Source organism: Sphingobacterium suaedae (assembly GCF_042684625.1).
Classification (GTDB): domain Bacteria; phylum Bacteroidota; class Bacteroidia; order Sphingobacteriales; family Sphingobacteriaceae; genus Sphingobacterium; species Sphingobacterium suaedae.
On sequence record NZ_JBHULR010000001.1, the window covers coordinates 422,132 to 479,802 of the forward strand.

The 57,671-nt window shown below is 45.8% G+C and carries 46 protein-coding genes (2 of these 46 running past the window's edge); 29 read left to right on the forward strand and 17 right to left on the reverse strand.

Going from position 1 to position 57,671, the window contains the following annotated elements; genetic code table 11:
* Positions 1-518: the beginning of a metallophosphoesterase family protein gene (locus ACFSR5_RS01840; protein WP_380900111.1), read on the reverse strand. 625 nt of this gene lie to the left of the window's left edge; the window shows 518 of its 1,143 coding nt (coding positions 1-518); it begins with the start codon at positions 516-518; its stop codon lies off the left edge, out of view.
* Positions 519-777: 259 nt separating this feature from the next.
* Between ACFSR5_RS01840 and ACFSR5_RS01845 the strand changes: the two genes are divergently transcribed.
* Positions 778-3,831, forward strand: coding sequence for a beta-L-arabinofuranosidase domain-containing protein (locus ACFSR5_RS01845; protein ID WP_380900113.1), 3,054 nt, complete (start codon positions 778-780; stop codon positions 3,829-3,831).
* Positions 3,832-3,901: 70 nt separating this feature from the next.
* Here the strand turns inward: ACFSR5_RS01845 and ACFSR5_RS01850 are convergent, their stop codons facing one another.
* The 8 genes from ACFSR5_RS01850 to ACFSR5_RS01885 form a co-directional block, all read right to left on the reverse strand.
* Positions 3,902-4,513 carry a DUF4202 domain-containing protein gene (locus ACFSR5_RS01850; RefSeq protein ID WP_380900115.1) on the reverse strand — a complete coding sequence of 204 codons (612 nt, stop codon included), beginning with the start codon at positions 4,511-4,513 and terminating at the stop codon, positions 3,902-3,904.
* 552 nt (positions 4,514-5,065) lie between these two features.
* Complete coding sequence (locus ACFSR5_RS01855; protein ID WP_380900117.1) at positions 5,066-6,193, reverse strand: NYN domain-containing protein; 1,128 nt, start codon at positions 6,191-6,193, stop codon at positions 5,066-5,068.
* Positions 6,194-6,321: 128 nt separating this feature from the next.
* The gene (locus ACFSR5_RS01860) at positions 6,322-7,368 is read right to left on the reverse strand and encodes a Gfo/Idh/MocA family protein (protein WP_380900119.1); all 1,047 of its coding nucleotides are present in this window, start codon (positions 7,366-7,368) and stop codon (positions 6,322-6,324) included.
* 80 nt (positions 7,369-7,448) lie between these two features.
* The gene (locus tag ACFSR5_RS01865) at positions 7,449-8,627 is read right to left on the reverse strand and encodes a metallophosphoesterase (protein ID WP_380900121.1); all 1,179 of its coding nucleotides are present in this window, start codon (positions 8,625-8,627) and stop codon (positions 7,449-7,451) included.
* A 1-nt stretch (position 8,628) separates the two neighbouring features.
* Complete coding sequence (locus ACFSR5_RS01870; RefSeq protein ID WP_380900123.1) at positions 8,629-10,413, reverse strand: RagB/SusD family nutrient uptake outer membrane protein; 1,785 nt, start codon at positions 10,411-10,413, stop codon at positions 8,629-8,631.
* A 2-nt stretch (positions 10,414-10,415) separates the two neighbouring features.
* The gene (locus ACFSR5_RS01875; protein WP_380900125.1) at positions 10,416-13,697 is read right to left on the reverse strand and encodes a TonB-dependent receptor; all 3,282 of its coding nucleotides are present in this window, start codon (positions 13,695-13,697) and stop codon (positions 10,416-10,418) included.
* A gap of 248 nt (positions 13,698-13,945) precedes the next feature.
* Positions 13,946-15,049: a FecR family protein gene (locus ACFSR5_RS01880; RefSeq protein ID WP_380900127.1), complete on the reverse strand. Its 1,104-nt coding sequence runs from the start codon at positions 15,047-15,049 to the stop codon at positions 13,946-13,948.
* A 65-nt stretch (positions 15,050-15,114) separates the two neighbouring features.
* The gene (locus ACFSR5_RS01885; protein WP_380900129.1) at positions 15,115-15,657 is read right to left on the reverse strand and encodes an RNA polymerase sigma factor; all 543 of its coding nucleotides are present in this window, start codon (positions 15,655-15,657) and stop codon (positions 15,115-15,117) included.
* Positions 15,658-16,011: 354 nt separating this feature from the next.
* Here ACFSR5_RS01885 and ACFSR5_RS01890 point away from each other — a divergent pair, with 354 nt between their 5' ends.
* The 5 genes from ACFSR5_RS01890 (at position 16,012) to ACFSR5_RS01910 (ending at position 21,118) form a co-directional block, all read left to right on the forward strand.
* Positions 16,012-16,245 (forward strand): 4a-hydroxytetrahydrobiopterin dehydratase, encoded by a 234-nt coding sequence (locus ACFSR5_RS01890; RefSeq protein ID WP_380900131.1) that lies wholly within the window; start codon positions 16,012-16,014, stop codon positions 16,243-16,245.
* The gene (locus ACFSR5_RS01895) at positions 16,242-17,303 is read left to right on the forward strand and encodes an AI-2E family transporter (RefSeq protein WP_380900133.1); all 1,062 of its coding nucleotides are present in this window, start codon (positions 16,242-16,244) and stop codon (positions 17,301-17,303) included. The genes ACFSR5_RS01890 and ACFSR5_RS01895 overlap by 4 nt, the downstream gene beginning before the upstream one ends.
* A gap of 195 nt (positions 17,304-17,498) precedes the next feature.
* Positions 17,499-18,395: a methylisocitrate lyase gene (prpB, locus tag ACFSR5_RS01900; RefSeq protein WP_380900135.1), complete on the forward strand. Its 897-nt coding sequence runs from the start codon at positions 17,499-17,501 to the stop codon at positions 18,393-18,395.
* Complete coding sequence (gene prpC, locus ACFSR5_RS01905; RefSeq protein WP_380900137.1) at positions 18,379-19,530, forward strand: bifunctional 2-methylcitrate synthase/citrate synthase; 1,152 nt, start codon at positions 18,379-18,381, stop codon at positions 19,528-19,530. The genes prpB and prpC overlap by 17 nt, the downstream gene beginning before the upstream one ends.
* 136 nt (positions 19,531-19,666) lie before the next feature.
* Positions 19,667-21,118, forward strand: coding sequence for a bifunctional 2-methylcitrate dehydratase/aconitate hydratase (locus tag ACFSR5_RS01910; protein WP_380900139.1), 1,452 nt, complete (start codon positions 19,667-19,669; stop codon positions 21,116-21,118).
* A gap of 151 nt (positions 21,119-21,269) precedes the next feature.
* On the opposite strand, the gene ACFSR5_RS01915 is transcribed toward ACFSR5_RS01910, so the two are convergent.
* Together ACFSR5_RS01915 and ACFSR5_RS01920 are read right to left on the reverse strand one after the other, a co-directional pair.
* The gene (locus tag ACFSR5_RS01915) at positions 21,270-23,378 is read right to left on the reverse strand and encodes a 3-hydroxyacyl-CoA dehydrogenase NAD-binding domain-containing protein (protein ID WP_380900141.1); all 2,109 of its coding nucleotides are present in this window, start codon (positions 23,376-23,378) and stop codon (positions 21,270-21,272) included.
* A gap of 92 nt (positions 23,379-23,470) precedes the next feature.
* The gene (locus ACFSR5_RS01920; protein WP_380900143.1) at positions 23,471-24,640 is read right to left on the reverse strand and encodes an acyl-CoA dehydrogenase family protein; all 1,170 of its coding nucleotides are present in this window, start codon (positions 24,638-24,640) and stop codon (positions 23,471-23,473) included.
* A 255-nt stretch (positions 24,641-24,895) separates the two neighbouring features.
* On the opposite strand from ACFSR5_RS01920, the gene ACFSR5_RS01925 reads away from it, so the two are divergent.
* Complete coding sequence (locus tag ACFSR5_RS01925) at positions 24,896-26,074, forward strand: thiolase family protein (protein WP_380900145.1); 1,179 nt, start codon at positions 24,896-24,898, stop codon at positions 26,072-26,074.
* Between the two features lie 230 nt (positions 26,075-26,304).
* Here ACFSR5_RS01925 and ACFSR5_RS01930 read toward each other — a convergent pair whose 3' ends face one another.
* The 3 genes from ACFSR5_RS01930 to ACFSR5_RS01940 all read right to left on the reverse strand — a co-directional run bounded on the left by ACFSR5_RS01930 (position 26,305) and on the right by ACFSR5_RS01940 (position 28,303).
* Positions 26,305-26,586 carry a hypothetical protein gene (locus ACFSR5_RS01930; RefSeq protein WP_380900147.1) on the reverse strand — a complete coding sequence of 94 codons (282 nt, stop codon included), beginning with the start codon at positions 26,584-26,586 and terminating at the stop codon, positions 26,305-26,307.
* 292 nt (positions 26,587-26,878) lie between these two features.
* Positions 26,879-27,874: an alpha/beta hydrolase gene (locus ACFSR5_RS01935; RefSeq protein ID WP_380900149.1), complete on the reverse strand. Its 996-nt coding sequence runs from the start codon at positions 27,872-27,874 to the stop codon at positions 26,879-26,881.
* Between the two features lie 15 nt (positions 27,875-27,889).
* Entirely contained in the window at positions 27,890-28,303 is a 414-nt protein-coding gene (locus ACFSR5_RS01940) for an OsmC family protein (protein ID WP_380900151.1), read from the reverse strand.
* A 638-nt stretch (positions 28,304-28,941) separates the two neighbouring features.
* On the opposite strand from ACFSR5_RS01940, the gene ACFSR5_RS01945 reads away from it, so the two are divergent.
* From ACFSR5_RS01945 to ACFSR5_RS02000, 12 genes are all read left to right on the forward strand, one after another.
* Positions 28,942-29,499: an RNA polymerase sigma-70 factor gene (locus ACFSR5_RS01945; protein WP_380900153.1), complete on the forward strand. Its 558-nt coding sequence runs from the start codon at positions 28,942-28,944 to the stop codon at positions 29,497-29,499.
* Positions 29,500-29,559: 60 nt separating this feature from the next.
* Positions 29,560-30,621 carry a FecR family protein gene (locus ACFSR5_RS01950; protein ID WP_380900155.1) on the forward strand — a complete coding sequence of 354 codons (1,062 nt, stop codon included), beginning with the start codon at positions 29,560-29,562 and terminating at the stop codon, positions 30,619-30,621.
* A gap of 228 nt (positions 30,622-30,849) precedes the next feature.
* A complete protein-coding gene (locus tag ACFSR5_RS01955) occupies positions 30,850-34,035 on the forward strand; it encodes a SusC/RagA family TonB-linked outer membrane protein (protein ID WP_380900157.1) in 3,186 nt (1,061 codons plus the stop codon).
* Positions 34,036-34,050: 15 nt separating this feature from the next.
* Positions 34,051-35,751: a RagB/SusD family nutrient uptake outer membrane protein gene (locus tag ACFSR5_RS01960; RefSeq protein ID WP_380900159.1), complete on the forward strand. Its 1,701-nt coding sequence runs from the start codon at positions 34,051-34,053 to the stop codon at positions 35,749-35,751.
* A 76-nt stretch (positions 35,752-35,827) separates the two neighbouring features.
* Positions 35,828-37,240 carry a family 43 glycosylhydrolase gene (locus ACFSR5_RS01965; RefSeq protein ID WP_380900161.1) on the forward strand — a complete coding sequence of 471 codons (1,413 nt, stop codon included), beginning with the start codon at positions 35,828-35,830 and terminating at the stop codon, positions 37,238-37,240.
* A 36-nt stretch (positions 37,241-37,276) separates the two neighbouring features.
* Positions 37,277-38,305: a winged helix-turn-helix domain-containing protein gene (locus ACFSR5_RS01970; RefSeq protein ID WP_380900163.1), complete on the forward strand. Its 1,029-nt coding sequence runs from the start codon at positions 37,277-37,279 to the stop codon at positions 38,303-38,305.
* A gap of 1,147 nt (positions 38,306-39,452) precedes the next feature.
* Complete coding sequence (locus tag ACFSR5_RS01975) at positions 39,453-40,331, forward strand: DUF3347 domain-containing protein (RefSeq protein ID WP_380900165.1); 879 nt, start codon at positions 39,453-39,455, stop codon at positions 40,329-40,331.
* 120 nt (positions 40,332-40,451) lie between these two features.
* Positions 40,452-42,581, forward strand: coding sequence for a heavy metal translocating P-type ATPase (locus ACFSR5_RS01980; RefSeq protein ID WP_380900167.1), 2,130 nt, complete (start codon positions 40,452-40,454; stop codon positions 42,579-42,581).
* On the forward strand, positions 42,578-43,246 hold the full coding sequence (locus ACFSR5_RS01985) for a DUF3347 domain-containing protein (protein WP_380900169.1): 669 nt from the start codon (positions 42,578-42,580) through the stop codon (positions 43,244-43,246). Before ACFSR5_RS01980 ends, ACFSR5_RS01985 begins: the two co-directional genes overlap by 4 nt.
* A gap of 57 nt (positions 43,247-43,303) precedes the next feature.
* Positions 43,304-43,759, forward strand: a complete 456-nt coding sequence (locus tag ACFSR5_RS01990; protein ID WP_380900171.1) for a heme-binding domain-containing protein — start codon at positions 43,304-43,306, stop codon at positions 43,757-43,759.
* A gap of 12 nt (positions 43,760-43,771) precedes the next feature.
* Positions 43,772-46,045 (forward strand): multicopper oxidase family protein, encoded by a 2,274-nt coding sequence (locus ACFSR5_RS01995; RefSeq protein ID WP_380900173.1) that lies wholly within the window; start codon positions 43,772-43,774, stop codon positions 46,043-46,045.
* 531 nt (positions 46,046-46,576) lie between these two features.
* On the forward strand, positions 46,577-46,975 hold the full coding sequence (locus ACFSR5_RS02000; protein ID WP_380900175.1) for a hypothetical protein: 399 nt from the start codon (positions 46,577-46,579) through the stop codon (positions 46,973-46,975).
* 64 nt (positions 46,976-47,039) lie between these two features.
* Here the strand turns inward: ACFSR5_RS02000 and ACFSR5_RS02005 are convergent, their stop codons facing one another.
* Complete coding sequence (locus ACFSR5_RS02005) at positions 47,040-47,909, reverse strand: helix-turn-helix domain-containing protein (RefSeq protein ID WP_380900177.1); 870 nt, start codon at positions 47,907-47,909, stop codon at positions 47,040-47,042.
* A gap of 373 nt (positions 47,910-48,282) precedes the next feature.
* Between ACFSR5_RS02005 and ACFSR5_RS02010 the strand changes: the two genes are divergently transcribed.
* The 10 genes from ACFSR5_RS02010 to ACFSR5_RS02055 all read left to right on the forward strand — a co-directional run bounded on the left by ACFSR5_RS02010 (position 48,283) and on the right by ACFSR5_RS02055 (position 55,817).
* Positions 48,283-49,800, forward strand: coding sequence for a SulP family inorganic anion transporter (locus ACFSR5_RS02010; RefSeq protein WP_380900179.1), 1,518 nt, complete (start codon positions 48,283-48,285; stop codon positions 49,798-49,800).
* Positions 49,801-49,899: 99 nt separating this feature from the next.
* Positions 49,900-50,448, forward strand: a complete 549-nt coding sequence (locus tag ACFSR5_RS02015) for an RNA polymerase sigma factor (RefSeq protein WP_380900181.1) — start codon at positions 49,900-49,902, stop codon at positions 50,446-50,448.
* A gap of 14 nt (positions 50,449-50,462) precedes the next feature.
* Positions 50,463-50,783 carry a hypothetical protein gene (locus ACFSR5_RS02020; RefSeq protein ID WP_380900183.1) on the forward strand — a complete coding sequence of 107 codons (321 nt, stop codon included), beginning with the start codon at positions 50,463-50,465 and terminating at the stop codon, positions 50,781-50,783.
* A gap of 170 nt (positions 50,784-50,953) precedes the next feature.
* On the forward strand, positions 50,954-51,247 hold the full coding sequence (locus ACFSR5_RS02025) for a hypothetical protein (RefSeq protein ID WP_380900185.1): 294 nt from the start codon (positions 50,954-50,956) through the stop codon (positions 51,245-51,247).
* Between the two features lie 29 nt (positions 51,248-51,276).
* The gene (locus ACFSR5_RS02030; protein WP_380900187.1) at positions 51,277-51,744 is read left to right on the forward strand and encodes an Hsp20/alpha crystallin family protein; all 468 of its coding nucleotides are present in this window, start codon (positions 51,277-51,279) and stop codon (positions 51,742-51,744) included.
* A 309-nt stretch (positions 51,745-52,053) separates the two neighbouring features.
* Positions 52,054-52,764 carry a DUF4198 domain-containing protein gene (locus ACFSR5_RS02035; RefSeq protein ID WP_380900189.1) on the forward strand — a complete coding sequence of 237 codons (711 nt, stop codon included), beginning with the start codon at positions 52,054-52,056 and terminating at the stop codon, positions 52,762-52,764.
* 178 nt (positions 52,765-52,942) lie between these two features.
* Positions 52,943-53,224, forward strand: coding sequence for a hypothetical protein (locus ACFSR5_RS02040; protein WP_380900191.1), 282 nt, complete (start codon positions 52,943-52,945; stop codon positions 53,222-53,224).
* Between the two features lie 3 nt (positions 53,225-53,227).
* A complete protein-coding gene (locus ACFSR5_RS02045; RefSeq protein ID WP_380900193.1) occupies positions 53,228-53,515 on the forward strand; it encodes a hypothetical protein in 288 nt (95 codons plus the stop codon).
* Position 53,516: 1 nt separating this feature from the next.
* Positions 53,517-55,184 (forward strand): PepSY-associated TM helix domain-containing protein, encoded by a 1,668-nt coding sequence (locus tag ACFSR5_RS02050; protein WP_380900195.1) that lies wholly within the window; start codon positions 53,517-53,519, stop codon positions 55,182-55,184.
* A gap of 120 nt (positions 55,185-55,304) precedes the next feature.
* Complete coding sequence (locus tag ACFSR5_RS02055) at positions 55,305-55,817, forward strand: pyridoxamine 5'-phosphate oxidase family protein (RefSeq protein WP_380900197.1); 513 nt, start codon at positions 55,305-55,307, stop codon at positions 55,815-55,817.
* 17 nt (positions 55,818-55,834) lie between these two features.
* Here the strand turns inward: ACFSR5_RS02055 and ACFSR5_RS02060 are convergent, their stop codons facing one another.
* Positions 55,835-56,746: an SPL family radical SAM protein gene (locus ACFSR5_RS02060; RefSeq protein ID WP_380900199.1), complete on the reverse strand. Its 912-nt coding sequence runs from the start codon at positions 56,744-56,746 to the stop codon at positions 55,835-55,837.
* A 55-nt stretch (positions 56,747-56,801) separates the two neighbouring features.
* Positions 56,802-57,671: the 3' end of a tetratricopeptide repeat protein gene (locus ACFSR5_RS02065; protein ID WP_380900201.1), read on the reverse strand. It continues 1,668 nt past the right edge of the window; 870 of the gene's 2,538 nt are visible here — the last part of the coding sequence; the start codon falls outside the window, past its right edge; the stop codon is at positions 56,802-56,804.

The window sequence follows — 57,671 nt, forward strand, 5'->3', positions numbered from 1 at the left end:
ACGTTGGGCTGGATCATACTGTACCGACGGCTTCCATTTCCAAATCCAATAGGCCTTCGATGTGTATCACAAAAGACATCCATAAATGCGTCTAGACTCTGGTACGGAGTTTCAGAATTGGGATTGATATCGCCGTCGTGGTTTCCTGCTATCGCGAAGATCGGATGTGGATAATCTTCATAATGCTTTAAGAATTGCGGAGCATATGCATGTGCCTCACCATGGTTGTAGACGATGTCACCTAAATGATATAAAAATGATAGCGCCGGTTCGGTTGCGCTTTGCTGACAAACTGCGGCGGCAAGCACAGCTTGAAATTGCGAATGCCGGATGCTTCCCGTGTCGCCAACCATATGGAAACTCATCCGGAGTGATTCCGCTGGAGTGATCTCCCGGATGGATGCCAATGCTAAGCGATAGGGGTATTGGCCCGTCGGTGCAGGAAGCGGCTTGAAATTATGAGAATCGTCAGGAATATCTTTTAAGACAACCGGGCGGGTATAGATTTTATTTCTCATACCACAAAGGTAAAGAAAGGGGGATTAAATACATGTTAAGTTTTTTGTTAATGAATGGTAGCAAGCCAGTTGTCCACCCCCAAGAGGTTATGAGTTAATATCATGCTGTCATTAGCTAAAATAGATGTATCAGAACGAGGTAATTCTCCCTAATTTTATGGGATCATTTGGAAACATCTGTTTTGTGCAGGATAGCCTTTTGGAAGAGGTGCTTTTCCGTAGAGGTAGATCCCATCCTCATTAAAAAATAACATGACATATGCATACTAATTTTTTACGGTTTATTCTATTAATAATTGTCTTCACACAGATACGTACAAACGTATGGGCACAAAGCGGCGATCAGATACTCGACGGCATTGGAGAAACAGGTATGATTGCACGATATATTTTCAATGGAGATGTGAAGGACTGGTCCCGAAACAACCTACATGGAAAGGTACATGGTGTCGCTACGTTTGTTCAAGACGAGCAGTTTGGTAAGGTGCTTTCATTATCCGGCGACGAATCCTCTTTTGTATCCTTGCCCAATGAGACATTAACCGATCTGGAATCAATAAGCATATCGGGCTGGTTATTCCTCCGTTCGGACGAGGCAGGGGGAGTTTTTTTTGATTTCGGCAGAAATGCTGAAAACCATCTTTTTGCGCTTCCGCTTGGGACAAAAGATCGTGCAGGTTTTCAAGCCACGGTTAAATCGGGTGGTAAACCCGCACAGATGGCTCGTTCAGAAGGGATAGATACCGGAAAATGGGTTCATCTATCCATTGTATTAGACGTTCCCTCGAATGCCATGACAACATATGTTAATGGCAAAAGAAGAGTAACGGTGACCGATATACCTCAGGAATTACTCTCGTTATTTGGCATGCGAAGCGGAGAGAAAACGAATATGTATATCGGCAGGTCGATTCTTCCCGACCAACCGAATTTGAACGCATTGGTACACGATTTTCGAATCTACCGCGTTCCGCTGACTCCAAATCAGATCACGACCATCTACAAAAATTCGTTACACGGCGTTCGTGAAGATGTCGCCAGTATGGGAAAAGCAGAAGATGATTTGCCAAGTTATCCGATGACGAAAGCACAGCTCTACCATGCATACCTGCTCCAAGTACCGGATGTACACGTCGAGACGGCCATTGGAGAACTGCCGCGGTTGCCTAGTTACGTGCAGGGTATCTATAAAGACGGAATGGTTGGACCAAAGGTGCGTGTGCTTTGGCCGTCGCCCGAGGATAACAGTACGGTCGTCCAAGCGGGGAGGTATACCATCACAGGTCGTGTGCCCGGAACCGATTTGCAGCCCAAGGCGATGGTAACCATAAAAGGAACTGGAAAGGAAACTCCCCGTCTCACGCTTTCCACGTTTGATCTGGATCAGGTGGCCCTCCATATGGACACGCATCAGCAACAAACCAAATTCGTAGAAAATCGGGATAAGTTTATGACGACATTAGCGGCCACCGATCCGAATTCGTTTTTATATATGTTCCGTCATGCCTTCGGTCAACCACAGCCATCTGGCGCCCAACCATTAGGTGTTTGGGACAGCCAAGATACCAAGTTACGGGGGCATGCTACAGGGCATTATCTAACAGCCATTGCGCAGGCTTATGCAGGAACCGGTTATGATAAAAGCCTTCAGGACAATTTTGCGAAAAAGATGGACGACATGGTTGAGGTGTTGTTCGCACTATCGCGGCTCTCTGGTAGACCACAGACGGAGGGAGCGGCACATGTTTCCGATCCTCGAGCGGTTCCTATGGGAGAGGGAAAGACGGATTACGACTCCGATCTGAGCGATGAAGGTATACGTACCGACTATTGGAACTGGGGGGAGGGATTCATCAGTGCATACCCCCCTGATCAGTTTATTATGTTGGAGCGGGGCGCCAAATACGGTGGGCAGAAAAATCAAATTTGGGCCCCGTATTACACGTTGCATAAGATTTTGGCAGGATTGCTGGATGTGTATGAAGTGAGTGGAAACAAAAAGGCGCTTGCTGTAGCGACGGGCATGGGCGATTGGGTATACACACGGTTGAGCAAAGTGCCGACAGAGACACTTATTAAGATGTGGAATACCTATATTGCTGGCGAATTCGGGGGAATGAATGAGGTCATGGCTCGTCTGTATCGAATCACAAAACAAGAGAATTACCTAAAGACTGCTCAACTATTTGACAATATTGATATGTTTTACGGGGATGCGGCGCATACCCATGGGCTAGCGAAAAATGTGGATACCTTCCGCGGGTTACACGCCAACCAGCACATCCCTCAAATTGTAGGCAGCATAGAAATGTATCGCGTGTCGGATCGTCCGGCTTACTATAAAATCGCTGATAACTTTTGGTATAAAGCGGTCAATGACTATATGTACAGTATTGGCGGTGTGGCCGGAGCACGAAACCCGGCAAATGCCGAGTGTTTTATCAGTCAGCCTGCCACGTTATATGAAAACGGATTTTCTGCCGGCGGACAGAACGAAACCTGTGCGACGTACAACATATTGAAATTGACGGCGAACCTGTTCCTGTTTGACCAGCGTACCGAGCTCATGGATTATTACGAGCGGGGTTTGTACAATCATATCCTGGCTTCTGTGGCGAAGGACAGCCCGGCCAATACCTATCACGTGCCCCTACGTCCCGGTAGCATGAAACAATTTGGTAATCCCCATATGACAGGTTTTACATGTTGCAATGGTACAGCAATTGAAAGCAGTACGAAACTGCAAAATTCGATCTATTTTAAAAGCAACGATAACCGCGCTTTATATGTGAACCTGTACATTCCATCTACGCTTCAATGGGAAGATCGTGCTTTGACGATTATCCAAGATACCGATTTTCCAAAGTCAGATCATACACGCCTGACGGTAAAAGGGAGTGGTAAATTTGACCTGCACGTACGGGTACCGGGATGGGCGACAAACGGCTTTTCTGTCACCATTAATGGTAAGCCACAGCAACTTCAGGCGGAGCCCGGAACATACCTGAAAATTAGCCGTACGTGGAAAAATGGCGATGTGGTTGAATTGAAGATGCCGTTTGGATTCCGTCTAGATCCAGTTATGGACCAACCAAATATCGCAAGTTTATTTTATGGGCCAGTTTTGCTAGCTGCACAAGAGCCCGAACCAAGGAAGGAATGGCGGAAGATAACCTTAGATGCCGCAGATATTGGTCATACGATTCAAGGTGATCCGTCCAAGCTAGAATTTACCATTGACGGCGTTGTGTTTAAGCCGTTTTACGAGACCTATGGTCGCCATTCTGTGTATATGGATGTAACACTGAAATAACAGCGAATAGAGTACGGCCTGCTTAAACGATTGATTGGTCTAAGCAGGCCGCATAGAGGCAGGCCACACGTTAGTTTTTAGTACCCAGCTGTGCTAATGCTTCTTCTATATAACCTATGCCTTCATCCGAATACGAGAGGGTGAGGGCAAACCGGTGACCCTGTGCATCCATTTTTAGCAATGATTTTTTTAAGATGTGCACGATCTTCTCCCGGTGCTTAGGGAAAAAATCTTCATATTGGTATTCCAAAAAAACGAGACAAAGCGCATTTTCCATCGTTTGGACCGATGGGTTTACTTTTAATTTTTTTTTGAGGATAATTTCTTCCACCTCGTCAATCACCGTATCCGAAAACCCGAGTTTGCTTAAGATGCCCCTCGCTTTTTCAGCATGATGGGCAGCAAGTGTTTTGCGCCAGAGCAAATAGCCGGGTTTGTCTAAGGGGAAAGCGTGACGGGGAATTTCCCACCGACCAATATGTTGAGCCCGTGAGGCCAAAAGGAGTGCTTCACCGGCATTCGGAGACAACTTGACAATCCAATCGAATAATTTAATAGCAAGAAAATACTCTTGCGGATAATCCGTTCCTTCCCAGTGAACGATATTGGGATCTTGCTTATTATACTCGTCAAAGTGTGCAAAAGCAGCTTCAATGTAATGATTCATTCCTATTTCATTCATATTTTACATTTTTTTGGCGTGCCCTAACCTTAGATGGGTGCTCGCATTTTTATTTCGGATTGTGTAGCAAGATAAAGATAATTAAAATTACATTGGAATAGAGAAGAAAAAGCCCGCGTATGCGGGCTTTAGACTTAACTAAACTTGAGTATCGGGCGATACTCCACATTGAAACATAAATACCCAGCTACTAAATGGGTATATCTTTATCGGCTTTTGTTCTTCGCCGCAGACAAAATATGCCATACTCGACACAGTCCTACCGGAGAAGAAACAGCCGTCTTATATTTTTGGAAACGCCTTAGGCTATTTTATGACGTTGTTTTTCCAGATGATGTCGTAAAAATAGATGGTTTTTTCTTTTTCGTTTACGGTAATTAGATCAATTTACGTTTTTTGTCGGCGAATACGGCGAAATAGTCGGTGAAAGGCGGAAAAGATAGGTGGTAATTTACGGTTATCGCCGTTCGTCGATATAACCATCCGGCACCAATGTACGTGTTCCGGTTGCAGGATATTCGTAAGCCACCTAAAAGACGGATGAATGAAAAATTATGCTTTTTCAATTTTATACACCGCATCCTGAAGCTTCGTGAATCGCACAGATACGCCTTCAGCTAATTCTAATTCTGCAGCCGCTTCTTTTCCAAGGTTGAGGACATGGGAGCGATCCCGTTGGTACGTAAATCGGCATTCATATTCATTACGGATAATGATCTTGATTTTTTTAGTTTTATTTGGAAAGAGCGCTTTCACATCTTTCGTCAGGCGAATTTGGTTTTTCTTAACATCGTCCGCTGTAATTTTGTTTCCAGCTGTTGGTACAACCGCCGTTTCAAATTTTTCTTTAGCCGATTTGGCTGACTTGGGAACAGAAGGCGCCGGTGTTTGTAAGGGCGTTTTGTTAATAATATTGCGGATATAATAGAGTTTGATCTTTGATTTTTCCGTCGTGCGTTCATCGATTTCAAAATCTTCTTTTCTCGTTTTAAAGAGATGCGAAATTTTTTCAAAACCGTAATTACGTGCATCGAAATCCGGTTTGCGTTTGATGATCAAACTGCCGATTTCTCCCAAAAATGCCCAGCCGCTTTCATCGGCAGTATCGTCGACAGCATCTTTGAGCAGGAGCAAAGTGTCGTCGTCCAGCGGATTGATGGAGACCTCTTCTACGGGCGCAACCTTCGGCGTTGTATTGGTGGGCACGACTTTCTTTTCTGCTTTTTTCGCTGGCGCAACTTTTTCCAAAATCTCCACATAGATAAATTTGTCGCAAGAGGCTATAAATGGCTTTGGCGTTTTACGCTCGCCAATTCCAATGACTAGTTTTCCGGATTCCCGCAATCGTGTCGCCAACCGTGTAAAGTCACTATCGCTGGAAACAATACAAAACCCGTCCACCCGATCCGAATGCAAAATATCCATCGCGTCGATAATTAGCGCGGAATCGGTAGAATTCTTCCCCTGAGTGTAACTGTATTGTTGTATTGGCGTAATGGCATGTGTCAACAAACTGCCTTTCCAATTTTCGACATAAGGACGAGTCCAATCGCCATATATTCTTTTTATCGTTGGGATGCCGTAGCGGTTCACTTCATTTATTATCTCCTCTATTTTTTTTGAGGACACATTATCGGCATCGATAAGAATGGCGATTTTGAGATCTTTTTGTTGAGCCATAGCAATATAAAAACTTATGTATAACAGCGATATCCTGTATGTGCTTCCTATTTAGAAACTTCGGCGAGGTATCCCATTCGTTGCGAAAGTTACTTATAATTTGGAGAAAATCCGGGACTGCGTCTCAATTACTTTACGAATACGGTCTTATCCGTTCGTGCGCTTTCATAAATGGCACGGATAATAGCGACCGACTTTAGTCCCTCGCGACCATCTACTTGCGGCGGACGATGATGTATGATGGCGTTTATAAAGTCTTTTATCTGGAGTATATGCCCCGTATGGGCAATTTGCATGGGATCGCTGGCTCCGCCATTACTTTGCGGTGTAATCGTGTTTAATGTGGCGTTGTCCACCTCCTCCGGATGCTTAAATTGCCAGGTCGTCAGCCGTTCTTCCTCTAGGACGGCCGTGCCTTTCGTACCTACGATTTCGATGCGTTTTAACGTGCCGGGGTGTGCAGCTGTTGTACATTCGATACTTCCCAGGGCTCCGTTGGCGAATGTTAGGTTCGCGACAACGGTATCTTCGACGTCGATAGTCGTATGGCGTCGGTTGGCCATTTTTGCTTGCACCGACAACACCGGCCCCATATACCATTGTAAGATATCGACCGCATGGATGCCCTGATTCATGAGCGCGCCTCCACCGTCGAGATCCCATGTTCCCCGCCAAGCAGCCGATGCGTAATATGCCTCCTCCCGGCTCCATTTTACATAGGCACTTCCGATCACCAACGTGCCAAAACGATCCCGGTCGAGTGCGTTTTTCAGTTGCTGGCTCGCCGGGTAGAAACGGGAATGAAATACCGTTCCAATCTTGACCCCTTTTTTCTCGGCGGCATCGATGATACGCATGCACCGTTCCGTGGTGATTTCCAACGGTTTTTCAATCAGACAGTGCTTTCCCGCTTCGATACACGCTAACGCAGCATCGAGATGAGCGCCGGAGGCGGAACAAATACAGACTACATCTATATTTTTGTCTGCTAGAAAATCCTCCAGCGTAGTAAAAGCTAAACAGCCGTGGTTTGCTGCGAAGGCCGAAGCGCGTTCCGCCGTTCGGTTAAAGACGCCTAGTAGCTGCGCTTCGGCAATTGTTGAGAGCGCCTGTGCATGTACATGTGCGATGGCACCTGTGCCAATGATGCCAAACCCGAAAGACTTGTTTTTCATAGACCGAATATAAGCAAGTTTTGTGGTATAAAACGAGAGCGTCCTCCGGCTATATGCAAAGTATACTCTCGTTTTGTTCGCTAATGCAGGGCGTTGATATCTATTTGCTCAACAAACTTACCCGATCGGTCGTACATTTTAAAAGAGGCCTTCTGTTGATTCATGTCCACCTTAAGCACGTGGGTATTTGCGTTGACAACAACTGGGAAATTGCAGATGGTGTTCGGCTGTTGAATGATATGTCGGTGCAAATGACCGCTTAACATGATTTGTGCGCCCGACTCGTTTAAGATGGGCACAAATTTCTTGGCAATGTCTTCTTCTCCGTGCCAACCCCCGAACGGAGGCATATGGCAGATGATGATCTTGTATTTTGCGTTGGTGTATGCGGGCGAAGATACCACGGTTTTCAACCATTTGGCTTGCTGTGTTCGATAGGCATCCATATCCACAATCCCACTGTACTCGATATCGGTATCGGGCTTGTCTTCTCCACAGTCCAGCACGACAAAACAGGCATCGCCTTTTGTAAAACTGTAATACAGATGTCCAGTGCTTGTCGGAAAGTATTTCGCATATTCGAAGGCAAAGGGACCTCGTGTTTCGTGGTTACCGCGTGCGTAGTACATAGGGATCTCACTCGCAAAGAGCGCTGTTGCGGTATCCATAAAGCCGCCGAACATTTGTTCTTCACTTAGTAGGTTGTCGACCATATCTCCATTGAAAACAACAAAATCCGTTGCTTTAAGATTGACTTGCCCGAGAAGGTCTTTCAGTAGGTCATTTTTGCCATGTATATCATTAACGACAGCAAAGTGGAGGTCTTGCGAGGTGCTGCCATTTGTCGTGAACTGTAGCGGAGCTTGCCGATAAACACCGGTGGCTACGGTCTGCCCATAGCGCACATCGGTACCCACATGTTTTAAAACCTCTTGACTGTAGACACGGTACCGATACGTTGTATTGGGCTGTAAATCGACGAGCTTTACCTCGTGTACCTTGCCTACGGTCTTAAAGCCATTTTTGGCGGCAAAGTATTTTGGCCGTTGCTGTTGATAAAAATGGCTCTTATCATCTGGGGCTAATTCAACCCACCCTATGGATGGAGAGTTCGTTGTCCACACAATAGACACACTGTTGTCCGTCAAACCCTGTAGATATGGATGATGGTTTATTTCGATCTGGGTTTGCCCATGTAGTGTGGCCACGTGCATCCATAAGTAGCACAAGCAGCTGATAAATACGGTATATGGTCTCATGTTAGTAGTTTGGATTTTGAATCAGTTTTTCGTTCTTGTTCATTTCATCGCGTAATATAGGAAGAAAATAGGCTTTGTCGTCCCAGGTATATTGTTCAAAATCGACGTGTTTTACCGTTGGTGTTACGCTGGTACTGTGGTCAGGGTTCATCTTATAAACTATGTCGGCTACTTTTGTCGTTCGATTATACACCTGTGGCGCGATCATCCATCGACGCACGTCGTAAAACCGATGCTCTTCGAATCCCAGTTCGATCCGACGTTCGTTTCGGTACCTATCCCGAAGAGCAGTTCCCGTTTCAGTAACAGCAGGCATTCCTGCTCGTTTTCGGACTTGATTGATGTATAATTTAGCTTCTTGGTCTTCGCCGAGGGCTATGCAGGCTTCCGCATAATTTAGCAGTATCTCAGCGTAGCGTATATACCGCCAGGTAACGGCCTGTCGTATGTACTGTGCGTCTATCATCGGATCTACGTATTTCCGGAGATAATAACCCGTATAAGAACCATTCCAATCTTCGATCGAACTTTTGCGGGTATCCACCCCATACGAAACGGTCATGCTATTACTGCTCGCGTTCCATCGTTCCCATCGGCCGGTTTGGATCTTATTGTGCGGGTCAATACCTTTTGCGTCATCCGGACGTTGTCTCCATGACGCCTCGTTAAAAAGTACTGTTCCATAGAAACGAGGATCCCGGTTTTGGTAAGGTGCCGCGGCGTGGACGGGATTTGACCAATTAAATCTGCTACCGTCTCTCATTTCAAAATCGTCGACGAAATCACCAAGTGGAGCATTCGTTCCCCATCCATGGTAACCGTTTGGCGAGGTGTATAATCCAAAGCGTTGCCCCATTGGTGTCGTGAAAAACTTGATGAAGATATCCTCTTCTGTTGTTTTGTTGAGGAAGATATCCGCATAGTTCTGTGCGATGTCATCGGTTGGAGCAGGGGTGGCGCGATACAGCTGGTAAATACCCAAGTCGATTACGGCCTTAGCAGCATTCTTTGCGGCCACCCAACGTTCTGCCCGTGTACCGGTCGTATATTGTAACAGATCGGGTTGTTCAAAGCTGTCGAAATGGTGCGTATTGTATAGGTCACTTGCTGCATAAAGCAACACCCGAGACTTTAACGCGAGTGCCGCACCTTTCGTCGCACGCCCGATGTTCGCACCACTGTGTGCAACGGGCAGTAGTTCAGCGGCTTTGTCCAAATCTGCCACGATAAACTGTATGCACTCGGCAAAAGAACTGCGTTCTTTTTGAAAGCCATCATCCAAATTATAAACCTCACTGATCAAAGGCACACCACCGTACGTGCTCACTAACGATTGATAGAGAAAAGCGCGTAAAAAATGCACTTCACCGGTCATTCGTTCTTTTTCTGTTTTTCCATCGACCGGTTGCGTACCAAACGGAACTTCCTCCGCTTTTGCGAAAAATAGATTACAATACCGGATACTTTTGTAAAGATCTTCCCATTTTCGAAAGCGCGATACGCCCCAACCCAGAAGATCGTCCGGGGTCATCCTGCTACGATTAAAATTGAGCGACGACGCGTTTCCCCGGTAGTGCCCTTCATCGACCAAGTTCGCTTTCATGCGGCCGTCAGTCAGCGGTTCGTCCAGTCTAAAGTAAATTTGATTGATAAAGGTCTCGACCAAGGCGGGGTCAGACCACACCGCGGTTTCCGAAAATTCGGTGGCAGGATCAGTATCCAGAAAATCCGTGTTACATGCCGTGAAAAAAAGGACGATACTGATATAGAGAATAGAATGTTTCATGGTTAGAATGTTAAGGATACGCCAATATTATACACTTTGTTTAATGGATACGCCGTGGCAGAGGTTGTTTCCGGATCAAAATCTTTTACCTTCGTAAACGTTAGCAGATTTTGTCCCGTGAAATACAACTGCAACGATTGTATCCGCATCTTTTCGCACCAGCCTTGTGGAATCGAATAACCAAACTCGAAATTCTTCAGGCGGATATAATCGGAAGCCTGCAACCAGTACGTGTTGGCATTCGATCGCCAATATTCGCTGTATCGATTCCATATTCGGGGTTTTACGGCATCGATGTTTTCTTCCGTCCAACGGCCGTCTACGTCTTGTTGTAAATAGTTCCCCACTTCTCCTTGCATTTCATAATAATTATTGCGTTGCGCGCCGGTGGCCCACTGAAAAAAGATACTCGAATAAAAACCTTTGTAGGAGAGGTCCACATTGAATCCGCCCGTCAAAGTTGGCAAATCTGTCTTATCCAATCGCACGCGATCTAACCCGTCGATTTTACCATCTTGGTTGACATCTTCAAACATAATGTCCCCGGGGCGTGCCCCCGCCCAATGCGGATAAGCATCGACGGCAGCTTGGTCCCTAAAAACACCAATCGCCCGATAGTATAAATCGGCGTTCATTGGACGTCCGGTCGACTGCTGATAAACAGGAATACCGGGCGTCTCGTCCCAGAAGCGGATCTTGTTTTTGTTGGTGGCTACGTTAGCAGATACGCTGTAATTAAACTCCCGAATAGCATTCCGATAGCCGACTTGCAGCTCGATGCCTTTGTTTTCCACTTCGCCAATATTTTCACGTGGAAGCGTCAAACCGGTCGATGTTGGAACCGATGCATTTCGGTGCCACAAAATATTACTGCGTAAGTTGTAATAATATTCGGCTGTTAACGAAAGCTTATTTCCCAGGAACTGTGCGTCAAGGCCTACGTTGGATTGGTTGGCAATCTCCCAGGTCACATTCGGATTGGGAATACGGGATTCTGCCAAGATCTTTTGTTCGTTGTCTCCATTGAATACGTAGATATTAGATGCCCCTGTTGCAAATCCGTAGCTTGCTAAATATTGATAGTCGTCGATGCGGTCATTTCCGGTTTGCCCCCAAGATGCTCTAAATTTTAAGTCATTGACCACCGGTGTGATATTCTTCCAGAATACCTCGTCGGATATACGCCAACCAAGAGACACGCCAGGAAAGAAGCCGAACCGCCCGCTTTTCGGAAACTTGTACGAACCGTCGTACCGCCAGACAAACTCAAGTAGATACTTGTTCGAATAGTCGTAATTAAAGCGTCCGAAGTAATTCAGCTTTCCGGTCATGGAAGACGATCCACTGTTGTTCTTTTCGGCATCGCCACCGGCAAATAGCTCTTCTAGGGCTGTGGATACAAAAAATTTGCGGAAAGCTTCAAACGACATGGTGTTCCCTTTAATCTTTTCGGCTCCCAAAAGACCCTTAAAATGATGCTGAAGACCAAATGTCTTCTCGTAATTTAATAAGGCATTGAGGGTCAGCAGATCAATGTTTTGAAAATCCTGTGTCAGTTGGGAGTCTGTGTATCCTTTTTGACCTTTAACCAAAATGGGCGTACCGCTATCGTCAACGGATTTTCCATCCCAATTGTAAAGATACCACGGCGTCTGCCAAAGTTTATTGTTGTGAATCGTTCTGTCGAAAGCAACGTTGCCGGACAAAGAAAGCCCCTCGATCCATGGGTTGCTGATTTCAATATTTGCACGCGACTCTAAAACAGTGGACTTATTACGGTCGTATCCCGTTTGGTTCGTTGTAACGACTACGGGATTGTTGCCGTATTCTATATCCGGGCCGTTTTCACCGGTTGGCCAATATGCATGCATATTCGGCTTACCCCGCCGTAGCATCGTGAAGATATCCGACGCAGACCGTGTCGGATAATTCCGGTTTACTTCCCGTAGTGCTGCATTTACGCCATATTTGATATACGTATTCAGCTTCCCATTTAAGTTGGCGCGGAAATTATACTGATTGAAGGTGGTCGCACTATTTTTGTAAATGGCGTCCTGCTTATCATATGCTGCAGACAAGTGGTACGAAATATATTCCTGTCCTCCCGATATCGTTAGATTGGTCTGATGCTGGTTGGCAACAGGCTCGAACGTTGCTCGGTACCAGTCTGTGTTTGGATGCCCCCATGGATCCGTACCATTGCGAAAAAGTTCAATATCTTCTGCGGTATATTTAGGCTGCTGACCAGCATATTGGCTGATTTCGTTAAGCATCTGTACATAGGTGGCGGCGTCCGTCACGTCTGGGATCACGGTTGGTTTGGCAAAACCCTGATTGTGCGAAATCGAAATCTGAGGTTTACCTGTCTTACCTTTTTTAGTAGTGACCAGGATCACGCCGTTTGCTGCTTGAGATCCATAAATAGCGGCAGACGCATCTTTTAATACAGTAACGCTTTCCACGTCCTTCGGATTGATTCGTTCCAACGAGCGGTTTGCGATACCATCGACAACAATGAGCGGGGAGTTGTCACCTAAGGTGTTGTTCCCTCGAATGCGCAAAGTCGCACCATCACTGCCCGGCTCGCCCGACCGGGAGACAGCGACCAGTCCTGGTAAACGGCCCGCTAGCGTATTGGAAAAGTTAGTGACTGGAGCTTTAGCCAATACATCGCCTTTTACATCAACGATCGACCCAGTAACCGTTGCGGCTTTCTGTGTACCGTATCCAACGACAACCACTTCGTCTAGACGCGACTGTTCGGCGATTAATGTGACCTGAATCTGCCGATTTTCAGCAACGGGAATGCGTTGCTCGGTATACCCCATGTATCGAAAAACGAGTACCGATTGACGAGGAACACGTAATCTATAATGTCCATACTCATCGGTCCTTGTCGAGATCGTTGATGCGCCTTCCACAAATACCGTGACCCCGGCCAGCGCATTTAGGGAATCACGAACTGTGCCCGTGACTTCGATATCAGTCTGTTTCTTCTCCGAAATTACCACAGTTCCGTTTACGTTACGGAAGGTTAAATTCTGTCCTTTAAATGCTTTGGTTAGCACGTCGGAAACCGATTCATGATATACATTCACGGAGATAGGACGGAGGCTGTTCAGAATGGTTTCGTCATAAAAGAACCGTACGTTCGTCTGCTTGGTGATCTCCTCAAGTACGTGCTGTACTTTGGCGTTTTTTAAGCGGAGATTAACAGTTTGCGCATTCCCTGAGGCATATGCAGCAACACTGAACGCGAACACGAGTAGGATTGTGAATTTCATAATACACAAGATTTTGAAGAAGGGAGAAGAACATATACGACTATGTTTCTCCCATCCTGAAAACGGCGGAAAAAAAATCATAACTTTGAATGAGTTTTAAGGTTTGATGTATTCTTAATTAACGTCTAAAAAAATGTTGAACCGAACTCTGTAGGGGATGCTACCAACATCCCCTTTTTTAGGTTGACTTCGATCTGTTTTGTCTTTAATTTTCCATAGGCTAGTATAGATTAGTTGCTTATCGGTTGTTAGTGAATAATAACGTGTCTTCCTTCAATGCGAAACGACTTTCCGGTGGTTAGTTGTAAAATTTCCAGGACATTAGACAGCTTTTGATTTCTGTTAATGCGTCCGCTATATACGGTAGTTGCTTGCGAAGGGATATCCCCTTTAAATACGACGTTATACCAACGGCTAATTTGCATCAAGATTTCCCGTAAATTGTGGCTGTCAAAGTAAAAGTCGCCTTGCTGCCAAGCGGTTGCATGGGTGGGATCTACTTTTTCAATTTTAATTTGTTGTTGGTGTACCACAGCTTGTTCGCCGGGTTTTAAAATCATTTCTTGATGGCGCTGCCGAATTTTGACCGATCCCTCCAAAAGAGAGGTGGCCACGGCTTCCGTATATGCGTTTACGTTAAACGAAGTGCCAAGGACTTCAATTTGTGAGTCTTTCACGTCGATACGGAATGGACGATCTCTGTCTTTTGCAACCTCGAAATAAGCCTCACCTTCCAGCGAGACTCTTCGCTCGTCTGTTGAAAAATGGGTGGGATACCGAAGCTTCGAGGCAGCATTTAACCAAACGCGTGTACCATCTTCCAACTCGACCTTATAAGTGCCTGCGGCCGGCACTTCAAGATGAGCGGTTTGCGTTCCTCCGTGTTGTTTCGTCGATGTGCGCAGAAAAGAGGAGTCGCGCAATGTTTCTCTTTTTCCGTCGGAATAGGAGAGCGTAGCAAAGTTTGTTCCCGGCAGGATGTCATTCGCAGAAGGGCCAGACGCAATAGTAGTCTCCGCCGCGAGCATATCGAACGTCTGTAACCCGTCGTGCTTTTTCAGCCAGAAGGTGGCTCCAAACACACATAAACAGCAGGCCACAGCAGCCGTTACGCGTAGCCAAAGGAGAGGTATTTCCTTTTTCTTTTTTTCTGGGAAAAGTCGTGCATCTAACTGCTCATTCAATCGTTGTGACAGTGGTACTTCTCCTTTCGGACGCACGGTATCACTGCCCGTTTTTTTTAACTCATAAAACCAATACAAAACGATACGTTCCTCCTCTGCTGTACAGTCGCCAGAAAGGTATTTTTTTAACAAAGATTTTGCTCGTTCGTAGCTTCCGATGTCCTTCATTACTTATATAACCTGCAAATGTTAGGACAAGTACCGAAGAAATTTATATTATTTTAGAAGGATAGCTATTTAAAGCGTACTTTCAGCTTGTTCAGGGCGAGGGTAATGTTGTTTTTTACCGTCTGTTCAGATAACGCAAGTTCCACCGCTATGTCTTTGATACTCATGGTGCTATTTCTGCTCATGCGAAAAACAGATTTCATGGTTGTTGGCATGGCGTCCACTTCTTTCTCGATCAATTGCGCCAGCTCTTTGGCAAGAAACTCTTCTTCACAAGAATTTAAAGCGTTGCTCCATGCGCCGGTCTCCAAAAGCGATGCTAAGCTCGATAAGTGTTTATTGTGTTTGGCGATCCAGTCAATTGTTTCATAACGCGCCGCTTTAAAAAGGTAGGGGTAGAGGGTGTCATCCACGGTAATCCGGTTGCGACGTGACCAGAACGATGCAAAAATATCCTGCAAGATATCTTCCGCATCCGCGGTGTTCTGTATGCGGCTGTTCACGAAATTGAAGAGAAGGTCTGCATAGCGATCGACTAATTCGCGAAAGGCTAATCGATTATCTTGTTGAATTTCTACTAATAGTTCTCTGTCGCTTAAATCATTCATATCACCGGGTCCAGGCTTGCATTACCAAAATGCCTCAAATTTATAATTGTGATATTAAGTTAATATTAATAATGGGATATATCCTAAAATTTGTGAAAATCGTAAAACAGATGATGATACGTCCGTGCTGTCAAACCGTTCATCATCTTGACAGCTTTACGCCCACAGTCGTCAAATCCAGCGACTCTTTCACATCCAATGCTGTTCACATAACTGCGCAGGGTCGGTCGGGTGAATAAAAAGGGCAATCGTCAACTAAGCAAAACCTATACTAAACAGGATGACTTCTTGATAAAAGGCGAAACAAATCTCTACTTCTGTTTGTTTTTTATGAAACAAAGGAGGAAATAAACCATGTGGGAAGAAGTATCTGGTCAGTTGTATCGCCGCTTTACATTCAAGGATTTTTCCGAAGCGTTTAGTTTTATGACGCGGGTCGCGCTGTTGGCAGAGCAGCACCAGCACCACCCGACGTGGTCCAATACCTACCAACGGGTCGAGATCTGGTTGAGTACGCACGATGCGGGAAATGTCGTGACCGAGAAGGATCGCTCTTTAGCTGCTGCAATAGACGGTTTGCTCGCATGAAAAAGGGAAGCTTGAATTTCGTTGCACTAAAAAATATAAATAACGTTCTGCTTTTTTTCGTTCTGCTATTTGTATTACTCTATTACGGACGGGTATTCCTGATTCCGGTTGTTACAAGCGCTTTATTGGCGATGTTGCTCGTTCCGGTATGTCGTAGGTTGGAAACATGGGGCTGGAAAAGAGGCTGGGCAGCATGTAGTGTAGTTTTATGCATGTTACTGCTTATTGTGGGGGTGCTCTACGTTTTGGTCAACGAATTAATTGGCTTAGGCAGGGATATCCATGTTATTGCAGAACGATTGCGCGGCATGTTAGATCAGGCACACGCATTTGTTTCTGAACAATTTCAGGTATCCAAAGGACAGCAGAAGGAATACCTTCACGGACAGATAACGAATTGGGCAAATACTGCTGGTAAACTATTTGGTGATTTGGTATTCTCCTTTGTCGGTACGCTGGGTAACCTCTTGGTGGTTACCGTATATACCATTTTAATGTTAATTTACAGAGGCCGTATGAAACGGTTTATTCTAGACGTTGTGAGCCGCTACGCGGGCGAGCCTGAAGTAGAACAAACGAAGGTTATTGTAGAAAAAATAACGCTCGTTGCTAGCCGCTACGTGGGAGGTATCTTTCTGGTGGTATTGATTCTATCCGTGCTTTACTTTATCGGGTTGACCATCATTGGTGTCGAAAACGCCTTGTTTTTTGCCATATTGGCGGCGCTGATCAATATTATCCCGTACATTGGGTCTGTTGCCGGCGGCGCTATCGTCGTTCTGTATACGCTAATCACCGGCGATACGTTGACGCTCCCATTGGTCGTTGCCGTGTTTTTTGCTGGTATACAACAACTGGATAGCTATGTCCTGACACCCAAGATCACGGGCGGAAAGGTGAGATTGGGGCCGTTGTTCACTATTATGGCGTTGCTGTTAGGGGGGATGCTTTGGGGGGTAGCAGGCATGGTGCTGTTTATTCCCATATTGGGTATCTGTAAAGTCGCCTTCGATCATGTCGAGCCGTTGAAGCCTTATGGCTATTTGATAGGCGACTGAATAACATATAGAAAATAGGGATTTCTGCCAAACCTTATTCGTAAAGATGAATAACGTACGGCGTTTTTGTTTGTGCAGGTTTTATTCGTATCTTAGGATGTCGGTGCGCACTCGAGCGTAGAGCTATGCCCGCAGAAGCCTTTACGTGCGAACGACTATATAGACGAACACAGGATTCATTTTCCAATTATAAATATGATCGACTCACCAGGACTTCTTTTTAGAGAAGCCGTCAACAGAGAAGCACCTCTGCAAGTTGTCGGCGCGACAAACGCCAATCACGCGTTACTGGCTCAGCAGGCTGGATTCCAAGCGATTTATCTCTCCGGTGGAGGGGTCGCGGCAGGGTCTCTCGGCATTCCAGATTTAGGTATTAGCAGTTTACACGATGTCTTGATCGACGTGGATCGCATCACAAATGTGTGCCCTTTGCCCTTGCTCGTGGATATTGATACGGGCTTTGGGCCTTCCGCATTTAATGTCGCACGTACCATCCGGGCTCTGATCAAAGCAGGAGCCGGGGCGGTGCATATGGAAGATCAGGTTGGAGCGAAGCGATGTGGGCATCGGCCAGGCAAAGAGTTGGTGTCTACAGCCGAAATGGTCGATCGGGTCAAGGCGGCGGTCGATGCCCGGACCGACAGGCACTTCGTGATCGGAGCCCGTACTGATGCACTCGCGACAGAAGGACTCGATCGTGCGCTCGCCCGTGCTGTAGCTTATAAAGAGGCGGGAGCGGACTTTATTTTTGCCGAAGCGGTTCGCGACTTGGAAACCTACCGTCGGTTTAAAGAAGTGACAGACCTACCGATCTTAGCCAACATTACCGAATTCGGACAGACACCATTATTTACAAAAAATGAGCTTCTGACAGCGGGAGTATCCATCATCTTGTATCCTTTGTCTGCATTTCGTGCGGCCAATAAGGCTGCACAGCGTGTTTATCAACATATTCGAGAGGATGGAGGCCAAGCCGCTGTCGTCGATACGATGCAAACCCGGGAAGAGTTGTATCAAAGTATAGGCTATTATGCCTATGAAAATCGATTGGATCAATTATTTAAAACGAATGACGATGAAAGAGACCAATGAAACAGGCTTCAGACCCAAAAAAAGTGTGGCCCTCTCGGGCGTTCCCGCAGGTAATACCGCACTGAGTACTGTGGGCAAGAGCGGGAATGACCTGCATTATCGGGGTTACGATATAGTAGATTTAGCGGGACAGGCGACTTTTGAGGAGGTGGCGTATTTGCTGATTTATGGAAATCTGCCAACGCGCCCGCAGCTACAAAGTTATCAGGTACAGCTTCTTAGTCAACGCGGCTTACCAATTGCCATTCAGAACGTGTTAAAACAGCTGCCCGCGACCACGCATGCGATGGACGTGCTCCGTACCTATGTATCGGTCTTTGGTAGCATTCAGCCCGAAAAGGAAAGTCATCCGCTTGCCGGAGCGCGTGATGTTGCTAATCGGTTGATGGCGTCCATGGCGTCGGCCTTATTATACTGGTATCATTTTAGTCAGAATGGGCGGGAGATCGCGGTAGAGACCAACGATGCCACCGTGGGCGGACACTTTCTTCACCTGCTGCACGGCACGCCGCCGCCCGCCTCTTGGGTAAGGGCTATGCAGGTGTCCTTGAATCTGTATGCAGAACATGAATTCAATGCCTCTACGTTTACCGCACGCGTAATCGCGGGGACGGGTTCGGATATGTACTCCTGTATAACCGGTGCTATCGGCGCATTGCGCGGGCCAAAACACGGGGGAGCCAATGAAGTGGCATACGAAATTCAAAGTCGTTATGCGGATCCAGATGAGGCGGAAGCTGATATCCGGCGTCGGCTGGCAAATAAAGAGGTTGTCATCGGTTTTGGGCATCCGGTATACACGATTTCAGATCCTCGTAACGAGGTGATAAAGGGAATTGCGAGAGAATTGTCGGAAGAGGCTGGTGATATGACCCTTTACCGTATCGCAGAGCGTTTGGAGCAGGTGCTATGGGACGAAAAGAACATGTTCCCCAACCTCGATTGGTACTCGGCAGTGGCATACCACCTGATGGGGATACCGACCGAGATGTTTACACCGTTGTTCGTGATCTCCCGGATAACGGGGTGGTCGGCTCATGTTTTTGAACAGCGACAAGACGGAAAGATTATTCGTCCAAGTGCCAACTACATCGGACCGGAAAACAGACCGTTTGTGCCGATCGCTGAACGCTAGATTATAGGACGACACAAGAAGCAAAGGATCTACCAGGCCGATTGGATTGAACACGTTCACGGTTCTTGGGGATAAATCAACAAACATAAATGTTCATGTTGTCCAGTGAATACAGATATTTCAAGAAAAAAATAGAATGACAGCAACAGTATTAAATGAACGTCCTCAGCCAGATGAGGTGTTGACGGATATAGCCGATTACGTATTGCAGTACAGAATTGATAGCGAAGAAGCTTGGAAAACAGCGTATTATTGTTTTTTAGATACCTTGGGATGTGGCTTTGAGGCCTTGACGTATCCAGCTTGCACAAAATTGTTGGGCCCGGTTGTACCGGGCACAGTAGTACCGGCAGGAGCAAAAGTTCCCGGAACACCATACCAACTGGACCCGATACAAGCTGCATTCAACATCGGTACGATTGTTAGGTGGTTAGATTTTAATGATACCTGGCTTGCCGCAGAATGGGGGCATCCATCGGACAATTTAGGTGGGATTTTGGCTACGGCAGATTGGCTCAGCCGAATGCAGGTTGCAAAAGGTGGCAGGTCGTTGAAAGCGTCGGCGGTATTGGAAGCTATGATTATGGCGCACGAGATTCAAGGCATATTAGCCTTGGAGAATTCGTTTAATAAGGTCGGCCTAGACCATGTTATTTTGGTGAAAGTAGCCTCGACCGCTGTGGTTGGCAAATTGCTCGGATTGAGTCGCAGCGAATTGATCAATGCAATCTCTTTGGCGTTTGTGGATGGGCAGGCCCTGCGTACGTATCGACACGCACCTAATACAGGCAGTCGTAAATCGTGGGCGGCGGGCGATGCAACGTCGCGGGCTGTACGGCTTGCTTTGATTGCCCAAACCGGAGAAATGGGCTATCCGTCGGTATTGACGGCGCCGGGGTGGGGGTTTTACGATGTCTTATTTAAAGGTCAGTCGTTTAGCTTTCAGCGTCCCTACGGATCCTATGTAATGGAAAATATCTTGTTTAAGATTTCGTTTCCTGCAGAATTTCATGCCCAAACAGCTGCAGAAGCCGCTATGATCCTACATGCGGAATTGTTAAGCCGCGGTAAGACTGCTGCCGACGTGGTACGTATTACGATCCGAACGCACGAAGCGGCTATCCGAATCATTGACAAGAAGGGGCCGCTTCATAACCCTGCAGACCGTGACCATTGCATTCAATATATGGTGGCGGTTCCCCTGTTGTTTGGCCGCTTGACAGCCGAAGATTATGAGGATGCTGTGGCGGTAGACATCCGCATTGACTGGTTACGCGAGAAAATGAGTTGTGTCGAGGATCCACAATTTACAAAGGATTACCACGATCCATCCAAACGATCGATTGCGAATGCGCTAACTGTTGAGCTTGCTGATGGTAGCATATTACCCGAAGTTCTTGTCGAATATCCGATTGGTCATCCTCGGCGCCGACAGGAGGGCGTTCCATTGCTGATCGAAAAATACCGACGTAACGTAGGGCGTCTTTTCGCGGGAAAACAACAACAACAGATTCTCGAAACAACATTAGACTACGATAAATTCAAGCAATTGGACGTAATCGATTTAGTCGATTTGATGGCGAAATAGTTGCTGCTTTTGGTGGATCTGCTGTGGGGTCGTAACCCATATAAGGTATGTCGCAGCCTATCTCCCTATCCGAGATTCTGCGACATATTCCATCTTTGGGGGGGTGCCTGATCACACTATGCTTTACAGAAAACAGGACAGGAGTGGGGCATTATATCCCATTCGGGGAACGCCAATTGCTTTGGAAACCTGTATAGAACGTAAAGTCATTTCGAGCAAGTTCAATAAGCGATGCAGGCACAAGCCATTGCTCGCCAAGCGGTTCAAATTCGATACATTCCCGTACAAATTGTGAAATGCCGACGTCATCGATGTGTCCAAATACGCCACCGGTTTGCGCGGCATATCCCACACCGAGTATGGAGCCGATATCACCATCAATTGGCCGTATCAAAACACCTTCTTCGAGGCATCGGTAACTGTCGAGTGCCATAACGTGTAATAGTCTTGTGCCAATGGTTTCAGCCGAGATCTGTTCCGTCGGTACGGGTAGGCTAGGATCTATCCATAAGGCTTTTGCTGCGGCACCTTCGTTGTAGGTATAAAAGCCTCGGCCTATTTTCCGACCTCCGCGACCGGCCCGGACCATCTCCTGTAGGTGCGTATACGCTCGTTGTTGACTCGAATGTAATGTCGGAAGTTGATCGTACACATGGAGCATAAGGGACAGCGAAATCTCGTCAAGTACAGCCAACGGGCCTACGGCGAAGCCTACACGGCGTGCTTCCTGTTCGATGGCGCTTGCGGGGACTCCTTCTAATAGCATCGTGATTGCCTCTAATAAATAGTTGAAGAAAATACGCGAGGTGAAGAACGCTGGCCCATCATGTACAACGATAGGTATCTTATCTAGCTGTTGAGCAACGTGCAACGCTTTGTATAATGTTTCCGGACTGGTTTTCGCACCGCGGATAATCTCTACGAGTGGCATCCGGTCGACAGGTGAGAAAAAATGCATGCCTATAAAGCGTTCGGGATGTGGCAGTACCGCGGCTAGTGTGGTGATCGGCAGTGAGGTGGTGTTGGAAGCAAAAAAGCCATTTTCTTTTAAGTACGGAAATGCCTCCGTCGTCACCTCAGCTTTTAGCGTGGAATCTTCATACACGGCTTCAATGATCAAGTCTGCTTCAGAGAGCTGTTGGGCTTCGGTTGTTGGCAGTATGCAATCGAGCAGTTTTTCCCGTGTTCTCCCATCCATCTGCTGTTGTTGCACCAATCGTTCGGTAATTTTCGCTGCATACTCCTTCCCGCGTGCAGCCTGTTCAGGCGTCACATCTTTTAGCAGCACGGATATGCCTGCACGGGCAGCTTCGTAAGCAATGCCTGATCCCATCATGCCGGCACCGATAATGCCTAATTTCTGTAGCTGGAAGTCGGACGCACCCTCTTTCGGCAGCGTAATCCGTGTGGCCTTCACCCCTTCGTGCAAGGTTCGTACCATACGTAGCGTTTTCGGATCGTGAAGCACATCGTTATACCACTGGTTCTCTAGGGCCAATGCTTTTTCGGTCGTTGCGGATGGCTCATAAAGGAGCCATTGGAAAAAGGCATGTACGGCCGGTACGTGCTGGTTTGCCCGTTTACGGAGTGTTGTAACCTCTTCTGGGCTTATGGTGTCCATCTCCTTTGTCGATGCACCTTGGAAAACACGTTTTGTTTCTACCCATTCTTTTGCCAACGCGAGGGCAGTGTCGATGTTGGCCGTCACTTGATCGATCCAACCGAGGTCCATGGCAGCTTTCGCCGAAAGTTGTGTTCCGTTGAGTAGGATGGGGAGGGCCTTTATTCCGGCTAAGCGGATGCCAGCAGTCAATGCCCCTAAGGGTGGAAATAGGCCAAATTTAAGCTCCGGGTAGCCTACAGTTGCTGTCTCCGTCGCGATCCGATAGTTGGCCCATAGGCAAGTCGACCAAGCAAAACCTTGAGAAGAACCCTGTACCAGCGCGATGACAGGCTTCGCCTGCTGTTTGATGCGGTATGCCCTTCCTAGGATATCGGCGAGTCGCTTGGAAAGCGTAACGCGATCCGGTAACCACTGAAACCGCGATGCATAGGCCATGTCGTCAGGTAAACCGTAATAAATGATCCCCGTCGTTTCCGGATCCGCAAGTGAACGAGTAACTAGGTCAACCCATTCTTCCAGCCGATCCACGTACATGTCTGAAGAAAAGCCTGTTTCCATGGGTGCCATGGTTACTACGCCTATAGCATCATGTGTTAACTCAAAAAAACGAGGTGTGTTCGTATCCGTTCTTGTCATTATTTATTCGTGATGTTGTTCGCTCTTTTAGAACGCATGGATAGAATGTTTGTTCCCCATATGCGAAGAAGTACTCCGGTGTCGCCGGCCGGCTATGCTTTTTTCGCTTCATAGCGTATATTATCGATGACCGTTTTTGCAATGATTTCCAACATAATCTCCGATGTACCACCGATGATCGTACCGACTCGAACATCTCGGTATAATCGGGCGATTTTGTAATCTTCCGTAAAACCGTATCCCCCAAAGAACTGCAAACATTGGTGCACCACTTGGATGGCGAGTTCACTGGTCTGTAATTTTGCTATGGAGCACTCCTGTACAGCATATACACCTAGCTGCTGCAGATCGCAACAGTGATAGACGAATGCTTTGTTGGTTGCGATATCGGCAACCACGTGCGCAATGCGATGTCTGATGACCTGAAAATCATGTAATTTGTGGCCAAAAGCTTCGCGTTGTCCGATATATGCGAGTGTATATTGTAGTGCCGCGTCGGCCGTAGCAATGTTGTGTATAGCGGCTGTCAGCCGTTCGAGCTGAAGCCCGCCCATTAAGTACGAAAAGCCGGCACCCTCTTCTCCGATCAAATGAGAGACGGGTACGAGAACCTGGTCAAAGGAAAGTTCAGCGGTATCCGACGCATGCCATCCCATCTTGTTGATTTTCGTAGTAGAAACGCCGGGCGTATTACGGTCTATAACGAGCAAGCTGATGCCCTTACTACCTGCTTGAAGGTCGGTTTTTACCGCGGTGATGAAAAAGTCACCGTACACGCCGTTGGTAATGAATGTTTTCGAACCGTTCACCACGTAGTGGTCTCCAGTGCGTACGGCTGTTGTTTTGATTTTTTGTACATCGGAGCCAGCTCCAGGTTCAGTGATTGCAACGGCGCTCACCAAATCACCAGCGATAACTCCGCGCAGGTACTGCTCCTTGAGCGCTTCGCTGCCGTGCTTGCTCAAATAGGGAGCGGACATAAATTGAATAACCAGCGCAGAGATACTAAAGCCGCCCGAATAGCAATAGGACAGCTCCTCGCAAAAGATCAATGCGTAATAAAAATCAAGATTCATACCGCCATACGCTTCAGGGAAGGTTAGCCCCATAAAGCCCATGTCGCCCATTTTTTTCCAAATAGCTCGATCGATTTGCCCTTCTTTTTCCCATTGGTCGATGTAAGGAAGGATTTCTTTGCGCACAAAAGCGCGTAAGGTTTCACGGAATGTTTGATGCTCTGCCGTCAGTTGTGTTGCTTGCATTGCTGTTCAGTTTATTTGGTCTTAGTGCCCGCCCGTATATCGAAGCCTCGTGGTCGCGACTAAGGCAATATACGAAAAGAAAGGCAGTTCCTACTGTATTTTTCGATGAAAAGTTTCTGTTTTTGTAATTATTCCAACATTTGTTCGTTGAAACTTTCTTTTTGCAAAAGGAATCATTGCGCCTGTAGGATCTTTTACCTAAATTTGATAGGTAAACTTAAATAAGGCACGTTTTTCTAGCAGGAGGAATTCATTATGGGCAGAAGAGTATTTATCGTCGCCGCGCAACGTACCCCTATAGGTAGTTTCGGTGGCGCTTTGTCTACCGTTTCAGCGACACAATTAGGTGCGTCCGCGGTTACTGCGGCTTTGCAGCAAGGTGGCGTAGACGCACAGGAGGTCGACGAATTGTTTATGGGTTGTGTGTTGCAAGCGGGGTTGGGACAGGCGCCTGCGCGGCAAGTGTGTAAATATGCCGGCATGCCCGATCAGGTTCCGGCGACGACCATCAATAAGGTCTGTGCTAGTGGGATGAAAGCGGTATCGTTCGGTGTCCAATCGATCTTACTGGGGGATGCCGACATAGTTGTGGCTGGTGGAATGGAAAGTATGAGCCAGGTTCCGTACTATGTTCCCAGTGCACGCTGGGGGGCTAAATACGGCGCACAGGCGCTATTGGACGGGCTGCAGCGCGATGGATTAAGCGATGCGTACAATCAGCAAGCGATGGGCGTGTTTGGAGAACTTTGTGCCGAGACGTTCGGAATCGGACGGGACGCGCAAGACGCTTATGCGAAGCTTTCCTATGAACGAGCTCGACAGGCTTGGGCAAAAGGAAAATTTGATAAGGAGGTGTATCCGGTACGTATAGACACGCGAAAAGGAGAGCATATTGTCCAGCAGGACGAAGAATGTGTACATGTTCAATTCGATAAAATGACGTCGCTGAAACCCGTGTTTAAGCCAGAGGGGACGATTACGGCGGCCAATGCTTCTACATTAAGTGATGGCGCGGCTTGTTTGGTGCTGGTTAGCGAAGAGAAAATGAATGTTTTGGGTCTCAAACCAATAGCCGAGATTGTTGCCTACGCCGATGCAGAGCAAGCCCCAGAGTGGTTTACGACGACACCTGCCCGGGCCACCGAAAAAGTGTTAGCCAAGGCCGGACTATCGGTGGCGGATATAGATTTCTTTGAAATTAATGAAGCGTTTGCTGTGGTGGCATTGGCGAATGCACAAACATTACAAATCGCCGAGGATCGGCTTAATGTGTATGGAGGCGCGGTGTCGCTAGGTCATCCACTCGGCTGTTCGGGTGCGCGAATAATCACCACGCTTACCAGTGTTTTACAACAAGAGAATGGTCATTACGGTCTTGCTGCCATCTGTAACGGGGGAGGAGGAGCTTCGGCGATGATTCTCCGACGTATGTAGGCCAAAAAAGATTTTTACTGCTAAAAAGGCTTGTATCCGCTCCTCAGCCGTAAACATGACGGGATAGATGATTTTAATACGTTCATGATCGAATAGATAATGGACGTGGAGCAAGTCTGTTGGAGAGGAACAACCGAAGCAGGCAGTCGAATTGCCGGTTTTGCCTGTATAAAAAAGCTAGGGCAATGCTGGAGATGGAAAAAGTAGGTTAGATGGTCCGTAAGAAGGGGTTAAAAACTGGGTGCGATTTGTTCGTCGCTGTGATCATTTTTTAGAGCTTTCGTTTTAGCCGATGCGCGTGCTAACCGCCAATTACGAAACGATACGATTACCCAGTCTATACCTTTGACCGTTCCATAAATAAGGGAGCCATAGGTCAAAATGCAACCAAAAAGAAAGGCTACCCCTGTCAATTCAGATGCGCCTAATCCCACGATATAAACGTAAAGCTGCAAGCTGATACCTACGCTAAAAGCGAATAGGAAAATCAATATCTTTTGTATACGTGTCATAGCCTTAAATTAGTAATCTATTGTGATGCTTATGTAAACCTAATGTGAAATTTGTGATTCAAAAATTTATGCCTAAAAGATGTTTAAACGTGTTTTTTCAATAGTAGCTTGTTAATAATATATTCCAAAGGTAGGGAGTAAATTTTATAAAGTCAAAAAGTTTTGAATTTATTTTTTTAACAAAAAAATCCGGAGCATTTCGCTCCGGAAAACTAACCAAACCAATTAGGGTAATCTAAATTTATGAATAATGAATCCTTATCGAGATAACGGACTTATCCTTGAAATAGTTTTACGATATCTTATTTTTTTTTAACGCATTATAGAGGGCGTCCCCTGCTTGTTGAACGGCAATCTGTATCGCCGGTACTGCTGCGAGCGGGTTAAGCATACCGTAATCGTGTATAAATCCGCTATATTCGGTTATCGCAACGGAAACACCGGCCTCATCAAGTTTGCGCCCATAAGCAATGGCTTCGTCATGCAAAATATCGTTTTCGGCAACTTGGATCAGCGCTGGTGGAAGATTCTTCAGTTCCGCTAACGTGGCGCGTATTGGTGCCGCATACTTATGCAGACGATCCGCCGGATTGGTGGTGTAATTGTCCCACATCCATTGCATCATTGCTGTTGTGAGGAATCGCTCTTCGCCATATGCATGATACGAGTGTCTGCTGAAGTCGGCATCTGTGACCGGCCACAGGAGCACTTGGTAGCGTATAGCGGGGCCATTATTATCCTTTGCCATAAGCGCCACCACTGTAGCCATATTTCCACCGACGCTATTACCTACTACGGCGAGTCTGGAGCTGTCTACGCCAATCGAAGCGCCGTTTTCTGCGACCCATTTTGTCGCAGCGTAGGCTTGGTTAATGGCAACTGGAAATTTTGCCTCTGGTGATGGGGTATAATCTGGAAATACGGCGACGGCTTTGCTTTGCACGACGAGATCCCGGACGAGCCTTCTGTGTGTCGGATAATCTCCAAGCACCCATCCTCCTCCGTGGAAAAACATAAAAACCGGTAGATCTTCCCTTTTTCCATTGTTTGGGCGAACGATATGAACCGTCATCCGTTCGTCGTCTTGTACAATTTCCCGCTCTTCCTCCTCAATATCTGCATAGTCGAAAGCCACGGAATTCTGTGCGTCCATCAGTACACGTCGGGCGTCTGCTGGGCTCTTCTGTTCCAAAGGGATATCGTTTCCGCTATTTAGTTCTTTCAAGAATGCACGGATCTCTTTACTAATATGCGGATCTTCGTGTGCTGGGATAGCTGTTGTTGACATATTGTTTTTTATGGATTACGATTGTAATGTGGCCTGTAGCGTGATATCGAAACTAAAGGCAACACTAACCGGACAGTTTTCTTTTGCTCCCTTTGCGATCTGTTGGAATTGTTCGTCGGTGATATTCGGAATAGATGCAGTCACAGTTAACTCGGATGTACTGATCTTACCGTTATCCAAACTGATGACCGATTGGGTTTCTAGTTTTTCAGGTGTAAAGCCGGCTTCGGTCAAGTCAGCACTCAATTTCATGGTAAAGCATCCTGCATGCGCAGCAGCAAGAAGTTCTTCGGGGTTTGTGCCTATGCCGTCTGCAAATCGGCTGTTAAAAGAGTATTGCGTTTCGTTCAGAACGGTGCTTTGTGTGGTTAGATGTCCATTTCCTTCTTTAATGGTGCCTGTCCATACGGCAGTTGCTTTGCGTTTCATAGTTAATTGTTTTTTTTGTGTATACCTATAACACCCGTTTACCAAGAAAGGTGTGGAAAAAAATGAAAAAAGAGGAGACAGATCGGATCCTTTTTGGGGATAAATCAAGGATGAATAAACAGAAATATGCTTTCCCGTTTGGGTTTATCAGATAGTTGACCGACCAGACGATTACTGTAATACACAGATTTATAAACGGTGACTTAAAGATTATCCCGTTTCTTTCCGAATGAGATAATCAGAATGAGTATCATGATAATGATCGCGACGATGATGTAAATCATAATTACAAAAAAGGTTTGTTGCCGTATTTTGGTTCGCATCGTTGCGACATCCTCCGTCACATGGCAAGACAAAATACATAAATTCTCCGGCAAATTGAAATTTTATTTTGGAGTTTTAGTAAAAGTTATACGATCATTAAGGAGTACATGACACGGCAGGACGCTCTTTTCGAAAAAAATAGATACATTCGGTTATAATCCAATAAACAGAACTATATAAACCTATGTGTGATGCCGACTGGAATTTACACACTTTCATAGAAAAAAATGTATTTTGTTCTGCGCTTGTTCGGTATACGTTTACTATGAACCAATTGGGTATAACTTGAATGTAAGTTCGTAAATACAGATGTTATGCAAGATCTCGAAACGCGTGAGCTATTAATGTTGATTACGTTTAATGAAGATAGGAAGGCTTTTCGTTCTTTGTATTTTTATTATTATGAAGCTGTCTACCGTTTTGCTAAAAAATTTATTCGTCATGAAGAAACTGCCGAGGAGATCGTAAATGATGCCTTTATCAAGATCTGGAACAATAGAAAGAAATTGTATACGGTAAACAACTTTAAAGTGTATCTCTTGGTATGTGTTAAAAATCTTTGTATAAAGGAACTGGAAAAAAACAATAAAATCTCTATTATCAATATTGATGATATTGAATTTGAACCATATGATGATCAGGTGCAAACCGACACGTTCTTGCTCCTTTCTGAGATGCAGCAATATATCCATACATTAACAAATCAACTTACCCCGCAATCAAAGCTTGTCTTTGAGCTTATCCGGGAGGAGGGACTTAAACACCGAGAAGTGGCTGAATTGCTAAATATATCGGTTAAGACCGTCGAATACCATCTCGCCAATGCACTCCGAAAAATTGCCGAAGGGCTTTCCGCACTAAGTAAAAAATAAAATGAATTTTGCCTAGGGTGTATTGCTTTTTTTGGATCCTTATAAATAAGGAAACACAAAATGGCACCACATAGACTTTGGGTATTAATAGGCAAAAAGTTAAGCGGCGAGATCACAGCGCTGGAGCTCGACGAATTGACGCAGCTACTTAACAATGATTTTGCTGAATTTCCGTTACAAGAACTCGAAGATATGTGGAAACAGCCGGTATCGAGTGGAGAGCGCGCTGACCATAATGTGGCTGCGGAACGCTCATGGCGGAGACTTGAAGGAACACTTGATAAAGATCAGGACGATTCCAAACAGCCTGATAGACGTGTGGTATCTTGGTTTAAGAGACCCTTTTGGTTATCCTCAGCAGCGGTCGTCCTTGTTCTTGCTGGTATCCTTTTTCACGCAGATTTATTTGATCTTACACCGCCAAAAAATAATCAAATCACCGCGCCCGATCGGGGAACCAGTAAGGTCATACTCCCGGACGGGACGAGTGTATGGTTAAATGCAAAAAGTCACCTCACCTATAAAAGTGATTTCGGGAAAAAAATACGCGAAGTAAAGCTTCAAGGCGAAGCCTATTTTGACGTTGCCGAAGATGCGCAACATCCGTTCATTGTACGTACATCGACCATCAACCTAAAGGTGCTCGGGACGGCATTTAACGTGCGTAGTTACCCGGACGAAAGGGTTACCGAAGCGGCCTTGGTACGCGGAAAGGTACGTATAAGTTTACTCGACAATGAAGATAAAGAAATTGTCTTGAAGCCCTCAGAAAAACTGACCGTGAACAATGCTATTGTGCGTGACGGAAAAAAATCTGCCGGTCTAAACGATCCTCCGCTGATGACCGTAACATATGTGCAAAAAGCACCGCAAGATTCGCTTCCATATGAAGCGTTGTGGCTTGAAAACACGTTGGCTTTCAATAACGAGAATTTCGAGCAAATTGCCAAACGGATGTCCGCTTGGTACAATGTAACCATGTCTATCCGTAATCCAAACCTAAAATCCGTCAAAATGTCTGGGAAGTTTAAGGATGAATCTGTAGAATCCGCTCTCAAGGCATTACAACTCGTAGCAGATTTCGATTACCAAATAGAGGGCCGTCATATAGAAATCAGATAATCACTTGATCCATTAACCAATAAACAAAGAATATATGTAGCACAGTACCCGTACGAAAAGGCGCAAAAAAGGGGAAATGTTTGCCGCATCTCCCCAAATGATATTGCCTTAACTATAGTCAGATTTGAAGTATAACCAATAGTTAAAACCAACACATTCAAAAGTATGAAAAAAAATGCTAGATGCCTATGCCTTGTAAGGCAGAGGCCACTATTAAAAATTTTTATTATGATCAAATGTACGCTGCTGTTGATCCTCCTGACAGGCTATCAGGCCTTTTCACGGGGGTATGGACAAAATAAGGTCAATATCGATCTGAAACGCGTATCCCTGAAATACGTTTTGCAACAAGTAGAAAGACAAACCAATTATCGGTTTCTTTACAATGATGAGATACTCCTTGCCTATGCCAACAAAACGATTCAGGTGGAGGACGCCGAATTACCAGAACTCATGAAGAAGGCGTTAGCAGGTACCCATCTCCGATACCAACTTCGGGAAAATAATTTGGTGGTCATCACAGCGGTGCAAGAAATTGTTGCAAGGGGGACAGTCAAGGACGGAGCGAATCTACCTTTAGTCGGTGTAAATGTCCGTTTAAAAGGTACCAAAAATGAAACGTCTACTGATAGCAATGGAGCGTTCGAACTCAAAATAGCCCAAAAAGATGCAACGTTGGAATTCTCCTACGTCGGATTTCTTTCCGTTGAACGTGCGGTAACACACGAGGAATTTATGGAAGTGGTGATGCAACCCAGCACGACCGATATTTCAGAAGTAGTAGTAGTTGGGTACGGCACGCAGCGAAAGGCCGACGTGACGGGCGCTATTGGATCGGTCGGTTCGTCAACGATCGCGCGCGCCGCGACACCTAATGCTGCCGGAGCTTTGCAGGGTCAGGTCCCCGGGGTTGTGGTTACAAAGAATGCCGGGAAGCCGGGTGGTGGATTTAATATAACTATTCGCGGTATAAACTCGATCGGTGGATCAAGTTATCCATTACTTGTAATTGATGGTGTTCCCTCCAATGCCGGACTGGGTGATCTGAATCCGGCTGATATTGAGAAAATTGACGTTCTGAAAGATGCCTCAGCAACAGCAATCTATGGATCAAGAGGTGCAAAAGGGGTCGTTATCGTGACTACCAAACGTGGAAAGGCAGGTAAAACAAACATTGCATACGATGCCTACATAGGAGCCCGCACGCCGACCAATTTACCAACGATGATGGACGGACCCGCCTACGTCAGGTATCGCACAGAGATGTTCAAAGCGCAAGGACGCTCTACCGAGCGAGACAATGCGGCTTTCTTCACACCTGAACAATGGCAGCGTATTGATGCCAATGATTTTACGGATTGGACGGCGTTGATCTTGGAAAATGGGCTGCAAATGAACCACAATGTGTCTGCCAGCGGGGGCGATGAGAAAACACAGTTTTCCATCGGAGCTGGCCTCATGGAAGAAGAAGGCAATGTGGCACCGGAGAGTTTCAAACGGTATAGCCTCCGAGGAAACGTTGATCGGGCTATAAACGATAAGTGGAAGGTCGGTCTGAACATGTACATGACTCAAAACTTACAGAATATAGGAAGCTCTGAGGCATTGCGCTCTGCGTACCGCCTTCCTCCCGTGGCCGCCGCTTACGACGAGAATGGCGAACGGATTTTTCGGGTGTATGGGACGGACGCCGTAACAAACCCAATGTTTGATCAGGAGAACGAGATTCGACGTTTGCGTAGCTTTCGTACATTTGGTAACCTGTATCTACAGGTAAAACCGCTCGACTACCTGACGTTGAACTCGACCATTTCGCCTAGCTATTATGCGGAGCGTACCGGATATTATTTTGGACCGTTTTCTAAGGAACGTTTAGGCGAGAGCTTACCGACACAAGGGAATAACGCCACCAGCGAACAATTTACTTGGGTACTGGATAATCAAGCAATTTTTGAACAGCAAATTGACATCCACAAAATTACGGCTACGGTTGTACAAAGTATGCAAAAGGATCGTACGGAATCGAATTTTATAACAGCCGAAGGGCTGCCTTATGAATCCTTATGGTACAATCTAGCGACCGGACCAACGGTTCGGGCTTATGGATCTGGATTTATTCAATCAACATTGGTTTCCTATATGGGAAGGGTGAACTATAGTTTTGATGACCGGTTTCTATTGACGGCAACAGGTCGATGGGACGGCTCGTCTAGATTGGCTGACGGCAATAAATGGGGTTTTTTCCCCTCAGCATCCGTTGCTTGGAGGTTGTCCAATGAAGCATTCATGGCTGAAATCTCCGCGGTGAACGATTTGAAGCTCCGTGTGAGTTATGGTGTTAGCGGTAATGACCGAGTAAACCCATACTCGACACAGGCGGCATTATCCCAAACGTACTATGATTTTGGAGGAGCAGTCGCGCCGGGATACGCACCTGGCCAATTACCTAATAAGAACTTAACCTGGGAAAAGACAGGAGAGTTGAATGTGGGCTTGGATTTCTCCGTGTTAAACGGAAGAGTTTCGGGTAATGTCGATGTGTATGATCGTAAAATCAACAACATCTTGTTGGATCGTCTGTTGCCGGCACCTTCAGGTTGGGAATCCATCACTGACAACATTGGTAAATTACAGAATTCTGGTATAGAAGTAGGTTTGAACACATTGAATGTTACTGCCGGAGAGTTCTCGTGGAGGACCGATTTCGTATTTGATAAGAATAGGAACAAGATACTGGAACTGAGTGGAGGGAAACGTGATGACATCGGAAATCGATTGTTTATTGGTCAGCCTGTTCAGGTAAACTATGACTACGTTTTTGATGGGATATGGCAAACAAATCAAAGTGAAGCCGCAATGGTTTATAATCAAAAACCGGGGCAGATACGTGTGAAGGATTTAGATAACAATGGAATTATCAATGCGGATGATCGGCAAATTATAGGCAAGCGCGTTCCCGAATGGACCGGATCGATAGCCAATACGTTCAAATATGGAGATATAGACCTTTATTTCATGCTTTACACGCGTCAAGGCGAGCAGTTCAACAGTTCGTTTGATGCCACCCTTATGAATTACAATTCTCCTTATAAGCAGGTAGAAGTGGATTACTGGACTTTGGATAACCCTAGCGAAAAGCATTTCCAGCCCGGAAACCCCGGTCCCTATGCTGGCGTGATTAATTATCGGGATGTCAGCTTCGTCCGCGTAGGGAATATCACCTTAGGATATCGCTTGTCGTCATCTTTGACACAGCGGCTAGGATTACAAAATGTCCGTGTTTATGCGACAGCAACGAATCCGTTTACCTTTACCAAATACGAAGGCTTCGACCCCGAATGGCCTAGCCAGAACAGCTACGGCACCGCTATCAGCTCAGCTTCCTATCTTTTTGGTCTTAATTTATCTTTCTAATTTAAACTGATGAATATGAAAATGATATTACGTATACTGGTTTTGGTTCTCATGACCGGTTTTCTATATGCCTGTAGCAAATTTCTTGAAGAAGAGAATATTGCGGGTATTACAGCAGAAAATTACTATAAAGATGCGGCGGGATATGAGTCCCTTGTCCGTTCCTGCTACGCTTCGTTGCGCAGCATTTACGATATCAATCCATCGTTGTTTGAATATGGAACTGATATTATGACCCGAGGGGAGATCGAGCCCGTTAGCGGCACGGTGGGCGACCTGGTAATCCGTGCTACTGGTTTGAATGAATATAAAACGCTCACGGCAGACAATTCAGCCGTGGAAAAATTATTCTCCGCGGCCTATAGTGGTATTCAGCGATGTAATACGGCTGTTAACCGGGCAAGCACCGTACCAGGATTATCGGATGAACTCCGCAATAAGCGACTAGCTGAAGTGCGCTTTATCCGCGCCTACTACTATTACCTCCTTGTCGAAAATTTTGGAAATGTTCCGATCGTGCAAGAGGAGATCAATACACCCGTCACGCACTTTTCGCCTAACTCGGAAGAAGAAGTATACAGTTTTATGATTTCTGATTTACAACAGGCTATCGGGGCGGCGGATGCGACTACGGGTGAGTTCGGCCGGGTAACGAGGGATGCTGCTAAACACTTATTGGCGCTCGTACATTTAACACGGGGATACAAGACTTTTGGCGCCGATACCGATTTTATAACGTCGGCTAAACTTGCTGAAGAGGTGCTCGCTGCTGGAACATACACACTTCTTCCGAGCTTTGCGGCAGTATTCGATCCAGAAAACCAACAGAATAAGGAAATTCTTTTTTCCATACAGTATGACCGGACGAGCCTGAAACCCTCATTAGGTACTGGGAACGGACAGAATGTACTCTTCGGATGGCGTGTATGGCGAGAGCCTGGTTTTTTTGAAGAAACGACCGTATACAATCGGAGGTTATCTGATTTCATGCCAACACAATTTCTGTACACACTCTACGATACCAAGAAAGATGCTCGTTATGACGGCACCTTTTTAAGCCGGTTTGCAGCGACCAAAGATGATGTTATAGGCAGCCAGCAGGTAAAAAAGGGCGATCTCCGTTTTTATTTCCCATATCCTGACCAAGTGTTTACTTCAGCGGATTCCATCGCTTTAAAAAGTGCCAATCCTGTTGTCGAGATTGTACGATTTAATCGTTGGAAACAGGATTTTGACGGAATCGGAGGAGCCATGAAATTTCCGATGATCAATAAGTTTTTTGATCCATATGCCACAGCTTTTGGGAATTCGGAAAATAATCACCGGAGTACGCGAGATATTTTTATTTTTAGATTGGCCGAAACTTATCTGATTGCAGCCGAGGCATATTTTAAGCTTGGTCAACTGGACAACGCTGCTCAAAAATTGAATGTCGTTCGTGCTCGTGCCGCTAAAGCTGGTCAGACCCTCGCCATCTCGCCTTCGCAAGTCACGTTGGATTTTATTTTGGACGAACGCGCGCGGGAACAGGCTGGTGAATACAAACGCTGGCTTGATCTTAAAAGAACGAGGCGATTAGATAGAGCTTTTTCTCACAACTTGCTGACCAAAATCGCGAATCCTGCCGGGATAGTGGATAAATACTATCTGCGCCCTATACCTCAATCGGTTATTGATCGTGATTCGGGAGAATATCCGCAGAATCAGGGCTACTAAATTTTTACATTATTTGCCTAGGCTATCCCAATGAACAAGCCTAGGCAAAGTAAACTTATAATTTTTAACAAAGACGATGAATACTCTTATACTTCGTTCCGCCTGCGTGGGGGTTATATGCCTTATTTCAAGCGTTTATTTATTGATAGCACAAACCGTCCATCAAGATGCTATCTACTCTGGTGTGCCTTGGTTCGACGAGGCTGGAAAAACCGTTAGTGCGCATGGCGCCTGCATGATCAAGGAGGACGGTCGATACTACTTGTTTGGCGAGTACAAGACAGATTCTGCTAATGTTTTTAATGGCTTCGTGTGCTATTCCTCTACCGATTTATATAGCTGGAAATTTGAGCGCATGGCTTTGCCCGTACAAAGACAGGGAAAACTGGGCAGCAAAAGGGTTGGAGAACGGCCCAAGGTGATGAAATCGCGAGAAACAGGAAAGTACGTGATGTACATGCATGTGGATTCCATAAATTATAAAGATCAATTTGTTGGATATGCCACCGCTGATGAGATTACCGGTCCGTATACATTCCAAGGTCCTTTACTCTACAAGGGACAACCTATCCGGAAGTGGGATATCGGAGCGTTTCAAGATAAAGATGGAACAGGCTACCTGTTAGTTCATCACGGCGATATTTACGAACTTAACGATGATTTTTGTTCCGTGAAGGAAAAAGTGGCAAGCGATATCCCGGGTGTCGGAGAATCTCCTGCAATGTTGTGTAAAGATGGTCGATATTACCTGCTAAGTTCCAATCTGACCAGTTGGGAGCGAAATGATAACCATTACCACACGGCTACTTCGATCCGAGGTCCATGGATAAAGAAAGGTTACTTTGCACCTGCCGGTACACTGACATGGAATTCACAATGTAGTTTCATTTTCCAGATCGATGGCACCGACGAGACCACCTACATGTATATGGGAGATCGGTGGTCCTTTCCCAAACAGAATTCTGCCGCAACCTACGTGTGGCAACCGCTACAGGTTGGAGAGGCTGAGTTATCAATTCCTACGTTTGCAGATGGTTGGACTATTGATCTAAAAACAGGAAAAACCAGTGCGGCACAAAATAGTTTCCAAACTTATGCGATAAACGAGTTACCAGATACACATTTTAATGGTATGTGGAAAAACGATACATTATTCGTTAGAGGTTCCTCCCAGAAGGACGACTACTTTTCTTTTGCTTTTACTGGGAGACGTGTTAGTCTTTTTGGTTTTTCTCGCCCAGATGGTGGTTATGCCGAAGTAAGTATTGTGGACAGGAAGGGTACCATAGTCAACAGAGCCGTCATAGATATGTACTGTCTTTATGCTAACGCAGGCTTAAAGTTTGTAAGCCCATGGCTAACAAAAGGCGACTATACACTGATCGTACGGGTATTAGGACAACGGGGGAATTGGTCAGACAAACGGCGTAATAATTACGGAAGCATTGGGTACGTCGTGTCTCTAGAGAAAGTTTTGGTTGAACCGTAAAATCAATTAACAAAAGACGAACCGATCGTTCTCCATATGAAAGCAGAAACACTATTGTATCGCATAAACATTACGGCACAATGTACAACACCTAAATACAAACAGTTAGCAAATGCCATTCTTACAGAAATCAAAACCAAGAGAATACACACGGGCGATATCCTTCCGTCAATCAACGTACTAAGTACGCATTTACATATCTCACGTCAAACCGCGGAAAAAGCATATCGCTATCTGAAAAGTCTCCGTGTTATTTTACCGATAGTTGGCAAGGGATTTATCGTGCACGATGCTGTCGGTGGAAAAATCCGTGTCGCTGTTGTATTGAACCGTTTAACTACTGCGAAAAAGACGATGTACAATACTTTTGAAAGAGAAATGGGTGACCGAGCGCAGATCGATTTATATATCTATCACGGCGATTTAGCGACCCTTCGGTCTATGTTGATTAACAACGCTACGGAGTATGATTATGTCGCTGTATTCCCAGGTTTTCGCGATCCTGATAATGTGATGGAAGATATTTTACGAATAATTCCTGCAGAAAAGCGGATTATACTTGGAAAATACATGGCTGAAATGCACGATAGTTTTGCTTCGATCTATGAAAATCATGAAGAGGATATAGTCAATGCCTTAGAACAGTTGACCGACAAGCTCAGGAAATACCATACGATCAAATTGATTTATCCCGATTTCAGCGACTATCCAAGATCGATTATCAAAGGCTTTTACAGATATGCGCAAGAACAGGGGTTTCACCATAGTCTAGTGGAGAGCCTCCAGTGCGAAAAAATTGAAAAAGGAACATGTTATATCCAAATTGCGGAAGAAGATCTCGTAGAGCTGCTTGACCTGATCGTAACACAAGGACTCAAACTGAGGAAAGATACAGGTGTGATATCGTATAACGAAACGCCTCTTAAGAAATATGTTATGAACGGCATTACCACGATTTCTGCCGATTTTGATTTCCTTGGCTCCTCTGTGGCGAAATGTATAATCGATTCGGTTCCTTTACACCTTCACGTACCATTTGGAGTTGCGGTGAGACACTCTATATAATGAAGAAGCAATGGCCAAAACATGAGTTGTAATATTCCTAGACAAACATAAAGCTACTCTAAGATGGTTATTTCTTATCCATACGACCAAGCTCCGCCTCCCTGATAAACGTGATAATGTTATCGTTGAGCAATTTCGTTATCCCTCGCATTGATTCCCGAGCAGATCAAAGGTAGTAGATTTGCGTAAGATGTAGAAATTACTATGATCTCCATTTTCCCAATATAGGGTATCCCGTGAATAATGAGTTGTCGCATCGTAAAGGCCAATCAGTTGGTTGTACATTGCGCAAATGGGTATGATTAATAACAAACGGCGATTGAAACGGGGGGAGTAAAACAGTAAATCTCACAAATCAAATAAGAAATTACGCAACAGCACTGAACGGAATAGTGAGGAAATTTGCATGATCAGATACTCCACGTGTAAAACCATGGAAGATAGACAATTTCAATTCAAGACGAACATAAATTCAAGGCGGGTTCATCAGATGAGTTTAAGAGAGTGCATAATTCAATTTCCTTTTGGATTGAATGCCTAAGGGGTCATTATAGGACGTACTTGATGAGCAAAAAATGAAAATAACAGAAAAAAACTAAACTTATTTGTAACTTTGGTATGTTGAAAAATTTGAACACATATATAATCATGTTAACATTATTTTGTTTGGGCTTTCTTTTGATGCCCCATCCAAGTAATGCCTGTTCAAAAAAAACGACAAAAACGGAACAATCATCGTGCGCTAAGAAAAACAGGAAAGATTCCAAAGGAAAAGATTGTTGTAAAACCAAATCCTGTAAGAAAAATAAAGAGGCTAAGGATCATTGTAGTGACAATTGTCAGGATAAAAGCTGTACAAACAATAGCCCTTCATCTTCGCTCGCATTACCCTCGCACCTAGAGACGCATAGAAACTATTTCGCAGAAATAAAAAAACAACCATTTGTTTTCGAACAAATCCATTATTCTTCAGGATACCTATCCATTTGGTTACCGCCTAAAATAGGCTAAACCTATGGCATGATAGCCATAGGTGTGCTCAAACCAAAAGCTTTTCGGCTTTTGTAATTCCTCTTATTTGTATTAATTAATAAATTGTAGAACAGAAATCAGGTTTTTAATACCCTATTTCTAAGAATGTACTAGTATGAAATCATTTTCAAAAGTAGTGATGGTAATCGCCGTATTACTATACTCCATAAACAGTTTCGCACAAATCAAGAATGCGAAAACAGCATCCATAAAGGTTTATGGAAATTGCGGAATGTGTAAAACCACGATTGAAAAAGCAGGTAACGAAAAAAAGACAGCCAGTGTGGAATGGAACAAAGATACCAAAATGGTTATGCTCACGTATGACAGCAGTAAAACAAATCAAGATGAAATCTTGAAACGTATCGCTTTGGCTGGTTATGACAGCGAGAAATTCCGTGCGCCGGATGACGTATATGCAAAACTTGCTGAATGCTGCCAGTATGATAGACCTTTGAAGACGGTTGCTAAAAACAAAGAGACAGGAAGGAATGGAAGTGCCGGACACCACCAGCACAGCCCTAACGAAACGACAGCATCTCAGCAGGAAGCAACCCAAAGCCAAACACAGTTAACAGCTGTTTTTAACAACTACTTTTCAGTGAAAGATGCTTTTATAAAAAGCGATGGAACGACTGCATCCGCCAAAGCCGCTGATCTGGTTGCGTCCATTAAAGCGGTCGACATGAATAAGCTATCGACCCAGGAACATACAGTCTGGATGAATGTCATGCAGAAATTGTCCGCCAATGCGGAAAACATTTCAATAGCAAAAGATGTGGCCAAACAAAGGGAGGCCTTTGCGGTATTGTCGGAAGGTATCTACGAACTAGCTAAAGTTTCCAAGCAAGATGGCCCTATGTATTACCAGCATTGCCCTATGTACAATGGCGGTAAAGGCGCAAACTGGCTAAGCAAGGAGAATGCGGTTAAAAATCCGTACTACGGAGCGCAGATGCTTACCTGCGGCAGTACGGTCGAAACCATCAAATAATCGATCTGGAAGCTATGGTACTCTACGACAACATGGTGCAATTCTCTTTGGTACCTATGCCAAAGAGACTACCCATGAGACGGTAAAAATAAGTACAACATAACGTTAAAAACCCTTGTTATGAAAAAATACACATGTCCCATGCACCCACAGGTGCTAAAAGACGAACCAGGGAAATGCCCGCTCTGCGGCATGACATTGGTTCCTATTGATGGCGGATCGGTTTCTCGTGCGCATACATCCGGACATGAGAAATCTGGTCATTCTCAACAAGGCCATGCTAAGGATGACTTTAACAAGCATGAGGGTCATCATACAGGCGACTTCCTTACGCGGTTTTGGCTAAGTCTCTTCGTGACAATCCCTATCCTGCTCCTGTCACACATGATACAGCAATGGTTGGGTTTTAGTATAACCTTCCCCGGCGACAACTATGTATTGCTCGTATTGGGTACGCTGATTTATAGCTATGGAGGCTTTCCCTTTCTGAGGGGAATGATGGGAGAGATGAAAGCTAAAGCTGTAGGCATGATGACACTTGTTGCCATCGCTATATCTGTGGCGTATATCTATTCGGTTGCCGTTGTTTTCGGCTTGCAGGGTATGGACTTTTTTTGGGAACTGGCAACCCTTATTGACATCATGCTGTTAGGGCACTGGTTAGAAATGCGCTCCCAAATGGCGGCCTCGCGTGCATTGCAGTCGCTGGTTGCTTTGCTGCCGAACGATGTTACTGTCGAGCGCAGTGGAGAAGTTGTCAAAATAAAACTCGAAGACCTGCGAAACGGTGAAACGGTAATCATAAAACCGGGAGAAAAAATACCCGCCGATGGAATAGTCCTCGAGGGGCTTTCGTATATCAACGAAAGCATGCTTACCGGAGAAAGTGTTCCAGTAAAAAAGGACAAGGATGGTAAGGTCATCGCAGGTTCTATCAATGGCGATGGAGCATTGAAAGTTAAGGTAACGGCGGTTGGGAAAGATAGTTATCTGAACAGGGTAATCAATCTTGTGCAGGAGGCACAGACTACCAAGTCCAATACACAAAACCTTGCGGACAAAGTAGCCAAATGGCTCACCTTTATAGCCATTGCCGTTGGCATAAGCACATTCGTTTATTGGTTTGCTAGCAGTGGAGATATAGCTTTTGCTCTTGAACGAATGGTGACGGTCATGGTAACTGCTTGCCCGCACGCATTGGGCGTAGCCATCCCGTTGGTGGTCGCCGTTTCCACAACGCTATCGGCGACCAATGGTCTGCTCATCCGCAACCGGACAGCATTCGAAACAACCCGAAAACTATCCACTGTTATTTTTGATAAAACAGGGACGCTCACCAAAGGCGCTCATGTAGTGGAAAAGGTTATTCCACTAACAGACGAATATAATGCCGATGAGGTTATCCAGTATGCTGCTGCAGTGCAGCAAAACTCAGAGCACCATATTGCAAAAGGTATTATGGCTACATTGAAAGCAAAGGGCCTCACATTATGGAAGTCTGAAAACTTTAGCTATATGCAGGGCATCGGTGTAAAAGGGGTTGTAAAGGGTAAAAATGTGGTAGCTGGCGGTCCGAATTATTTTACCGAAAACCATCGTGCATTGCCGGAAATTCCAGCCGAAATTAATCAGCATGCTGAAACGGTAAATTTCATTTTCATCGATGATCGGGTGATTGGCCTCATTACGTTGGCAGACAGTATTCGTGAAGGGTCGGGACAAGCAATAGAAGAACTAAAAAAAATAGGCATCAAGTCATTTCTCCTCACTGGGGATAACGACAAGATTGCCGCTGCGGTTGCCGGAAAATTGGGCATGGAGGGATACTTAGCAAATGTGCTCCCCCATAACAAGCAGGAGAAAGTAAAGGAGTTGCAGGACAGAGGCGAAGTTGTGGCCATGACAGGAGATGGCGTAAACGATGCACCAGCACTGGCACAGGCAGATGTGGGGATTGCCGTAGGTTCCGGTACGGACGTGGCCGCCGAAACAGCGGATATCATATTAGTGGACAGCGACCCGCGCGATGTGGTCAAATTGATTGACTTCGGCAAACTTACCTACAAAAAGATGGTACAGAACCTGATATGGGCGGTTGGCTACAACATAGCGGCAATACCGCTTGCGGCAGGTGTACTCTATCCAAGTTTTATTTTAAGTCCCGCTATGGGCGCTGTGCTAATGAGCGTAAGCACCATCGTTGTGGCTATTAACGCAAGTTTTTTAAAAATCAAAAATAAATCAAAATGAAAAATATAACAGTATCCATGATCGCCGTGATCATGGTATCTATAGCAGTATCATGCAATCAGGCCTCCAACAAAAACCAGCGGTCTTCAAACGATACTGCTGCTGTTTCGGCAGAAGGGTTGTCAACTCTGGCAAGAGAAAAGGACAGCGTAGCTGTACCCACGGTGAACGAGACCTCCAGCGGTTCGGATGCAAAAGCAGAGAAAAAAGAAACCCAAAACTTCTCTATTGCGCCCATAGTTGCGGATTATTTATCGCTAAAAAATGCGCTCGTTTCAGACGATGATAAAGCCGCTGCTTCTGCAGCGAAAAAGCTACTGGCTACATGGAATAAGATAGACATGAAAGCTATTCCTACCGATAAGCAAAACGAATACATAGAGATAGCAGATGATGCTAAAGAGCAGGCCGAACATATCGGGGAAAATGCGGGCAATATGGAACATCAACGGGAACATTTAGTAGCACTAAGCGAAGATTTAAAAGATCTGATCAATTTGTTCGGTTCATCACAAACATTGTATCAGGATCATTGCCCAATGTTCGATGACGGCAAGGGAGCTGTTTGGTTCAGCGAAAGTAAGGAAATTAAAAATCCATACTATGGCTCCAAGATGATGAATTGTGGTAAAGTGGAAAAAACAATCCATAACAACATCAGGTAGCCTGATGACGGCAACTATTAAAAACAGTCGGTAGCGTTAAGTAAAGCAACAAAGGATATGTCCTTAAAAAGTAAAATCATAGGAGGGGTGGCTGTCATCTTAATCGGCTTACAGTTTTTTCAGCCGTCACCTAACCAGTCGGATGAAGTGTCCGTCATCCATATCGAAAGGATGTACGCGGTCCCCCCAAAGGTAAAGGCGATTCTTGTCCGATCCTGTTACGACTGTCATAGTGCCAGTACCAACTATCCGTGGTACAGCCGTATCCAGCCCGTTGCATGGTACATAGCGGAGCATATTAAAAAAGGTAAAGCGACGCTCAACTTTAGCAACTTTGGCGAATATTCTCCCCGGAGGCAACGCAATAAGTTTAGGGCAATGACGGCACAGGTTAAGGACGGGGAGATGCCCTTGACTTCATATACGCGAATGCATCGCCATGCAGTTTTATCCAAAGCGGATAAGCAGGTTTTGATAACCTGGTTTGGTACAATGGAAGATAGCATAAAATAAAATTTTCTAATAATGAATAGCTATAAAAAAATACCCAAAAGAATACTGCAAACAGTGGTCATACTGCTTTGCACCCAAACGGTGCTTGCACAGAAAGTAGTTCATTACGAGTTGTACGTAAAAGATACGCTTGTGAACTATGCCGGCAAGCAAAAACGGGCGATTGCTGTAAATGGGCAAATCCCTATGCCAACGCTTACGTTTACCGAGGGCGACACCGCCGAGATTGTGGTACACAATCAATTAGACGAAAGTACATCATTACACTGGCATGGCGTGTTCCTACCCAATAAAGAAGACGGCGTGCCCTGGCTCACTCAGAAACCAATTGCACCGGGTACGACCTATACCTACCGCTTTCCGATTATTCAGCATGGTACACACTGGTATCATTCCCACTCCGGGTTGCAGGAACAGATCGGAATGTACGGAAGTTTTATTATGAACAAAAAAGAGGATGATAAAGCCTTTAGAAAAGGTATTGATGATCTACCGACAGTCCCCATCGTATTAAGTGAGTGGACAAACCTTAATCCGGATAACATCAACCGTATGTTACACAATGCCAATGATTGGGCCGCCATTAAGAAAGGTGCTACACAATCGTATGCCGAAGCTATTAAAGAGGGAAAGTTTGGCGTGAAGGTAACCAATGAGTGGAAACGGATGTTGGCTATGGATGTCAGCGATGTTTATTATGATAAGATACTGATGAATGGCAGCCATTCCTCTGACCTGAAAACAATCGATGGCAAAAGGCTAAAAGCAGGCGACAAAGTTAGGTTACGTGTGTCCAATGGCGGTGCTTCTTCTTATTTCTGGTTACGATATGCCGGAGGGAAAATAACCGTAGTGGCCAATGATGGAAATGACGTCGTGCCTGTAGAGGTGGATAGATTGATTATTGCAGTTTCTGAAACGTATGATATTGTAGTGACCATTCCCGAGGATGGCCTGGCCTATGAGTTTTTAGCGACAACAGAGGACAGAACACAATCGGCAAGTTACTTTATCGGTAACGGGGTCAAGCAGCTTATTTCTCCGCTTCCCCGACTGAAGTATTTCGAGGGGATGAAGATGATGAACGATATGATGAAAATGAATGGCGATCTTGACGATATGGGGATGAAAATGAGCCTGAACCAAATGGACATGAACGTAGTCATGTATCCGGAAATTACAGGAGAGAGGGGCAAAGGTGTGGATCATAGTCAACACGGTGAGATGGCAATGGACGACAACACCAATAAGTATAATGCTAACGCGTTGGCCGATATCAAAACCCTAAACTACGCGATGTTAGCATCTCCTCACAACACCTCGCTGCCTAAAAATGCACCCGTAAAGGAACTGAAATTTACGCTAACCGGGAACATGAACCGGTACGTCTGGAGTATGGACAATCGTATCCTATCGGAAACCGATAAAATTCCGGTTAATAAGGGGGAAATTTTACGTATCACGATCTTTAACAATTCGATGATGAGACACCCTATGCACCTTCATGGTTTTGACTTCAGGGTTATCAATGGACAGGGTGAAAAATCACCGCTCAAAAATGTACTGGATATCATGCCGATGGAAACAGATACGATAGAATTTTTAGCAAATGAGGAAGGGGATTGGTTCTTTCACTGCCACATTCTTTATCACATGATGGCGGGCATGAACCGCGTATTTGAGGTGGGGGATTACAACAATCCTTATCTGCCAGATAAAGCTGGGGCATATAAAGAATTGCAAAAAGAAAGCAATATGCCGCATTTTATGATTCAGAATGATTTCGCGACCAATGGTAACGATGGAGAAGCTATGCTCATGAATGCGCGCTATCAATTAGGAACAGAATGGCGTTTAGGTTATAATAGCATGCATGGTTACGAAGTGGAAACCCATCTGGGAAGATATATTGGTAAAATGCAATGGTTCATGCCGTTTGTGGGATTTGATTGGCGATACCGTAAAATGGGAGAAGATGAACATGAAACGAATATCTTTGGGCAAACCAACAAGAAAGATAGCCGTAGAGCTGTAAGTTTAGGCTTCATGTATACATTACCGCTATTGATTAATTTTCAAGCAGAAGTCTATCACGATGGTATAGTACGTTTATCACTTATGCGGGAGGATATCCCGATCTCAAAAAGGCTTAGGGGCGGTTTTATGGCCAACACCGATTTGGAATATATGGCAGACTTGAGTTACATCCTCAACAAAAACGTCGGAATCAGAACGCATTATGACAGCGATATGGGATGGGGAATTGGGCTGCGACTGAATTACTAATACATAAACCGGGCAGCATAGCGGGGCGGAATAAAAAGATATCCGCCCTTTAAAAACGTGACCCAAAAATCCCGAAAATAGCAAAAAGCGCAGAACACAAGCGCAACACAAGGAGGAAACAACTTCAACACAAGAACAACACTGTCTAAGCACTGTCTAAACCCTGTCTAAGAACAAGAAAAACACAAGAAAAGCACAAGACTGACACAAGAAAAATAGTCTTTTTTTCGGGAAAACCAGCTGTTAACCACACGACGTCTACCTCCCGCTCCCTCGACGTTCCGGACCAGCCCGCTGTCCCTACGCATCAAAAAAACGCGGCACAAAGACCACGCCATCCGTTACAATCGCACCGTAGCATCCTCCGTATTTTTTCGAAAATCACCGAATTCGTTCGAATCCTTTCGCGCAACCACCGCACCCTTGTTTTTTTTTATGCCACGACGCAATTTTGATCTGTCCATGCAGCATAAAGGGCGACCGCTGACCGACAGAAAACATAGTTTATAACCTTTAAAAAAAAGCAGAAAAATGGCAAAATCAAGAGAAAATATCGTCATGCAGGGTGCCCGTGGTATCACCGGCAGAATACTTGTATTTCGGCAGCGGGGAGATCAAACCGTGATTGCCCGCCGTCCCCGGCGTAAAGACGCAAAAGCACCGTCCGATAAGCAAGTGGAGGTGCAGAACAAATTTGTGGATGCTTCCATGTATGCCCGCACAGCGATCGCAGATCCCGTGCTCAAAGCTGCATACGAAGCGAAGGCAACGATCAATCTATCCGTTTTCACATGGTATTTAAAGATTTCTTCAATGCACCGGCTAGAAGAGCGTCTGGCGCAGCATATAGGCGGCGCCGGTGCCAAACGGCTATTCCTGCCTGTCGCTGAATTTGTGGATTACACCACCAGTAGGTTCTTCGTCACATGAACCGATATAGTATGCCGCTAACAATACGAACCGGCGAAGGACCGGAATAGCAAGCGAGCAGGTACTAGGCATCTGCAAGAACCAACGAATTTTCTCTCCATTGCTTCGGGCTATACCCCGTATGTTCTTTCACATAGTCGGAAAAAGCAGCTACCGACGAAAACTCCAGCGTGTAACTGATCTCTTTTACGGAAAGGGGCGAGCCACATAACAGCCGTTTCGCCTCCAGAACGACCCATTTATTGATCAATTGTTTCGCTGTTTCACTATAGACGTCTTTGCACAGGATATTTAAATAGTTCGGTGTTATGGCCAGTTTATCCGCATAAAAACTCACTTTTTTTTCGGTATGAAAATGCTCGTCCAACAGCTGGTTAAATTGTTGAATAACGGGCTTAACCGGTCCAAGCTGAGCCTCCAAAAGGACCTTATCTTTAATTAAATAATCGATCAGCCGTATAATTAACCCCGCCCGTAGACTAACTATATCCCACTTGATGTTTTTATTCGAAAGTTCAGCGGCAATACGTTTTAGATCACTTTCTAATTCATCAAAATGTTCCCGTGTGATATCAAGTACCGCATGTTCGTTTAATTGGAGTTTTAAGAAATCAACTTCGAACAAATATTTGTCCACAAAATATTTGCTGATAATCAATTTGTGCCCCCGGGCCCGCGCTCCACTGCTCCACGAATGAATTTGTCCGGGGAAGGATATATGCACCTGAAGGTCTTTCTCTTCATATTTTACAAAGTCAATGGCATGCCATCCACTATTGCGCTCAAAGAAAATAAAGACATATGCGTCCGGAGAACGAAAATTTTCTATTTCACTGGATCCCGCGATACGATAATACGCGATATGCTGTGCTATATTCGCTTCTGCCTCTAGATCTTTTTCGATATACGGTATATCTTCCCTCTGCATTTCCATACGACGTGGTTCATTTCGGTGCCTATTGCTTGCATAAAAATAACAAATTACACGACAATAATGTACGAATATTTAACCAGCCGCATCATGTTAACAACGAAAAGATTCCATATGCATATGTCCATATCTTATTGTTCACGGCGCAAAAAGGCATAGATCCAATCCCAATAAAATTAAACACATGTCAATGGCAGATGGACACATTGGAGTAGACGTTACGTAGATGCCCTGTGGCTCCGGAAACAGGTACGCTATGCTGAAAAACGTAGTTGATCAACTGATCGAAGCGCACATAACGCCGACCAACACAAGCTGTATTTTAGCGCGAAAATAAGTACCTTTGGCGCCGACAGATTCCTAGTAACGTATAGATATGAAAAACGCATCCACTTGGCAACTACCACCGTTTAATATAAAAAATGAAATACTGGCCGGACTCACCGTAGCCATGACGATGATTCCCGAATCGCTATCCTTTGCGATATTGGCTGGATTGTCTCCATTGACGGGATTGTATGCCGCTTTTCTCATGGGCCTCGTAACAGCTGTGCTCGGAGGAAGACCCGGTATGGTATCGGGTGGAGCGGGAGCCACGGTGGTCGTCCTGATCGCATTGGCGGCGACACATGGTGTGCAGTACCTCTTTGCTGCGGTCATCTTGGGCGGTGTCTTGCAGCTGTTGGTCGGCGCTTTTAAGCTGGGAAAATTTGTGCGCCTGATCCCCCAACCGGTTATGTATGGGTTTTTGAACGGATTGGCGATTATCATATTTATGGCACAGGTGCAGCAGTTTAAGGCTGCCGACGGGTGGATGAGCGGGCCGGCACTGTATACGATGCTCGGACTTACGGCGCTCACCGTCGCAATTGTACTGCTCTTTCCGCGGTTAACGAAAGCCATTCCGGCGTCTTTGGTCGCGATATTGATCGTCTTTGGATTAGTCGTGGCATTTGGCATGGATACCAAAAAGGTGATCGATATCGCCTCCGTTAGCGGATCATTGCCTACTTTCCATATACCGACGGTGCCGCTGACCTGGGAAACGTGCACGATCATTTTTCCCTATGCCCTCGTAATGGCCGGAGTTGGACTGATTGAGTCTTTGCTCACCCTGAATATGGTGGATGAAATCACCAACAGCAAAGGAAACGCAAATCGGGAGGCCTTGGCACAAGGTACTGCGAATGTCGTCAATGGATTTTTTGGAGGCATGGGCGGGTGCGCGATGGTCGCGCAGACATTGGTCAACCTGAATGCAGGCGCGCGCACACGGCTGTCGGCTATTATAGGTGCCTTCGCTATTTTGTTGGTGATTTTAGTGGGGGCGCCGTTTATCGAACAGATTCCCATGGCCGCACTCGTCGGCGTCATGATGATGGTGGCTATCGGAACATTCCAGTGGGTCAGCCTGCGTATTATCCGGAAGTTTCCGAAGTCGGATATCATCGTTGGCATAACGGTGGCTGCCATCACCGTGATCCTCCACAATTTAGCGTTGGCGGTATTAGTTGGCGTGGTGATTTCGGCTTTAGTTTTTGCTTGGGACAATGCGAAGCGCATCCGCGCCCGGAAGTTCGTGGACGAGAACGGTAAGAAACACTACGAGATCTATGGTCCCCTATTCTTTGGGTCGACGACGGCATTTCTGGAAAAGTTTGATATAGAAGATGATCCACACGACGTCGTGATCGACTTTAAGGAGAGCCGTGTTGTGGATATGTCGGCCATCGACGCCCTGCAGAAAATTACGGAGCGGTATGCCCGGATCAATAAGCGGGTGGTGCTGCGGCACCTGAGCACCGACTGTCGGTCGCTGTTAGACAATGCTAAAGGTGTAGTTGAGGTCAACATGGAAGAAGACCCGACGTATAGGGTAATGCCAAAAGGCTAAATTGACGCAAACACGCCCTTGTCAGGTTTTTTTACTAATTTAAAGTAAAATAAACGGATCATCGTCTTTCTCGGTATGGTGATTGAATATCGTAATGAAATGACTGACAAAAATGCTACGTCCTTCACGGATCTTGTTAAGACATACAGCAGCCAGCTCCTGCGTTTTATTAAGGGACGTGTAAAGAAGACGGAAGATGCAGAAGATATCATGCAGGATGTATGGTATCAGTTCAGCCGTTTAACCAATATCGATGAGCTCGAAAATGTAGGTGCATGGCTCTATTCCGTGACACGGAACAAGATCACGGATAGCTATCGTAAAAAGCGAGATGAGCCGTTCGGCGATTTGTATAGCGAAAGCGATGACGAGGTGTTGCCCATCCGGCAACTGTTAGTAGCCGACGATACAAATAATCCGGAACTGAAGTTGTTTAAAGATATTTTTTGGGATGAGCTCATGAAAGCATTGGACGAACTTCCCGAAAAACAACGCCGGGTATTTATTCTCAACGAATTGGAGGATCATACCCTGCAGGAAATTGCGGATATGGACAACGAGAAACTAAAAACAATCATCAGCCGCAAAGGGTATGCGGTCAAACACCTTCGGGTACGCCTGCGCAGTTTATACGAGGACTTAAAATAGGAAAGGAGCGAAAAATGGATTGGACCACACGAAGAAAGAGGAAAGGCAAATTTATCGTTGTTTTTTTTGCCGTGATCATCGGCATATTGCTGTTGGTAGCATTGCTGCACTACCTTTGGAATTTGTTGATTCCTGAAATTTTTGGCTTCAAAGCCATCACGTATTGGCAAGCCTTCGGTTTATTTATCCTCAGTAAGATTCTCTTCGGGGGAGGCTTCGGTAAACCACGCGGCCGCTTCCGGCGTCGATTTCCTAAGGAAGGGTGTTTTACAACAGAAGACAAAGAACGGCTCAAAGCCGAGTGGCGACGCCGATTTGAAGATCGGTGCCGTTAACGCACGACTGCCGGTAATATACAGCAACAAAAAAGGAAGAATCTCGGTTCTTCCTTTTTTTTGTTCAAGTACATGGGATTCATCTTTTGTTAAAGAGTGTAGAGTATTTTTCGTCAGATCCCGTCTACTACTACAAAGGCCTTTAACATACGAATTTAAAAAAAAGAAAGATGAAAAATAAAATGCGATTTATACTGCCCCGACTGATAGGATGGACACTTATAGTGGGCTTGGCTACGTGGATAATAGGTGTCCTCTTTAAACTCCTGCTGCTGTTTACCTTCGCGGCTGCTATTGGCACCTGGGCTGCGGCCCGCATACGCCGCCGTAAGGCGCAGCACCTGCAGGAGGGAGCAAATCCTTTCGTACACCAAGCTGTGTATAGACGGTCAGCCATCAACCCGGTCGTACCTGTTCCTGTCAAATCTGTGAACAGCAACCTTTCCATTATCCCTATTCACTAATTCTAGAACACAATTAAATAAAAAATACGATGTTTAAGCACAATCAATATTCCAGACCATACGACATGCACAACGGATTTTGCGGCAATCGGTTCCGCGAGAAATTTGAAAAATTTCAACAGCATTTTTTTGATGGAGGAGCCCGATTTGCAAAGGGCGGACATCCTAGATACCGCAACGAAGTGCCGGTGAACATTATAGAGCATGCATCATTTTTTGAACTTAAAGTGTACGCCGCCGGCCGAAAAAAAGAAAATTTTCATGTAACAATTGATCAGGACTTGCTCACGGTCTCTTATACACTGCCAGAAGACGTTAAAGAGGATACGTTCGTATATCAAGAATTTGCAGCGGAAGCATTCGAACGCTCGTTTCAGGTGCAAGACCATGTGAAGAAAGACGCTGTTCATGCCAGCTTTGAAGACGGCATCCTTACCGTGGTCTTACCTAAAGATCCCGATAAAAATAAACCAGCTCAAGACGTGCGCGTAGACTAGTCGGATGGCCAAAACATGCAAGAGACACCTTACCCAGGGTGTCTCTTTGTTTTTGACCCATGCTGGTTCCGCGCGTCGATAACCATGATCCATACGCCCCATAGCGCTCCTTTTTTTCCTAAATTCTAAAGTATTAATACCAAATGCTAAAGTTATGACTGCTTTTTCCTGTTACTTTTGCGATAGTTTAATTATACTAATTCTAAATAATGAACTGATCCGACGCCATACGTCTATAAACGGGACGGTGGCAGGCTGGACGAAGGGTGAAAATAGAAACAAATTTATAGAATCGATATTTTATTGCACATGAAATCAACGTACTACTTCTTCTTATGTATGATCGCGTTATTAGGCGGTCAACACGCGGCTCAAGCGCATGCCATCTGGTTAGAAAGTGATGCTTTTGGCACAAAAGGTAAAGCACAGCAGGTCCGGGTTTACTACGGCGAATATGCTACCGGCGAAATGGAAAAAACGGCAGACTGGTACTCAGACCTGCGCAGTATAGAGGTGTATGTATTGAAACCGGATCAATCTGCCGTAAAATTGACGTTGGAAGATAAAGGGGATTATTTCGAGAGCACATTCACACCGGAAGCTGATGGAAACTACCTCCTCTATACGACACACCCTGCTAAAGATCTCGGTGGGCAGATGCGGTATGAATTTACATCGCAGATTGCCGTACAGGTAGGGGGGGCATCTGAACTAGCGGCTGGAAAGCTGCCTTACCAACTGATGGCGCCTGTGAAGAAACACCGTGCCGGCGGCCAGGTAACATTGGTTTTAACGAAAGACGGACAGCCTGTAAAAGATCAGGATGTACTGGTCATGACCTCGGCTGGATGGTCTAAAACCTATAAGACCGACGCGCAGGGACAGATTCAGGTAGAAGCATTGTGGCCCGGCAACTATGTCGCAGAATATAGCCACGTGGAAAAAGTGGGTGGTTCTTGGCATGGGAAAGAATACACATCGGCATGGCAAGGTCTAACAACGAGTTTTAAGGTCAACTAATAATAGGGAACGACGGCGGATCATAGTTACAACGTGTATGGGCCGCTGTAGGTATGCGGTATAGGCGGGGATCGCCGGTAGGTGGTTCCCGCGCCGTTTTAGATGAAACAGGCGTTAGCAGTGAAAATTTATGTTTAGTACCATCTGTCTTTTATATTTCGGGAGTTTCTTGTGTTGGATGAACACATCTAAACGCATCGCGTGGGCAAATCGTCCGGCAATAGTGGCCTCCTGGCACAAACACCCCAATCAAAGCCGCTATATGGCGACGGCCTTATTTGTCGTGGCCACCGTTGGCTGTGTGCTCCTTTTGGGCATCGGAAGTGGTTTATTTACGGCTATCGTCTTGTTGATGCTGGCCGGAAGTCTGTCTGTGCTCTTTTTCCCGTTCCGTTATTTCGGGTTGCGTGAGATGCTGATCCTATATGCCGTCTGTTTATGTCTCGAATTGATTTTCTAAGTTATGCCTGCAAATAAAAAATATTTAACGAAATCCCCGTGGCTCCGCCTCTCGAAAATCTTGGCGGGAACGGTAGGAGGGTACGCGGTGATGTTGAGCTTTCACGTCGCTTTAACATCGTTTTTGCCCAAAAATGAAGTCGTTGCGACAGCGTTCATCACGGGCTATATCTTGTGGGCCTTTTTGTTGCTTTGGGCGTTCGTGGCTAAAAGTGTGTGGCGGGTGTGGTTCACGTATTTGCTGTTGTCTGCGCTGTTTTTAGTTCCTTACCTTTTAACCACCCAATTTTAATATGGATCAGCGAAAGTACAATATCTATTTTCATACGCACACGATTAGTGGGATCATTATTGCGGCGTTGTTGTTCGTGATCTTTTTCGCGGGCTCGTTTTCTTTCTTCAAAGATAATATTAGCGCCTGGCAGAAAGGCAAATCGGTGACAAATGGGGAGGTACAGGCCGATTATAACTATTTGTTGGATTCCCTTTCCAAGAATTACAACCTGCTGGGACGTAACCTGGACTTTTATTTGTTACGGCAAGGCCAAGGGTCATATGTGAACCTAACGGGCTCGCAGGATACAACAATCAGCAAGCCGAAGCCAAAAACAGAAAAAAGGGGGCGGGGCCGACGCAGTGCAGACGAAGATTCGGCGTATTTTCTATATTATTTTGCGGATAAGACACCGACAAGCTACGCCGAGGGCTACGATATGGGCGAGTTCTTGTACCGTCTCCATTTCTTAGCGCAGTTAAACCAAATACCTATTCACATCGGAACGCCATTTGGTTACTTGTTGGCGGGCGTGGTCGCATTCTTGTTTTTATTTGCACTGATCACCGGTTTGTTCTTACACTGGGATAAAATTAAAACCAACTTTTTCGTATTCCGTCCGTGGAGCAAATGGAAAACGGTTTGGACGGATATGCATACGGCCCTGGGAGTGATTGGGTTTCCGTTCCAGTTGGTATTTGCAGTCACGGGTGTGATCTTGATCGTCAATTTCATCCTCATATCGCCTTTCAGTAAATTGCTGTATGATGGGAACGATCAGAAAGTGTATGAAGAGCTGCAGTATAACAAAAGCATGCACGTCGAGTATACGTATACGCCGCTTCAGGGCAAGTTCGATATGAACGGTTTTGTAGCAAAATGGCAAGAACGATGGAAGGGAAGCAAGATTACGCGGATTTACGTACGCAATTTTCAGGACAAAAGCATGCAGGTGGGCATTGAAGCCAAGCCGGATCCTGCCGTGGCTTTTGCTGGTTCGGGCTTCGCCATCGAAGAGATCGGAACCGGAAAAATCCTGGAATTGAAATCGCCGACGACCGACAGAAATTATATTGACGGCGTAAAGAGCCTTATTTACCACCTACACTTTGGTGATTTTGGTGGAAAACCCCTGCAAATTGTATTTTTCGTATTGGGTTTGATGGGCTGTCTGGTCATCATTTCTGGTATTATGATATGGCTGGTCGCCCGGGATAAGCAGCATATACCGGCCTACAAGCGCAAATTTAACTTTTGGGCAGCAAACTTCTTCTTGGCGGGTTGTCTCAGTATGTTGCCGGTCACGGCATTCACCTTTATCATGCTGAAGATGTTGCCGGACGTCAACCAATCGGTTATCTATACAACGTATTTCTACAGTTGGCTTCTTGTGGGTGTTTACCTCATGGCCCTGAGAAACCTGGTATGGATGAACAAACAGGTCTTGATTTTGTCGGTGGTTCTATGTATGCTCGTGCCCGTGGCAAATGGCGTAGGCTCAGGCTTATGGATGTGGACAACGTGGAAAACGGGAGCATTTGACATCTTTTTTATAGATGCGTTGTTTATGGCCTTAGCGGTCGTCTGTGCATTCGCTTTTGTACGTGTGCAGAAAGAAGGAAAACCTTTTGGTATCCTGAAAACGAAACCTGCACAAAAAGAAAAAGAATTGGCGAAGGTCGTTTAAAGCAATAGGACACCAAACGGGTAATCGTCGCCCGCATAAAAAGGTTCAATAGGTATACCACCGGTTGAACCTTTTCTTTTTCCTCGTGTTCTTAGGTGGTATAACCATCAAACGAACATCATGGAAGAAATCAACAATCAAAATCTTTCGGGAGAGGAGGCGTTGGCGAAGATAAGGGAAATTACAGCGGATGCGAAGACCTGCTTCTTTTGTACCGACATACGAACAGGGGTGCCGATGTCGGTACGCCCGATGAATATTTTACAGGTGGATGATTCGGGGTATTTCTGGTTTATGACCGCGGAGTATACGCGTAAGGATGATGAGGTGCTGGAAAATCCATTTGTACATGTATTGGTGCAACGGGAAAGCGGACATGGATTTCTGAATATATATGGGATAGCTGAACCTCAGGATAATCCCGAAAAAGCGAAGGAGTTGTGGCGACCAGAGCTGGACGTTTGGTTCGATGGACCGGAAGATCCTCAGATCGTACTGATTCGGGTAGAGGTGCTCGATGGTCACTACTGGGATAATAAAAGCAGTGCTCCAGTCGCGGCGTTCAAGAGCTTGAAGGCGCTGATCACGGGGAAGCGGGAGGATAATGGCGTGCAAGGAGATATTGAAATTTAGGGTATTCCCTGAATTCCTTAGCACGCAGCGTCCTGCTGTTCGACCGTGAAGAGCGTATTCTGGAGCCCATAGCTCCTGCTTAAGGCTTCGGTTTTCTGACGAAAGGCATCCCGGTAATAAAAGGGAAGCTGGTGATTATGTTGGAAGAGCCGGTCGTATGTTGCCCGTAGGTGAGGAAAGTGCTTGTCGATGGCTCGCAAAACGAGTGTTTTGTTGTCGCTCGCTTGGGTGCCCTGCACGTGTAGCGTGGCGGGGAATATGTACTGCGCACCTGCCTGTTTGAAGGTATCGAACATGTGCTCGAGGTGCTCTGCCGTATCGGTGATGTAGGGCAGCAAGGGCATAAGGCTCACACCGGTATGCAGGCCTTTCTCCGAAGCGGAGCGCAGCGCTTCTAATCGTACCGATGGAGTAGGGGCGCCCGGTTCGAAGATATGTGCCAGTGCATCGTCGGTCGTTGCAAACGAGAACGTAACAAACGCTCGGTGCGACACGCGGTCGCGTAAATCGTCGGGCAGAATGCTCACCTCGTCGATGCGTTGAAGGAGATCGAAATCGCGGCAGATTAGGTTGGACTTGCTGATCATATGCACCGGAAAACGATGCTTTAGGATAACCTCCAGCAGACTTCGCGTCAAAAGCTGTGTTTCCTCGGGATAACTGTACGGGTCTGTCGCCGAAGAAAGAACGATAATTCCGTATTGCTTTTTGCGTGCACGGAGGGTCAGCTGTTTGTCCAACAAGGCAATGGCATGGCTCTTTGCCTGAACTTTTTCCGCCATATTGATCCCGTATTTACTTCCACGGATGTAACAGTACAGACAATTGAACGAGCAACCGCTGTAGGGGTTTAGGGTATAATCGTCCAGAAACCACGGATCCCGCTGTTTGGTTTTGTTCAATACGGATTTGACGGTGAAGTGCTGCATGATAATCTTGTTGTACAACGTTACCGAAATATACGGTTTTTTTTGGCGATGCCGGCTACCCGGAACCCGACAGGTCGTTTTTCTCGCCCCAGGCCAACCATTTACGATACATGCTCGGGTTTTTCCATACGGGATCTTCTCCATAGAAAAACATCAACCGCGCAAAGGCGTGGGGATAGGCCGCCACCCGCAATGCGGCCTCGTAATGTTTGATCGCTTTCTTCGTGTCTTGCGGCACTTCCAACCCTTGGTCGTAAAGAATTCCGTAATAGATATCGGAAAAACTTTTTTGCTTATCTTTTTTCAACCACTTGATCAGTTTGTCCATAGCCCGCTGCTGGTAGTAAATTTCAGCTATGTGGTCATCTTTGAACTGATAGAGCTTCCGCGCGCGCAGGTAGAAATCCAACGCTTTATCATAGTCCTGGACCACATATTCGCCGTAGTAATATAAATCGCCTGCATTGACGTAGCCCATTCCATTTCCGAGATCGCCCGCACGGGTATAGCAGAAAAGTGCCTTCTCGATGTTCTGCTCGTAGCCAAACCCGTTTTGGTACAGGTAACCGATGTCGTTCCAAGCCATGCCATAATCGTTCTCCGCGGCTTGTTCGTACCAAGGTATCGCTTCCGCATATTCCTCCTCGTCTAAATAGGCCGAGGCGAGGTTAAACTGCGCTTCTGCATTCCCCCGCTCGGCAGCAAGGCGGTACAAGAGCAGGGCTTTTTCCGGTTGGCCGGCGCGTTCGCATCGACGCGCTTGCCGGTTCAGATGGCCCGTATCCCATTCGTGGTAGAAATGTTCGCCGAGCTGTTGTTCCAGCTTCTGGTAGTGAGCCATGAAATAGGCTTGGTCCGCCTGGTCGAGTTGATGATAATTTTCATGCATATCGGCCATCTCAGGGATGGTCATTTCGTGCAGTTG

Coding starts and splice junctions, on each gene's coding strand:
- ACFSR5_RS01845 (WP_380900113.1), top strand. CDS start 778: ATGCATACTAATTTTTTACGGTTTATTCTATTAATAATTGTCTTCACA.
- ACFSR5_RS01850 (WP_380900115.1), bottom strand. CDS start 4,513: ATGAATGAAATAGGAATGAATCATTACATTGAAGCTGCTTTTGCACAC.
- ACFSR5_RS01855 (WP_380900117.1), bottom strand. CDS start 6,193: ATGGCTCAACAAAAAGATCTCAAAATCGCCATTCTTATCGATGCCGAT.
- ACFSR5_RS01860 (WP_380900119.1), bottom strand. CDS start 7,368: ATGAAAAACAAGTCTTTCGGGTTTGGCATCATTGGCACAGGTGCCATC.
- ACFSR5_RS01865 (WP_380900121.1), bottom strand. CDS start 8,627: ATGAGACCATATACCGTATTTATCAGCTGCTTGTGCTACTTATGGATG.
- ACFSR5_RS01870 (WP_380900123.1), bottom strand. CDS start 10,413: ATGAAACATTCTATTCTCTATATCAGTATCGTCCTTTTTTTCACGGCA.
- ACFSR5_RS01875 (WP_380900125.1), bottom strand. CDS start 13,697: ATGAAATTCACAATCCTACTCGTGTTCGCGTTCAGTGTTGCTGCATAT.
- ACFSR5_RS01880 (WP_380900127.1), bottom strand. CDS start 15,049: ATGAAGGACATCGGAAGCTACGAACGAGCAAAATCTTTGTTAAAAAAA.
- ACFSR5_RS01885 (WP_380900129.1), bottom strand. CDS start 15,657: ATGAATGATTTAAGCGACAGAGAACTATTAGTAGAAATTCAACAAGAT.
- ACFSR5_RS01890 (WP_380900131.1), top strand. CDS start 16,012: ATGTGGGAAGAAGTATCTGGTCAGTTGTATCGCCGCTTTACATTCAAG.
- ACFSR5_RS01895 (WP_380900133.1), top strand. CDS start 16,242: ATGAAAAAGGGAAGCTTGAATTTCGTTGCACTAAAAAATATAAATAAC.
- prpB (WP_380900135.1), top strand. CDS start 17,499: ATGATCGACTCACCAGGACTTCTTTTTAGAGAAGCCGTCAACAGAGAA.
- prpC (WP_380900137.1), top strand. CDS start 18,379: ATGAAAGAGACCAATGAAACAGGCTTCAGACCCAAAAAAAGTGTGGCC.
- ACFSR5_RS01910 (WP_380900139.1), top strand. CDS start 19,667: ATGACAGCAACAGTATTAAATGAACGTCCTCAGCCAGATGAGGTGTTG.
- ACFSR5_RS01915 (WP_380900141.1), bottom strand. CDS start 23,378: ATGACAAGAACGGATACGAACACACCTCGTTTTTTTGAGTTAACACAT.
- ACFSR5_RS01920 (WP_380900143.1), bottom strand. CDS start 24,640: ATGCAAGCAACACAACTGACGGCAGAGCATCAAACATTCCGTGAAACC.
- ACFSR5_RS01925 (WP_380900145.1), top strand. CDS start 24,896: ATGGGCAGAAGAGTATTTATCGTCGCCGCGCAACGTACCCCTATAGGT.
- ACFSR5_RS01930 (WP_380900147.1), bottom strand. CDS start 26,586: ATGACACGTATACAAAAGATATTGATTTTCCTATTCGCTTTTAGCGTA.
- ACFSR5_RS01935 (WP_380900149.1), bottom strand. CDS start 27,874: ATGTCAACAACAGCTATCCCAGCACACGAAGATCCGCATATTAGTAAA.
- ACFSR5_RS01940 (WP_380900151.1), bottom strand. CDS start 28,303: ATGAAACGCAAAGCAACTGCCGTATGGACAGGCACCATTAAAGAAGGA.
- ACFSR5_RS01945 (WP_380900153.1), top strand. CDS start 28,942: ATGCAAGATCTCGAAACGCGTGAGCTATTAATGTTGATTACGTTTAAT.
- ACFSR5_RS01950 (WP_380900155.1), top strand. CDS start 29,560: ATGGCACCACATAGACTTTGGGTATTAATAGGCAAAAAGTTAAGCGGC.
- ACFSR5_RS01955 (WP_380900157.1), top strand. CDS start 30,850: ATGATCAAATGTACGCTGCTGTTGATCCTCCTGACAGGCTATCAGGCC.
- ACFSR5_RS01960 (WP_380900159.1), top strand. CDS start 34,051: ATGAAAATGATATTACGTATACTGGTTTTGGTTCTCATGACCGGTTTT.
- ACFSR5_RS01965 (WP_380900161.1), top strand. CDS start 35,828: ATGAATACTCTTATACTTCGTTCCGCCTGCGTGGGGGTTATATGCCTT.
- ACFSR5_RS01970 (WP_380900163.1), top strand. CDS start 37,277: ATGAAAGCAGAAACACTATTGTATCGCATAAACATTACGGCACAATGT.
- ACFSR5_RS01975 (WP_380900165.1), top strand. CDS start 39,453: ATGAAATCATTTTCAAAAGTAGTGATGGTAATCGCCGTATTACTATAC.
- ACFSR5_RS01980 (WP_380900167.1), top strand. CDS start 40,452: ATGAAAAAATACACATGTCCCATGCACCCACAGGTGCTAAAAGACGAA.
- ACFSR5_RS01985 (WP_380900169.1), top strand. CDS start 42,578: ATGAAAAATATAACAGTATCCATGATCGCCGTGATCATGGTATCTATA.
- ACFSR5_RS01990 (WP_380900171.1), top strand. CDS start 43,304: ATGTCCTTAAAAAGTAAAATCATAGGAGGGGTGGCTGTCATCTTAATC.
- ACFSR5_RS01995 (WP_380900173.1), top strand. CDS start 43,772: ATGAATAGCTATAAAAAAATACCCAAAAGAATACTGCAAACAGTGGTC.
- ACFSR5_RS02000 (WP_380900175.1), top strand. CDS start 46,577: ATGGCAAAATCAAGAGAAAATATCGTCATGCAGGGTGCCCGTGGTATC.
- ACFSR5_RS02005 (WP_380900177.1), bottom strand. CDS start 47,909: ATGGAAATGCAGAGGGAAGATATACCGTATATCGAAAAAGATCTAGAG.
- ACFSR5_RS02010 (WP_380900179.1), top strand. CDS start 48,283: ATGAAAAACGCATCCACTTGGCAACTACCACCGTTTAATATAAAAAAT.
- ACFSR5_RS02015 (WP_380900181.1), top strand. CDS start 49,900: ATGACTGACAAAAATGCTACGTCCTTCACGGATCTTGTTAAGACATAC.
- ACFSR5_RS02020 (WP_380900183.1), top strand. CDS start 50,463: ATGGATTGGACCACACGAAGAAAGAGGAAAGGCAAATTTATCGTTGTT.
- ACFSR5_RS02025 (WP_380900185.1), top strand. CDS start 50,954: ATGAAAAATAAAATGCGATTTATACTGCCCCGACTGATAGGATGGACA.
- ACFSR5_RS02030 (WP_380900187.1), top strand. CDS start 51,277: ATGTTTAAGCACAATCAATATTCCAGACCATACGACATGCACAACGGA.
- ACFSR5_RS02035 (WP_380900189.1), top strand. CDS start 52,054: ATGAAATCAACGTACTACTTCTTCTTATGTATGATCGCGTTATTAGGC.
- ACFSR5_RS02040 (WP_380900191.1), top strand. CDS start 52,943: ATGAACACATCTAAACGCATCGCGTGGGCAAATCGTCCGGCAATAGTG.
- ACFSR5_RS02045 (WP_380900193.1), top strand. CDS start 53,228: ATGCCTGCAAATAAAAAATATTTAACGAAATCCCCGTGGCTCCGCCTC.
- ACFSR5_RS02050 (WP_380900195.1), top strand. CDS start 53,517: ATGGATCAGCGAAAGTACAATATCTATTTTCATACGCACACGATTAGT.
- ACFSR5_RS02055 (WP_380900197.1), top strand. CDS start 55,305: ATGGAAGAAATCAACAATCAAAATCTTTCGGGAGAGGAGGCGTTGGCG.
- ACFSR5_RS02060 (WP_380900199.1), bottom strand. CDS start 56,746: ATGCAGCACTTCACCGTCAAATCCGTATTGAACAAAACCAAACAGCGG.